This window comes from Candidatus Dormiibacterota bacterium (assembly GCA_035532835.1).
GTDB lineage: Bacteria > Vulcanimicrobiota > Vulcanimicrobiia > Vulcanimicrobiales > Vulcanimicrobiaceae > DAHUXY01.
The window spans coordinates 1-57,671 of record DATKQG010000035.1; the positions used below are offsets into that span (position 1 = coordinate 1).

The window sequence follows — 57,671 nt, forward strand, 5'->3', positions numbered from 1 at the left end:
AGGACGAACGGTTCGTAGAGAAAGCGCTCTTCGAGCGGATGCGCGGCCCGCAAACGCGCTCGCCGCACCGGCTCGCCGAGCATCGCCTCGAGCCGCGCGAGCGTCACGCCGACGCTGCGTTCGTCGATATCGGCAGCGGCAAAGAGCGCGAGCGGCTCTCCGCCTTCATCCAACTGCACGACGCGCACCCGCACGCCCACGATCGGCGCGAGAAAGCGCATGCCTTCGAGCTTGGCGCGCACGAGATCGAGCATCGTGCGCTCGTCGGCGGTGGGCGTAGCGAGCGCCACTTCCAGCGATAGGCGTTCGCCCGTATCGAGTTCGATATCCACGTGCAGCGCGCCGCCGCGCTTTCCGCACGCGGCAAGATCGGCGCAGACGCGCGCGAGTACGGTCCGGAGCGCGAAGAACACTTGCGCTTCTTCCTCCGCGTGGCCTTCGCCGAAGAGTGCCGCTTCGATCGTCATCGCGTGGCCGCGCGGCAGAAACGGCGCGCGATCGATACCGCGCGCGCAATCGTGCCAACGGCGCGCCTGCGCACCGAAGCGTCGTATGAACGGCCCGTGCGGCAGACGCGCGAGCTCGCCCAACGTAGCGATGCCCAACAGTTGCAAGCGTTGGAGCACGGCCGGATCGAGATCGAGCACGTCGAGCGGTAGCGGGGCGAGCGCGAGCGCCTCTTGCCCGGCTTCGAGCAGCGCGCCGTCACCGATCCACGTCGCTGCGTACGCGCCGAATTTGTTTGCGCCAAAACCGACGCGCAACGGGAGCTTGTGGGCCTGGGCGATCGCGCGCGCGTGTGCGACCCAAGCGGACGCATCGCCCGGAATGCCGCGCATATCGAGATAGGCCAGGCCCGGACGCGCATCTTCGATGAGCGGGGTGAGCGCGTCGAAGGCATCGAGCAACGCCTCCCAACATCGGCGCCCATGGACGGCATCGTACGCGGTTATCTGCGCATCGGGGACCGCAGCGAGCGCTTGCGTAGCCGTCTGGCCGACCCGCGCACCGCCGCGAGATGCGGCGGCATCGAGCGCGATCACGTGCCCTCGATCGGGCCGGTCGACGATCAGCACCGGGTGCTCGGCTTGCTCGCCGGCGAGCGTCACCGCAACCGGATACTCGGGCACGCTGGCGCAGAGCAGCATCGGTTAACAAGCCTCGCTAGCGAATGCTCGCAGGCGTGCGTGCGCGCCGGGCGCGCTCCGTTTATGCTTGTGCAGTTCGGCCCGCAGATCGTATCCCTCGAAGCGGCACCACACGCCACGCGCCCCTCGCACGATTGCGCGCTCGAGGACGCATCGCAGCCGCAGCCCGGTAACGATCGCGAGCTCCTGGGTCGCCTGTGCGCTCACAACCACCAGCAAAGCATCCATGCGATGCGCAAGGCCGGCCAGCCGCGCCCAGACGGCCGCCCGTAACGCCGCGACCGGCATCACGACGATCCGGCAGATACGCGAACGCAAAAGAATATCGGCGGCTCTGGCAATGCGTAGGGCCGTCTGCGCCGGGACAATGAGGAGCCGATCGAGGCAGACGCCCGCCTGGGCAAGCGCGGGCGGATAGAGCGCCCCATCATCGATGACGGCCGCCAGCCCCCGCCGGGTCGCTTGGGCGAGCAAACTTGCCACGACGCCCCAACGCCCCGCGCTCAGGCCGGAGCCTTCCAACGCCACCACGCTCCCACAGGGAAAGCCCCCGCCGAGCAGGTGGTCTAAGCCGGGGATGGCAGTGGGGAGAGAGCGCCTCTGCGGAGCCCGCGCGACGACCTCATGCAGTCGCTCTTTCAGCTGCGCGAAGGCCGCCTGACGGTCGCCTAGAGTGGAGAAAGGCTCGGCTAAGATGGCCATGGGAGCCCATCCTAATCGAACATATGTTCGATGTCAAGCGGCAATTATATACTTGAGGAAAGTGGAAGAAAGTGCATGATTGAAAAACGAGCAGACCCGCCGTGACACGGTGGAAACTCAATCAGCTCCGCCTGCGCTACATCTTTGTGGTGCGGGCTCTATCCCTAGCCTGGCATCGGCTTTAGGGGGTTGTTTCCAAGATGATGTTATTGCTGGTTGCAAGCGGGTTCCAGCGATCCCGGATGTCCTTCTCCTCATCGCGTCTCGTCTGGTCGCTAGTAACGCTCGTATGAACGTGTATATGCGTCGCACCCTGCTTCTCTATGCACTCATCCTGGTGGTGATTGCGTGGGCGGATGGATCGACGCTCGCAAGGACCTTTGGAACGAGCGTATCCTTAGAGGCGCTTGGAACAACCTCAGCGCGAACGCGGCCCTTACGTTCAATCATGCCGAGCACAGGCGTCTTGCCGATATTGCCGGACTTCAAGCCAGACTTAACGTGATAGTGGCTGCGGCGTTTGAAGCGCAGTTTTCCGCCGACGAACGTTTCGTCAACTTCTACGTTGCCATTAAGGGGCTCGGACGACCTGTCACGCATAGCAACGCGGATGCGGTGCAGCATGAACCACGCCGTCTTTTGCGTGACGTTCAGAGCGCGAGCGACTTCGCAAGACGAGATACCATTGCGGTTGCTCGCCAGGAGTCAGATCGCCGGAAGCCACTTGTCAAAGCCGATAGGCGAATCTTCGAAGATGGTCCCAACCTTGGCCGTAAATTGCCCCTTGCAGTCGTTACAGTACAACGCCGACGGTTCGGCATGTAGGCGACGGCGACCGAGCCACACGACCGAGGGCATGCAACGACACCGTTCGGCCAACGAAGCTGAACGAACAAGTCATGCGCGACCTCTGGGTCCGCAAAGTAGCGAACCGCCTCGATCATGGTCTCCGGGACCTTGTGTTCCATAGGAAAAGCGTACCAAAACGAACCACTTACGTCACGTATATAATAACCATTTCAAGATTGTCGATGCTTCCGCTTTTTTCGATTCCGCTACGCGCCGACTCGGAATTAAGCCCCAATTTGCCCGAACATCGTGTAGTTTTGGCTCTTTTGGACCGCATTCGGCGAATGGTGCAATGAACCGCATCCCGGCCAGGCTGAGAGCAGCCGGCAATCAGGGCCGACAGTCTGGCAGCATCTAATAGCGTATTAGTGAGGGTTGGAGCGCTGCCGCGCACCCGAACAACCAGGGGGCTTATATCACAAAACTTTTTGCTCGAACCACAGGCAGGCATCGCTTGCAGCTAAGTACTGCGCATCGTCGGCACACATTTGAATCTTGCGGTGGTCCGAAATAGGGCGAGCACTTTCGGCTAGCCTCTTCTGGTTCTGCAGAAATTCGGTGCGGCTAATAAAAACCTTCGAGAAAAGCTTCCAATGGTGAAGAATCGTCGAGAGCAGGTCTGTTAAAAACGTCTCCTCGATCAGTTCAAGATTATTCAGGTCGCCTTTTTGCTCGATGCGTTCTCTATCAACATTTTTCATCTGGACAGCTGAAAACCAATTGCCACCAAATTCGCCTTGCAGTCGCCCAAATACAAGCATACGTAGAGCTGGTTCAATGCTGTTCATCCGACTCTGTAAGCGGAGATGGCGTTCACGGCCTGCCTCCGGTATATCATCTTGCTTAAACTCCGGCGGCGGAACAGTGATGAGGTACGGTGGCAATGCGGCCATATTGAATTTGTAACTATTCTTTGTTTTACGAATCAGCCCATAACCGATTAAATGTTGACCAGCTAAAGGACGATCTTCTAGCATCTTGAGGGCCTTACGCTCGTCCTCCGCAAGCTCTTGAAGAATTTCGCGCTCTTCTGGATAGAAGTCCGAGAACAGCTTCAGAATTGCGTCTAGATCGCCTCGGAACTGAGAACCATTTGATTCAATGCTGATGTCAACGTTGCGAGCATTTGCAATCAGAGGTCTCTCCGGCAAATCTCGCGCTATGGCACTACAAAGTTGTCTGCTCAAGAAAGGGTGTCCCCCGAACCACTCATGGATGCTCTCAACGGCTTCCCTCTGAAACGAAACGCCCATGGGTTGACCAAGCTTGCCGATCATTTCGGCAAGGTCGTCAACACCAAACGGCGTTAAATAACGAGCCTTAATAAAACGATAAAGAGGATTATCTTCGCCGGCAACGTTGGCCACTTCCGCAAAATAAGGGTTCGTGGATGCGACCAAAAAAACAAACTTTCCGGCTCGTATCTGACTCTCAGAACGCATCAAACGCCACAGATCAATGTATTGTGTATTCCAAGCATTCGTCGACGAGGAAGTAGGCAATATCCGCTCAAGCTCATCAATTATCACTAAAAGCGGCTTATTGCTTTGAGCTATTAGCCGCGTCAGGAAGTCCCTCAGAAATCGGCTCGCGTCTAAAAGGTTGCCGCCGCTTGGTACATCTTTCTGAAATGGTTGACCATGACGCTGCGCATACGAACGATTAAAGGCTCGCGCAATTTCGTAGGCAACTCCGGCCGGATCATTTCGGTACACCTCAGGCGACTGCGCATCGAGATAAGCAATGTGAAATTTCCCTGTTAGGTCATTTTTCTTTCGCAGCCGTTCGAGAACACTTGTTTTGCCGATTTTTCTCAGACCAAAAATACCACTCGATTGTCCGCTTACAAGAGCATCATAAATTTCATCAACAAGCTTATAACGCGCAAAAAACTGTTCATCTGTCGAAACCGGATCGCTGACATCAAACAAATCGCGACTGTAGAGAAATCGTCTTAACAACTCTGCCGCGAAATCCTCGCCCGCCGACTGCAGATCTGCAAAACTACAATAAATCAGCTTCCTTCCCGTCTCCTCGATGTGCTCTGCGCAAAGTTTTTCCGCGCGCACATCCTGCGAGGCAACAAAGACAACGTCCTGCATCAGTCTAAGCTTGTTATCATCAAGTAAGCGCGTGATATTCTGGAAGGATTTGCTAGTAAAAGCGGTTGATTCGTCTGCATAAAACAGAACTTCCCGGATGATATTGAACTCACTCGAAATGCGAGCAGTGGGGCCCAAAAAAAGGTATCCGAATGAATTGTCGACTCGCGAATGTTCTGAATTGGCATGATTAGTCCTAAAGGACTGGCCAAATATTTCTGTAGCGCGATAAAGGTTTTTGTTGTCGTACAGATGTTTTAAAGCTGACTCAGAAGCGTTTAATTTTGCTTGCATTACCACACCTTCTCGGTCACGTCGAGTGTTTTCACGCTTGCCGACTGCGATGGTCAGCCTATTTTTTATACATTGGCATGCGGCCTGCCTCTGATAAATACGTACGCATAATCAAAACGAATGCGAGTATGACTGCGGCATCACCTGACGCTTTGAGGGCATGATTGCAGCGATCCACAGGATCGTAGTGGCGCGTAAACGGCACCACCCAATCGTAGCGCAAGAGAGCGGCCATCGTGGCCTTCGGACTGGAGTTGCTTTTGCAGACACTACCGGCCGAGCAAAACCAGGCTGACCGATCTTAGTATCGCACTTTCCGAGCTCGTCGAAAAGAGCGACGATATCAAATTTTGCGCGGATACTTCAGTTCATTGCACAGCGCGCCTCATGGATGCCAACGTGGACGGACGCTGTGGCGCCGACTATGACGAGCCTCGCGTCCCGCCATAACGCCCAATCCGCTCGAACACATGATCTGAAATCAAGCGCCATACCGACGTGGCTGGCATTCCCCCCAACACCGTATGCCTCGTCGGCGTACTGCCGCTCAAAACGACGAAGACTAGTGACCGCAACCCTGTATGCAGCTCGAGGAGATGAAGCTCAGCAGGGCATATCCCAGGGTCGCCGAGGCTCGCCGCCACGGGCACCGGTTGATCGCCTACTTCGCCGAGTAGCGGTTCGTACACTACGCGCCGAGGCACAATCCAGCCGCTGACTTGACCTTGAAGTTGCTAGCGTCCTGAAAATATACAGCTATTTGACCCAAATGGTGAGAGGCACAGTCAGATCCGGGAACTTCGCGCAGAAATGTGCGTTGGCCAACGCCATGCCTACGCTCGTGAGGGTGAAACTTTTAGCCTGCGAAGATGCCCAATACTCGGCGACCCTCCGCAGAGTCGGTGAATGTTGCATGAACGTCTCGATTATCTTTGGATCCATCTGATGCGTCTGGAATAGTTCCGGATATTCACCTACCAATATTCTAAGGATGGTGATCTCGCCCATTTCTATCGCGCCACATCCGGCATATTGCATATGGCTGTACGACGAGTCCTCCGCTCGAAGATCATGTGAGAAAGGTTCCATCCATTGCGCATATGAGTCGAATATCGCCTCTTTGCTCGAAAATTTAAATTTGGTGCAACGCATCACCCAAGACAACGATAACAAATCTAGTTGATGGACGTTCAGCTTTGGAGCCACCTGTAACGATTCATTTAGTACTAGCTGTAGCGTAGTACGTTGAGGCTCCTTACTTCGACGAAGCAAGAGGTCAGATAGCAGAAGGCCCAATTCGGGCTCTCCTGAGCGTGCGAATCCTTTCTGCGCATCGAAAATCGCGTATTGCATATCGGGATCTGAGACAGTAATCGATGGATCGATTTTTTCCGTTCGGAGTTTCTCGAGAAAAGAATCTAAAATTTGTTGAGCGCGGCTCTCCGCAATCTCCCGCGCCATATCGCGCATCTGAAGAAAATTTGCTCGGAACACATCTAAAGCTATCATTCGCGCTTCGGTGTAGCTAACACCAAAATTCACATCACCTGATGACTGAATATTTACGGAGCCAGCACCGGAGCGTAGTTCTTGGCGATCACTCATCTTTGCCACCGCGGTGTATATCGCGGCCCGCCTGGATGTTAATGGAATTGTGACCAGACCGCTGGATCATTTGACGGCCCGGCGCAGAGCGAAGGCTCCAGATGCTTTTCCCGGCCCACCCTACAATGCTCAGCCCGACGACAACACCGGCCCCATCAAACAACCATCGATAGTTGTCCGAAAACCAACTCAAAAAGCTCGCCATTTTTGCGAAATTCGGCACGAGCCGAGCTGACCCCTTAGGGCCTTCAGGCTGCGCCATGGCAGCACTTAGAAAATCTTTTCGATTTTCGTTCGAGCAACGTAGCATACGCGGTAGCCGGGCCGGGGAGTGCGGCCTGCCTACCCTACCAGGTGCCGCGCCAGCTTTAGCGCCTCGGCGTGGACGTGGGAGCGGGGGCTGGTGCCGGGGGCTTGCCGTTCGGATTGCCGCCGCAGAGCGCGACCGCTTGGACGATGTCTTTTGCCGCGACGTTTTCGCGCAGCGCCGTCTGCTTGCGCGACCACTGGAGCGCGCCGAGCAGGCGGGTCACGGGGTTATAGCCCACCGAAAGGCCCGGCACGGCCGCGGGATCGATGGTGTAGGGGTCGGCCGGCAATCCCGCCGCGTTGGGGTCGTGCGTCATGGGATCGGCCGTAGGCTGGGCTTTCATCGCCTGTTCCTGCGACATCGAGCCGCCGTTGGTGATCGCGTTGATGTAGCCCATGCCTTCGTGCTGCATGTCGCCCAGCTGTTGGGTGGTTACGAAGCCGTTGATGATGTCCAGCGCCAGTTCCTGGCCGGCCAGCGCGCTCAGCAGCTTCTGGCGGATCTGCTCCATCAGCTTGGCATCGCTCGTCGTCTTGGCGTAGGCGGGAATGTAATTCGGGTCTTCGAGCAGCTTCTTGATCTCGATCGTGTTGTTGGCGAGCGAGGGCACCAGCTGCTCCATGTGCATCAGGAGCATGTTCTTGCTGGCATTGTTATCGATGCTCTCGCTGGTGCTATCGTCGATCTCGTAATTGAACTCCGTGAAGAGCGGCGGGCTCTTGGAGATCGTCTGATCGTTCTGCAGCATGCGTGCGATCGAGGGGGCGATCCGTTTGCGCAGGGCGGCGCACACCGGGCGGCTCACCACACGCCCGATCTCCGGCGGCGGCGTCCCCAGCTCGCTGGGCACGGGGGTTGCGCTCGTACCGGCCGCCTGAGCAAGCGGCGCCAACGTGGGGGCGGCCAGCGCGAGGACCAGCGCTATTACCGCAAAGATCGGTTTATACATCGAAGCCATTCTACGCTCTCAACGGTGGAGGAGGCCTGCTTGTTACGTCGTTCCTGGGGGCCATCTCCAGAAACCTTAGGAACGGCCCCTAGGAGGCCGCGTACTGCGTCTCGACGCCGTCGAGCTGTTGCTTCTCCTCGCCGGAAATCACCATCGTCAAATCGAGCATAATGATCAGGCGGTCGTTCATCTTGCCCACGCCCTGAATGTACTCGGTGCCGACGCCGGCGATCATTTCGGGCGCGTCCTCGACGTTTTCGATCGGAATGTTCAGCACCTCGGAGACGCTATCGACGACCATGCCGACGCGTTTGGTGCCGATCTCGGTCACCACGATACGCGTGCTCTTGGTCGAAGCGATGCGCGACATGCCGAAGCGCGTGCGCAGGTCGATGATCGGGATCAGCTGCCCGCGCAGATTGATCACGCCTTCCATAAAGCGCGGCGCGCGCGGCACGTGCGTAATCTCGACCATGCGAATGATTTCTTGCACTTGCGCGATATCGACGCCGTACTCTTCGCTTCCCAATCGAAACGAGACGACTTGAACGACTTCGCCGGAGAACTGCTGCTTGCGATCTTCTTTTACGTCCGCCATCGTCATTAGACTCCTGAAAACTCGGCGCGAGCGACTCTGCCGCTGACATAGGCTTCGCTCACTAGTGAATGCACGTCGATGATGAGCGAAATCGATCCATTGCCCAAGATGGTTGCACCGGAGATGCCCGCAATCCGGCCGACCACATCGGAGAGCGGCTTGATCACGATCTCTTGTTCGCCTTCGAACGAATCGACGACCAGCCCAACCTGGCGCCCTTGCAGGCCGACGATCACGATCATCACCTTGTCGGGGTCGCGCGTGCCGTCGAGTTCGAAGAATTCCGCGATGCGCAGCAGCGGCACCACCTGGCCGCGCAACGTGATCACTTCATTCCCATGCACGGTGCGTACGTCGCGCATTTCGACGCGCTGCGATTCGATCACCGAATCGAGCGGTATCGCGTAGAGCTCGTGAACCACCCGCACCAAGAGTGCCTGGATGATGGCGAGCGTCAGCGGGAGCTTGATCGTAAAGCGCGTGCCCTGCCCGGCCACCGAATCCACGTCGAAAATGCCTTTGAGGCGCGTGATGTTCTTCTTTACCACATCCATGCCGACGCCGCGGCCGCTCACGTCCGAGATCACTTCGGCCGTCGAAAAACCGGGCGTAAAAATCAGTTCGACGAGTTCGCGATCCGTCAGCCGGTCTTCCGCGGAGATGAGCCCCTGTTTGATGCCGCGCGCGCGCACCTTATCCAAATCGATGCCGCCGCCGTCGTCGGAGACTTCGATGATGATCTGGTTGCCTTCGTGGTATGCATTGAGCGAGATCGTTCCGGCCCGCGGTTTGCCGCTCGCCTCGCGCGCGTCGGGCGATTCGATGCCGTGGTCCACGCAGTTGCGCAGCAGATGCATCAGCGGCTCGCCGACTTCGTCCACGATCGTCTTATCCAGATCGGTTTCGGCGCCCGAGATGTTCAGAAGCACTTCTTTGCCGCGCGCCTTGGCGACGTCGCGCACCAAGCGCGGGAACCGGTCGAACACCTGGCCGATCGGGACCATGCGCACCTTCATGATCGATTCTTGAATCTCGTTGGTCGTGCGCGCGAGCAGCGCGGCGCTGTCGGCTAAATCTTTGGCGAGCGGCGCGACGATGCCGGTGGATGCGCCGACGCTCTTGTCGGCCATCAAGCGCTCGAGCGTGTTGGCGATGTCGGAGATGCGCGTGCGGTTGATCACCAATTCGCCGACCAGGTTGAGCAGCGCGTCCAAACGCTCGATATCGACGCGAATCGTCTGATGAATCGAGCCGCGCTTGGGTGCAGCCTTCTCGGTAGCGGCCTTTTTCGCGTCGGCCGCTTCGGGTGCGGCGGGAACGACGGCAGGCGCCGGAGCCACTTCCATGGTCGCGCTTACAACAGTCTCGGCGGGGGGCGGCGGTGCCGGCGCTTGCGCGCGCTTCAATTCGGCTTCTGCAAGTAGCCGCGCGATCTCAGCTTCAAATGCTTCAACATCGGCAACGCTCGCCGACTTGCTCTCAACCGCCGTCGCTTCCTCAAAGGTCTGCTCGGGGCCCGTGCGGCCTTCGATGACGTGCGACGTCTCTTCGTAAATGGCGACGAACTGGTCCAGGCGCGCGCCGTACTCGTCCAGCCCCTTAGGCGGCTCGTGGTCGCCGATCGCGACTTCGACTAAATCGGTGAGAAAATCGCGCCCTGAAAAGAGAATGTCGACGCAACTCTCGGAGAGCGGCATGCGATCTTTGCGCAGCAGATCGCAGAGATTCTCCAACTTGTGCGCGAGATTTTGCACGTCGGAAAAGCCCAGCATTCCCGAACTGCCCTTGACGGTGTGCAGCGCGCGGAAGAGCGAGTTGACGATCTCGGGGTCGGTCTCGCCGGACTCGACGAATTCCTCGAGTCTGAGCAAATCCGCATCAATCTGCTGAAGCAGTTCCTCCGCTTCGTCGCGGAAGTACGAGATAAATTCTTCGCGATTGAACAGTTCGTCAGACATCGATCTTCTGCATCAAACCGCGACCGCGCGCGATGACGCTACTCCACTCCGAAAACGGAGAGCAGTGGCCCGAGCGATCCGGTCTCTGGAATCAAGATAAACTGGCCCGCGACTTCTTTCTCTTTATCGAGGAAGGCGGACTCGATCAAGAAGACGTCTTGATCGGGAAGAATCGACATCAAGGTACGGAAGGCGGCCTGTACGGTTCCGTATGAGAGCGTCGGAACCGAAGGCAACAGGTTCGAGCCGGTCAGTTGAATGATCGCGGTGAGGTACGAACCGGCGATGATGTTGCCCAGCTCCTTGAGCGTCGAATCGGCGATCGAATCGAAGATTTGAATATCGCCGATGACGCGGTGCAAGAACTGGCTGACGAAGTCGAGCGCCTGTTCGCGGTCGAAGAGCACGACCATCTGGCCGGGAGCCTCGCCACGCAGGTACATGTGCAATGCCGCGACGGTCCGGCTTTCGTGCCCGACGCGCGATGCGAGGTCGCGAAACTTGATGACGTCGATGCGCGGCTCGCTCAGATTGATCTTGGTGTTGAGCAACTGCGAGAGGGCGGTGGCCGCGTGGCCCGCGCCGATATTGCCGACCTCTTTAAGGGCGTCTTTTTGCAGGTCGGTGAGATTCATGCCCTGGCTCATGAGAGCACCTTTTGAATGGTCTCCAAAATCTTCGGCGGCTGGAACGGCTTGGTGATGAACGATTTCGCTCCGGCTTGGATCGCCTCGACGACCAAGGCCTGCTGTCCCATCGACGTGCACATGATGATCTTTGCGTTGGGGTCGTGCGCAACGATCTGCTTGACGGCCGTGATCCCGTCCATCTCCGGCATCACCATATCCATGGTCACCAGATCCGGCGAGAGTTGTTTGTACTTATCGACGGCCTCGACACCGTTCTGGGCTTCGCCCACCACGTCGAAGCCGTTCTTAGAAAGAATCCCCTTGATCATCATTCGCATGACGACGGCGTCATCGACGATCAGGACTCTCTTGCTCATCCGTTGCTCCCAAGACAGAAATAGAGTGCTCTAGGGCATACTACGTGCAATGCTTTTCCAAGCAGAGCGCCCCTACGCCATCTTTTGAACCATCGGCTAAAGAAGCAGGCAACTTTAAGGGCGGCCCTATGCTAGGCCCCGATTGCGAAGGTCGGTTTGCTTGCGATTGATGAACTCGACGATCGCCTGATCTTCCTCTGGGCGAAGGCCGTGAAAGCGCAGCCCGTGCGACTGCTTCCCCGACGTCTTGATCTCCTCGTGGCGCATCACTTCGCCCAAGAGCATGAGCGGGGCTCCCGCCGAGTTGAGATCCATCTTTACCTCAACCATCGTCCCGTGCTTCATCGCCCGGTCCGTGATGAGCGAACAGCCGCCGCGGCTGATGTCGCGGATCGTCGCGCGTACGAATTCGCCCACGCCCTTGCCCGCGGGGGCAAAGCGCCAGCCGCCGATGACCAGCGCGTCGAGGCGAACGCTCTGACGCTTCTGCGCCCCCGTGGCGGCCCCGACCAGCGCAACGCGTCGCGGCACCTCGAAGACCGTGCTCGTTCCGTTGGAGGAGAGAATCTTCGAGGCGGCGCGAAAGCGGCCGGCCCCGGTCGTATAGAGGAGGACCGCGGTCTCGCCCGGCCGGCCGAGCGACTCGCGCGTGACGATACCCTTGCCGCCGACCGATTCCACCGTCACCGAGCGCGAGGGGCGGCCCGCCACGATCGCATCGATGAACGTGTTGACCTGGGGCAACTTGGCCGAGGGAAGGTCGTTACTACTGCCGCCAAAGAGCGATTTAAACATCAACGAGCCGTCGTTTCCATCGTGTCCGAGGAGGGTTCTTCCGTCGTGGAGACCTGGCCGATCGACTCGACTCGCAGCCCCGGCGCGATCTCGGAATACGAGAGCACGACGAGCTGTGGAGCCGCTCGCTCGGTCAGCCGCTTGAGGGCCAACCGTACAGAAGGCGAGCACAGGACGATGGGTTGCAACCCGGCGTTCTGCGCGACCGCGATTTGCTTGGTTAGCGACGCGTAGACTCGCGCGACCGTATTCGGGTCGAGCAGAGCATAGGCGTCCTCGCCACGGCGCACGGCTTCACCCAACAGCGATTCGAGCCGCGGATCGACCGTAATCACCGAGAGCAAGCCGTTTTCAGCGTACTCCGCCGAAATATGGCGGGCAAGAGCCGCTCGGACCCTTTCGGTCAGATAGTCGATGTCTTTGCTCACGCGCCCCGCGTCGGCCAAGGTCTCTAGGATCAGCACGAGGTTGCGGACGGGGATGCGCTCGCGCAGCAGATTCTGGAGTACGCGCTGGATTTCGCCGACCGTCAGCAGGCCGGGAACCAGCTCTTCCACCACCACCGGGTAGTGGGATTTGATGTTGTCGAGCAGCGCCGAGACCTCTTGGCGCCCCAGCAAGTCGGGCGCGTGGCCCTTGATGATTTCGGTTAGGTGCGTCGCGATGACGCTGGTGGGATCGATGACGGTGTAGCCCGCCATCTCGGCTTCGATGCGAGCCGATTCGGAGATCCAGAGCGCCGGCAGGCCGAAGGCCGGCTCGGTCGTCGGAATACCGTCGATGGGCGCGGTCGCCGTGCCCGGATTCATCGCCAGCAACCGGCTGACCATCACTTCGGCCTGAGCGACCTCCAACCCATAAATCTTCACCTGATAGCTGTTGGGCTTGAGCTGCAGGTTGTCGCGTACGCGAATCGGCGGGACCACGATCCCGAGATCCCGCGCGGCATGGCGGCGGATCAACGTGATGCGCTCGAGCAGATCGCCGCCTTGATTGACGTCGACCAGGGGAATCAATCCAAAGCCGATCTCGAGTTCCATCGGATCGTACGAGAGCAGCGGCACGACGCTCTCGGCCGGCTTCGGCGCGGCGGCCGCGGCGCTGGCGGCGGCGACGGCTTGCTGCGCGGCAAGGCCCGTGGGGCCCGCCGCGAGTACCGCACGGCGGCGAGCGAAGTAGGCGAAGAACAGTATCGCCGACATCACGAGCATGAACCAGCGCGCGAGGCCGAAGAGCCCAAATAGCCCGGTCATGATGGCGGCGATCAGAATAGCGTTCGGCTGCGCGTTCAATTGCTTGACGATATCTTTGCCGAAGTCCGATTCGGAGGCCGCGCGCGTGACGATGATGCCGGTTGCCGTGGAGATCAGCAGCGCGGGGACTTGCGTCACGATACCTTCGCCGACCGTGAGCAGCGTGAAGTGCTGGAGCGCCTGCACGAAATCCATGTGCATCTGCGCGACCCCGACGATAAATCCGCCGACGGTATTGATCGCAACGATGATGATCGCGGCGATCGCATCGCCCCGAACGAACTTGCTGGCGCCGTCCATAGCGCCGTAGAAATCGGCCGAACGTTGAATATCCTTGCGGCGTTGCCGCGCGTCGGCTTCGGTGATAAGGCCGGAATTCAAGTCGGCGTCGATCGCCAGCTGCTTGCCGGGCATGGCGTCCAAGGTGAAGCGCGCCGCGACTTCGGCCACGCGCCCGGCGCCGTTGGTAATGACGACGAACTGAATGACGACCAGGATCAGGAAGATCACGAACCCGACCGCGTAATTGCCGCCGACCACGATCTGTCCGAAGAACCCGATCACCTCACCCGCATAGCCGTGCAGCAGAATCTGCCGCGTTGCGGTGATGTTCAGCGAGAGGCGAAAGAGCGTGATGATGAGGAGCAACGACGGAAAGACCGAGAACGAAAGCGCGTTCTCGGTATAGAGGCTCGTACCGATAATGACCAGCGCGGCGGCGATGTTCAGCGTTAAGAGCGCGTCCAACACCTGCGTGGGAATCGGCACGATCATCAGGATGACCAGCATCACCGATGCGCCGGCAATCCAAATCGGAGCCGTCGCCGCAATCCGTTGCGAGATCGTCTGCGGCGCCGCGCCGGTCGTCGTCGGAACGGCGGCCATTATGCGATCGTCTTTCGCTTGAGCTTATACACGAAGGCAATCACCTGAGCTACCGCGGCATAGAGATTGGGCGGAATGGATTGATCGAGTTCGACGCGCTCGTAAAGCGTGCGCGCAAGCGGAGGATTCTCCATGATCGGAATCCGATGTTCCCGCGCAAGGTCGCGAATCCGCTTTGCCACTAAATCCGCGCCCTTCGCAACGACGACCGGCGCGTCCATCTCGACCTCGTCCCATTCGAGCGCGACCGCATAGTGCGTCGGATTCGTTACCACCACCGTCGCGCGCGGGACCGCGGACATCATGCGCCGGCGCGAACTCTCGCGCTGACGGCGCTTGAGCTGGCCCTTGACCTCGGGGTTACCCTCGGCTTGCCGGTGCTCGTCTCGCACCTCTTGCTTGGTCATCTTGAGGTTTTGCTCCAACTGCCACTTCTCGTAAGCGAAATCGAGCAAACCTACGATCACGAGCAGCATCCCGAATTTCCATGCGATGCCGTAGATGAGATTGGCAGTCAACATGACGATGGTCGCGGGCGTCGATTGCCCAACCTTATCGAAGAACGAGAGATTGCTGGAGACCGCGCTGTAAATCAAGATTCCGACTGCGGAGAGCTTGATCAGCTGCTTGGCGAGTGAGACCACGACTTGTTTGGAAAAGAGCCGCTTGAAGCCGTTGATCGGGTTGAGTTTACCGAACGACGGAGCGAGCGGCTTCATCGTAAAAAGAAAACCGAACTGCAGCACGTTCGCCAGAATACCCACCACCAGTGCGACGCCGAAGAGCAGCACCAAGACGAAGCCCAGCCCACCGGTCGCTTGGATAAAGAGCAACCAGACCGACTTCACGGTGAAGTCTTGGTGGTTCGCCACCCGGGAGAGCACGGCCGTGGCCGTGGACTCAAGGCCGGCCATAGTCTGCATGAAAAAGCCATGGATAACGAAGACGCTCACGAGGAAAATCGCCGCGCCACCAAGCTCCTGACTCTTAGGAACTTGGCCGCGCTTTCGCGACTCCTCGCGGCGTTTCGGGGTGGCCTTCTCGGTCTGCTCCGGTTTAGGCACCGTTCGAACTCGCGGTTATCATCTGTTCCTTAGGTTTTCGGCTGTTTTGCGACTTTCTCCAAGTCTGGGAACGCCAAAGCGGGAAGGTGGGTGCAGCCTGCCAATAAGGGAGGCTGACCCAAACACGACTCCGAGGAGAGAACATTGCAACGAACGCTGGGGATCTTCACCGGTGCGGCGATGGCAGCCGCGCTATTGGCCGGTTGCGGCAAAGCCACGCCGATCACGAGCGCTACCCCCACCCCGGCCCCCACGCTCCAGCCGAAAGTCTCGAGCGAGTATCCGATTCCCACGGCCAACGCGCAGCCTGAGGGCATCTCACGCGGCGCCGACGGCTCGCTCTGGTTCGTCGAAACGAACACGAACAAACTCGCTAGGCTGGACAAAACGGCAACCGTTACCGAGTTCCCGATGCCCAGCGCGAACGGCGGACCGGTCAGCATTACCACCGGCCCCGATCAGCAGCTCTGGATGACCGAGCCCGGCGCGGGCAAGGTCGCGCGCTTCAGTCTCAACACGTTCACCTTCACCGAGGTCACGCTCCCGAACCCGGCGGCCAAGCCGACCGGCATCGCCACCGGGCTCGACGGCAATCTCTGGGTGACCGATCCCGGAGCCAACGGTATCTGGAAGATCGTCCCATCCAGCACACCGCCGTATGCGACAACCTTCTATCCGCTCACCACGCCTAACGCGCAGCCCGGCGCGATCGTCTACGGCCCCGATTCGAACCTGTGGTTCGTCGAAACCGCCGTTAGCCGCATCGGAAAGCTGAATATCAGCGGCTGCTCCGGCGGAGCCTGTTCGGTAAGCGAGACACAAGTCAGCGCCGGTGCCGGCCTCTCGTCGATCGCTAACGGCAGCGACGGCGCGCTATGGTTCACCGAGACCACCGCCGACAAGATCGGCCGCGTCACGACCAACGGCGTGCTCACCGGAGAGTATCCTCTGGCACCGCTCAAAGCCCCGGTCGGGCTTGTGCTCGGAGAAGATAACAACTTCTACATCGCCGATCAGACCGGCAATCAAATCGGGCAGTTCGTACCGGGCACGCAGGCCGTCAAAGCCTATCCCGTCCCGACGGCCGCCGCGGCACCCTACGGCATCACGCTCGGCCCCGACGGTGAAGTGTACTTCACCGAACAGGCCGGCAACAAGATCGGCCAGTTCCTCTACTTCTAGGAACCCGCCTCAGCACGCGTAAAGAGCGCCCGGCCATCGTGGCCGGGCGCTCTTTACGTTCAATGGACGCGCAGGCCGCGCATGACGACGTCCATCTGGTACGCCACGTTGGCGAACAGATCGGGAGCGACGTTCCCAAGCAGCGGCATCGTCACCGCGAGCATAATCAGCCCGACGCCCACTTGAATCGGAAAGCCCACCACGAACACGTTCATCTGCGGCGCGACGCGCGACATGAACGCGAAGGCGATGTTCGTCACGAACAGCGCCACGGCAACCGGCGCGGCGATTTTAAAAGCCGACGTAAATGCCGCGCTGAAAAATATCATGACGTTCCCGGCCACGCTGGGATCTAAATGGATGTACGGAAGCGGCACCAGATTGAACGAACCCGCGACGCCTTGAATCAGATAGTAGTGGGCGTTGGTCACGAAAAAGAGCAGCGTCGCGATCGCCAACTCGAACTCGCCGATAATCGTCACCTGTTGCTGGGTGGTCGGATTAATCACATTCGCTACGGCGAATCCGATCTGGAGATCGATCAACTCGCCCGCAAATTGAATCCCAATGAAGACGAACGATGAAACGAATCCGACGAGCAGGCCCAAGACTACTTGGCAGACCACCGCGAACACCAGCTCAGATATGCCGGGCGCGAGCGTCACCAGCGGAACGCTCCGGTATAGGATGAACGCCAGTAGCGCGCTCAGCCCCAGGCGCACCTGCATGGGAACCTGCGGCGACGAGATCGCCGGAAAAACGAAGAGCATCGTGCTGATGCGAATGAATACGAGAAGAAAGGTTTCGAATTGCGCGCCGCTCAGGCCGAAAAGATCGACCACGGTTACCTGATGTAACTAGGCAGATTCGAAAAAACGCGGCTCATGAAATCGGTCAGCATCGCCAAAATGAACGGGCCGAAGAACAGAATCGCAAAGCCGGCCGTGACGATCTTGGGAATGAACGCAAGCGTGGGTTCTTGGATCTGGGTCACCGCCTGGAAGAGCGAGACCACCAAACCGACGATCATGCTCAGCAGCAACACCGGAGCTGCCGCCACCAGCGCAACGAAGACCGCTTCTCGCCCGAGCCCGATCGCGTCGCCGAAGGTCATTGCTTGAAACTCTGAAAGATCGCGGCCACGGTCAAATTCCATCCGTCGACCAGAATGAAGATCAAGATTTTAAACGGTAATGAAATGATGATCGGCGGAAGCATCATCATGCCCATCGAGAGCAAGATGCTCGCAACCACCATATCGATGACAATAAACGGAATGTAGATCGCGAACCCGATCTCGAACGCCGTCTTGAGCTCGGAGATGACGAACGCCGGTATCAACAGATACGTCGGCACGTCGGCCTGGGCTTTCGGCCGCGGCTCTTTCGAAATCGAATAGAACAGTTGGATGTCTTTCTCGCGGGTCTGTTTGAACATGAACGTGCGCAACGGAGCGGCGGCGCGATCGAGCGCCACCGATTGCGAAATCTGGTTCTTCATGTACGGCTGCAAGGCGTTGGTGTTGACCGCACGGATGACGGGGTTCATCGTAAAGAACGTCAGGAACAGCGCTAGGCCGATGAGGACCTGGTTCGGGGGCGTCTGCTGCGTCCCGAGCGCGGTGCGCACGAACGAGAGCACGACGATGATCCGCGTGAACGACGTCACCATTACCAGCAACGTCGGCGCCAGCGCCAGCACCGTCAGCAGCAAGAGAATCTGGAGCGCGGCCACGACTTGGGTCGGGCTCTTGGCCGCGCCGACGCCGATATTCAGCGACGGAATCGGCAAGGTCGGCGCGGTGGGCGCCGTCGCCGCAGCGGCAATCGCCGGCAACACCCATAGCGTGAAGACCGCCAGTGCCGCGCCGATGAGAAACCATTGGTGGCGCTCCCAAACCTGCGCCAGAACCGCGCGAACCTTCTTCACGGCTTCCTACGAAAGGTCTTGAACGTGTCCATCAGCGACGAGCGCTGCATCCCGAGTACCGAGCGCTGCGCGGCGAGCCACGGCTCGACCTCGTCGGTCGGAAGCTCCGCCAGCGTGCTCACCTGCGCGTTGCCGCCGCCGACCAGCAGATATCGAGCACCCACCTTCACGACGTGCAGCGAAACGTGCTGCGAGAGCATCGTCGATTCCAAAACCGTGACGAGCCGCCGATCCGCCGAAAGCAGGACGCGTCCGCGCGCGATCCCGCGCACGACCACCCACAGGCCCACGAGCATGAGCCCAACCACGACCAGCGCCAGGATGTAGTTCGACCAAAATCCGCTGGACACGCCGGCGATCAACCGATCTGCGGATTGAGTTCGCTGATCTTCACCGCGTACTTATCATCGACCACGACGACCTCTCCACGCGCGATCAGGATATTGTTCACATAGAGATCGATCGGTTCGGCAGCGAGCTTATCGAGCTCGAATACGGTCCCGGACTGGAACGAAACGACCTCCCGCAGCGGCATCACGGTCTTTCCTAGGACCGCGCTGATCTGCAGCGGCACGTCGTGAACGAGATCCAGGTTGGCCTGCCCGGGCTGCGCCGCCCGCACCGGGGTTGGCTGCATCGGCGTAAAGGCCACCGTTTGCGCATTGCTCACCGCCGCCGAAGCCCGCGCCGCGGACGGCGATTGGCGTGGCGGTGGCTCGGGAGCAACCGGTTCCGGAGCGGCCGCAGGCGCGGCTTGCTGCGCCGGGGATAGCCCGAATTTCGAGAGGGTAATCGCGGCGAAATCCAAGCTCAGACGCGGCGTGAGATCGGCGCCGACTTGCACTTCGCCCTCGTACGATTCGAACGGCGGCGGCGGCAAGAGCGTCGCATCGGTGCAGAGCTCGGCGTGCACGCCTTCCGCGCTCGTTCCGAGCTCCTGTGCGAGTTGCTCGATCATCGCGGCTGAAATCTGAGATGCGGTCTCCGAGGCGATCGAGAGCTGCATCGGCCCCATCTCGGCCATGTCCTCGCTCCCGCCCAGCATCACGCCCACGACGTGTTGCATATCGGACTTCGGAAAGCGGACGACGATCTGCGCGCCCAGCGACGGGATTTCGGCGATCGTCACCAACTCGTCACCGTCGGTCTTGATCGATCCCTCGTGATCGTTGCGGGTCGCTGCGGTCGCCGCGGCGGGTTGCTCCACCAACCGGCCGAGCACCGTGCCGGCGGCCGCCAGCATCGCATCGGCTAGTTGTTGCATATCCGGCATACGCTATTCGTCCTCGCTATGGATGACTTGAGCTACTTGCACCGCCACCTGATCTTTATTCCGCCCCGGGAACACGCGGAATTTCTCTTTGTCGTTAACCCTGGCGCTGAGCGGTTCGCTGGTCAGTTTGTCAAACACCACGACGTCGCCTTCGCGCAGTACCACGAGATCCCGCAGCGAGAGCATCGTCTTGCCCAACTCCACTTCGACCTCGACATCGGCGCGTTCGACGTTGCGCGTCAATTGCGCGATGTCTTCCTCGGTCATGCCGCGTCCGGCGATCACCGTCGGCGACCATTGGAAATCGGTCAACTGTTGTCCGATCGACTGCAGCACGAGATACGGGAGGCAGAAGTTCATCACCCCGGCCATATCTCCAACCTTCAATTCCATCGATACGTATGCCACGATTTGATCGAGCGGAATAATACGCGGGATGAACTGCGGGTTCGAATCGAGCGCCTCGATCTTAAGCGAGAGCGTCAACAGATAGTTCCACGATTCGCGGTAGCTGTTGAGCATGCGCGCCATGAAGCGCTGCATCAGCGTTCGCTCGATATCGGTGAGGTCGCGAAGCTTGTTCGGAAACCAGCCCGGTCCGCCCAACAAGCGGTCGATGATCGAGAATACTAAATTGAGATCGACCTGCACGATACCGCTGCCCGGCAACGGATCCATCGAATAGATTGCCAGAATCGAAGGCGTACCGATCGAGGCGATAAAGTCGCCGTAGCTGATCTGTTCGATCGAGATGATCGTCGCTTCGACGCGCGTCCTTAAATATACCGAGAGCGAGTTGTTGAGCAGGCGCGTGAAATTCTCGTGAAGCGTCCGCAACGTCTGCAACTGATTGTTGCTAAATTTATCGAGCCGCTTGTTGAAGCGGAAATCGAACGACTTGACCCGCCGGCCGTCGATGGCTTCTTTAGCGGGCGCTCCGCCCTGCCCCGAAAGCTGGTTGATGAGCGCATCAATTTCTTCTTGTGAGAGACTCGACATCCGAGAACGCTATTGACCTTTCTCCGCTTTTGAAAGCGTCGCATTGAGCAGGACTATATCCACCCGACGGTTCTGCTGACGTTCTGCTTCCGTGCGATTCTGCGTTCGCGGCTTATACTCTCCATACCCGGCCGCCGAGATGCGGTACGGGTCGAGATGGTCCTTTTCGACCAGATACCGCACCACGTTGACGGCCCGCGCCGCCGAAAGTTCCCAATTCGTGGGATAGAGGGCGTTATGGATCGGGACGTTATCCGTATTGCCCTCGACCCGGATCAGGTTCTTATTCTTGACCAGAAATGTATCGATACCATCCAGGATCTGCTTGGTATGCGGCCGCAGCTCGGCGCTGCCGCTATCGTAGTACGACTGGTCCGAAAGCAGCGTAATCACCAATCCGCGATGGTCGACGTGGACCTGCACTTGCTTGCCGAGCCGGTGCTGCTGCACGAATTTTTCGAGGTCTTTTTGAATGGCCGGAATGCTGGCGCTCGCGTTGTTGGCCTGGCTGCCGTTCGCTCCGCCGCTCGGCGGCTGGTTGACCGACCAGGTATTGTCGAAACCGCCCGAGACGCTGCGCGCGAACTGCTGCACTTTCACGCGGCTGATCGTCGACATCGCGAAGAGAATAATGAAGAGCGCGAGCATCAACGTGATCATGTCCGCATACGTCAATAGCCAGCGCATCATACCGGCCGTTTCGAGCGATTGCTCTTTCTGACGATTGCGGAACTTGGATTCGGCCGCGCGGGCGGCGGTCTTTGCCGGTTGTGCCATCGATCGGGTGCGCTATGCCGACGAGGCCGAGTAACCGGCCTCCCCTGCAACGGCTCCGCCCTCTTCTACATCCGGCTCGCGCTCCTTGGGGTCCAGGAATGCGAGGAGTTTTTCTTCGAGCAAGCGCGGATTGTCGCCGGCTTGGATCGCGAGAATTCCCTCGATCATGATCTCGCGGACCAGCAACAACTCGCCGTTGCGCTCTTTGATCTTGGTCGCGAGCGGCAACCATAGCAGATTGGCAAACATGATGCCGAAGAACGTCGCGACGAACGCTTGCGCGGTTGCCACGCCGATGGTTCCGGCCACGTTGCTGCTGTTGCCCATCTCGGAGAGGCCCTTGAGCATGCCGATCAAGCCGAGCACTGTTCCGATGATACCCAGCGTGGGCGAGTAGCCGCCCAAGCACGTGAAGACCGCTTCGGCCTTGCCGCCGGCTTCTTGCGTGTTGCTCACCTCGGTCTCGAGCACGCGGCGAATGATCTCCGTATCGCGGCCGTCGATGACCAGTTGAATGCCTTTGCGCATGAACTCATCGTCGAGCGCCGCCGCCTCGTTTTCCAGCGCCAGCAGCCCCTCGCGCCGAGCTTTCTCTGCAAAGGAAACAAGCGTCGAGATGACGTCGCGCTCGTGATAGTTGGGCTCGATGAACGCCGTGCGGAAACCGCCAAAGAACCCGCGCACGAAAACCCGCATGGGAAAAGAGGTTAACGTGGCGCCGAGGGTTCCGCCGATGATCAAAAACAAAGCTTCCCATCGTCCAAAGATGATGTGAGGATCTGTTCCGCCGACGTATCCGGCAACAAAGATGGCGCCGAACCCGAGTATCAAGCCGGCTATGGTCGCGATGTCCAACGATCGATCTCCGCTGGTGGTTGTCTACAAGTGGTATCGGCCACGACGGCCCGAACATCAAGTTTCGCTCGGCCGGGCCCCTACTCGGCGGGGCCGTAAATCTTTCGTTTGAAATCGATAATCTTCTGCTGGACCTGCGCCATGCGGTCGCGGACGATCAGTTTATTGCCGGAAGTCAGCGTCACGACGGTATCGGGGGTCTCCTCGAGCGACTCGATGAGGTCGCTGTTTACCATGACGGCTTGCCCGTTAAGGCGGATCAGTTGTATCACGCGGTTCGCTTCTGCGCGTGGGGACCAAAGGCCCACGCCCGGATAGAAAACGGGGGCCGTCGATCCGTCGACAGCCCCCGCTCCGCTTCCCCGCATGGTGGTGGGGACGGTGGGTGGAGCGCTAGTTCTCGCTCGCCTGGAGATGGATCACGGTCTGCAGATTTTGGTCGGCAGTCGTGATGCCACGCGTATTCGCTTCGAATGCGCGCTGCGCGAGAATCAGGTTGGTGAATTCGGTCGAGAGGGAGACGTTCGATTGCTCGAGCGACCCCGCAACGATCGATCCGAATCGGCCCGCGCCGGCCGTCCCGACCTGTGCGAGCCCGGAGGCCGACGTGGACGAGAACTGGTTCCCGCCGATGCGCGAGAGGCCGTCCTCATTTTGGAAGGTGGCTACCGCGACTTGCGCCAGTGCCCGGTTCTGGCCGTTGGTGAAGGCGCCGGTGACGGTACCGTCCTGGCCGACCGTGATGTTCGCGAGGGTGCCGGCCGGGTAGCCGTTCTGCGAAACCACGCTGGCCGTGTAGGCGCCCGCTAAGCTGGCATCGCCGGAGTAGTCGAGCCCGATCGGGCCGGGCGTCGGTGCCGCTCCGCCCGCGGTCGGGGCATTGGAGTTGTTGCCGGCGCTGGGTCCCCATTGGGTCACGTTGATCTGGTTGCCTTGAGCGATCGCCGGCAGGCCGCCGTTTCCGGTATGGAGATACGCGGTCGCGTTGGTATCGAGCTGGTATCCGGGGACGCCGCTCTCGATGGCCGAGGAGTTGATGAACTGCCCGTTCTGGTCGAAATACGCGTACCCGATGGTCCCCGACGAGCCGGTGCCGTACGTCGGAGCCGTGACGGCGCCGCCCGCGCCGACCGTTCCGGGGGTCGCGATGGTCGAGAACTGGGTGCCGTCGGCAAAGCTGACGCTCACCTGCCAGCGCGTGGCCGGAACCACAGCCGTTCCGTTCTCTACCTGTACCGAGCTGGGAAGGCCGTTCGTCGCCGCAGTGACGGTGACGGTTTGCGTGTTGGTTCCGGGCATGGGACTAGCGAGCGTAAACGTCGCGCCGCCCATGGTGACCGTCTGGCCGGCGGCAACGGTCTGGGAATTCCCAAGCGTATCGCTCACGAGTGCAGACGTTCCGGCTGCGTTTGAGACGATCTTAATGGTGTCGTTTTGGCTAGCCGCTAGGTTGACCGTCGGAGCGCCCGTGGTATTGGGGACGCCGGCCGAAGCTACGCTAGCCGGGGTTGCGCCCGCAACGTCCGGGGTGTAAGTGATCGTGGCTTGGTGCGCGTTGCCGAGCGAATCGTAAACCGTAGTCGAGATCGACTTCGGCGTGCCGCTGGTAACGGTCGCTCCGACGTTATAGAGGAACTGCTGCGACCACTGCGTCTGGTCGAGATTCCCGCCCATCGCCATGTCGAAGACCTGGTCGTTCGAGCTGGGTCCAACCTTGGTGCCCGAGCCCGTCGCCGTGGCCTGCTCTTGCAAGCCGAGCGGGATCGTGACGTTGCCGGGGCTGCCGGTCTGCGAGATCTGCCCGTTCGTGCCGGTCATGTAGCCTTGCACGGCCAGACCCGAGGCGGGATCGTACAAGAGCCCGTTGGAGTTGAGCGAGAACGCGCCGTCGCGGGTGTAGGTCGGCGCCGAAGTGCCGTTGGTGTTGCGCAGGATGAAGAATCCGTCGCCGTTGATCGCGAGATCGGTATTGACGCCGGTCGTTTCGAGGCCGCCCTGACCGAACTGCGTGTCGATCGAGTTGACCTTGACGCCCAAGCCCTGGTCTTGCGGGTTGATGCCGCCGCTGGTCGCGGTCGGCCCCGACGGGTAGCCGGATTGCTGATAGAACATGTCGGCGAACGTCATCCGCTGGCCTTTGAAGCCGGTGGTTGCCGTATTCGCGATGTTGTTCGAGATCATATCGATCCAGCTCTGGTATGCGTTCAAGCCGGTGATGCCGGTGAACATTGAATCGAATGCCATGGAATCTAACCTCTAGCATGGATCCGCGTTACCTCTTTCGATCGGTAACACGGCTGAGGCCCCGCAAGCGGTCCGCCTCAGATAGTGCGTTAAATGATTGCCGCGGAGTCGATATTGGTGAACACGTTCTCTTTCATCGATTCCGCATCGACGGCGGTAATGACGGTGCGATTCTTGATGCTTACCACCATCGCGGTATCGCGCATGATGAAAAGCGAGTTTTTCGCACCTTTCGCCGCAGCTTTGTCCGCCATCGCGTTCATCTTGGCCACGTCGTCGTTCGAGAGGCTGATGTTGCGCGATTGCAAGCGCGCGATGGCGTGCGCCGAGAACTTGAGCGGCTCGCTCGTCGAAGACGAGGACGACGCGCGCTCGAGCGCCGAGCGAAAGCTCTCCGAGCTCGTTGGCGGGATCTGGACCGGTTGCCCGACCGGGCGCGGCCCGGGTCCGGGAATAATCGCGGACGATTGAACGCGATTGATGTCGTTCGAATCCACGATTTAGCTACCGATGCCGACGATGTCCGAGATCGAGAACAGCAGCGGGTTGCCGTTGTTATCGGTCAACGCGGTGCCGCTCGAGTTCGTCATCGTGAAGTAGGGCGTGCCGTTCTGCACGGTGATCGACGAAATCGTACCGGTGGCGGTCGAGGAATTGCCGGTCGTTGCGTTGGTCCCGGTGTTCACCGTTGCGGTCTTACCAACGAGCGATGCAGCCTGCATCACGCCGAAGTTGGACTGGAACGATTGGAACGACGAGCTCAACTGCTGCTGGTATTGCAACTGCGAAAATTGTGCGAGTTGCGTCACCGATTGGGTGGGGTCTTGGGGCTGCGTCGGGTCTTGATTCTGCAGCTCCGTGGTGAGTAGCGTCAGGAACGCATTCGGACCAAGCGTAGAACTCGGCGGCGTTGTCGTCGGCTGATTCACGTTGATCAGTTGGTTGATTCCGGACGTAGTGGTTAGGGACATATCGTCCTCCTAGACGAGATAGTTGAAGAGTTCGAGGGTCGATCCGTTGACGATCGAGGGCGACGAACTCGGGCCGGTTGCCGCGATCGCTTCGGGCGATCCCGGTAGTTCGTGGATGACGTAGTGTCGGCCGAAGCCGGAGGCACGGTCTTTGTTGCCGCCGTTACCGGCATCGCCCCCCGAAACGTCGACCGAGAAACCCGAGAGGGTCAGGCCGGCTTCATTCAAGGAACGCGCGAGTTGTTGGTGGCCGTTAACCAGCGCGCTTTGCACGGTGCTGTTCTGCGCTACGATACTGGCGTTGACCGAAGATCCCGCGATCGTGAGCTTCATCGAGACCTCCCCGAGATTTTCGGGGAACAATCTCAGCCGAATCTCCGAGGTCCCGTTGGAGAGGCTGCGCATCGCCATGCCTTTGACGACCTGCTCCACGATCGCCGTTGGATCGGGTAGCGCGGGCGTTGCGGGCATCGCCGCTTGTTGCGCTTGCGTCTGCATCGCCACGGTCGGAAGCGCACCGAGCGCAAGGCTCGGCTGATCCGTCGTGGAGCGGGCAGATGCGGTACGCGAAGTGTCGCGGCCCGTGCCGAAGCCCGAACCGGTCCACGTGGAGGTTTGCGCATCGGATGACGATCCGGACGCGGGCACGCCCACCGTCGTTGCTAACGCCGCCGCAAAGCGGGCGGCGAGCATGGACGGGGTTGAGAGCGTTCCGTCGCCACGCGTAGCGGCGGCGGTTGCCTGCGAAGTGGCCTCCGAGGCTGCAGCCGCAATCGCCGGAGCATTCAACTGCGCGTCGACGCTCGAAGCGCGCACGATCATGCGCGCCAGAAGGTCGGGTGCAGCCGTTTGCCCGTTGGCCGGCGCCGGGGTTGACGTAGCGACGGATGATATCGCCGTATCGGCGCCGTGCGCCGGTACGGAGGGTACGAGCGTCGCCGCGTTTTGCGCGGTCTGCGGAGAAGACGAAACAGGCGGAGACAGCGATGCCGTCACCGTTGCGAGGAGCGATTGCGCGAGGCTTGCGGCGTCAAACGCGAAGTTTGACGTTCGCTGTGTGTCGTGCTGGGCCGGGGTTTCTTTCACCGAAGTGGTGTCCAAGATTGATCCCGAGATGTCGCTCTGCTGCCCTGCTTGTCCCTGCGCTACCCCCGCAACTCCGCTCAGCCATTGCTGCAACTGCGCTACGAGGGTCGCCGCTTGTTCGGCGGCGGTTCCAGGTGGAGCATGTGCGGGTGGAGAGAGCGCGTTCGTGAGGGATTGCAAGAGCGAGCTATCGATCTGACCCGATACCGAAGCCATCCCTTGCGGCAATGCTCGATGCAACGCTGCGGAGATGATCGACGAGAGGCGGGCAATGATCGACGAGAGTGGGACTCCACTTTGCAGCAAACCCGTCACCTGTGAGACCACTTGCGAGGTTGCACCGCCGCTCGAAGTTCCAGCGAGGTCATTCTTCGATGCGACCGGTTGCGGCGTCGCGCCGCGCGCTAAGCCGGGTAGGCCGAGCGATGCAAAGATCGATGCGAAGGCGTTCGGTGCCGTAGCAACCGTCGTGCCCCGATCGGTCGGGCTTTGCATGGAGGTGACCGGCGATTTGAAGCCCGGAGCGCCGCCATGCGCTACCGGTAAAATCCCGATAAAAGGACTGATTGATGCCATATTCCATTCACCTCCTTTCGCACCAATTCGATACGAAGGCCCACGCATGGACCCTCGCTAATTTCATCGGCTCGGCGAGGCGGCGACCTTAGGGGCAGGCGCTACCCGGGCCATCAGTCCGGCGAAGGCACCCAAGTCGAGTGCCTGTTCTGCGTCCGACCGCGCGCGGGCCGGGTCCGGATGGACCTCCACCATCGCACCGTCCAAACCCGCCGCGGCGGACGCTGCGACCAGCGGCGCAATCAAGCTGCGCCGTCCGGTCGCATGGCTGGGGTCGACTATCACGGGCAAGTGCGTTAGCTCCTTGAGCCGCAGCGCCCCAGCCAAATCGAAGAGGTTGCGGGTCTGCGGATCGAATCCGCGGACGCCGCGTTCGCATAAAACCACCCGCTCGTTGCCCTCGACCAAGAGGTACTCGGCGGCGTACAGGACCTCGTCCAACGTCGCGGCCGGGCCGCGCTTGAGCAGGATCGGCTTCCCGGTTCGGGCGGCGGCCTGCAGCAACGAGTAGTTCTGCATGTTCCGCGCACCGATCTGAATCATCGATACGTGCGAGGAAAGCAGGCCGAGTTGCGATTCGGCCATCGCTTCCACGACCGTCGGCATCCGATGCTTTTCGGCGACGCGCGCGATCAGCTCGACCCCGGCTTCACCCAAGCCTTGGAATGAGTACGGCGACGTCCGCGGCTTGAAAGCGCCGCCGCGAAGCATGTGGGCGCCGCAGGACGCAACGCCGCGCGTGACCGCCTCCATCTGGAACTCGTCCTCGACGGCGCACGGGCCGGCGATAACGACGAAGCCCTCACCGAAACGCACCCCGTCCACGTCGACGATCGACCCTTCACGCTCTCCCCTGCTCGCCAATTGATACACGGAACACTACTCCTAACTCGACGCATAAAAAACGAGGCCGCCCCGGTTGGGGCGGCCTCGTCAACGATGGTGAACCAGCTTCTAGTTCATTCGCTCCACGACAATAGCACGCGCGCCTCACCGGCAATTTCTGCGGTCAGGTGCCACCACCAACGAGCGGTCTGCGTGGTTGTCATTAACGCGAAGTCTATCACGGTGCCGCCGTAGCCGTCAATCGCGCGAGCCGCAAAAAATTGCGAATCAACGCTTCGCCGTGCTCGCTCAGCACCGACTCCGGGTGGAATTGCACCGCGTGCACCGGCAACGCGCGATGGGCGATCCCCTGAATCACGCCGTCTTCGCTGCGGGCCGTAACCAGCAACGCCGAAGGGATCGTGGCCGGGTCCAATGCGAGCGAATGATAGCGCGTCGCCGTAAACGGCGAGGGCAGGCCGCTAAAGACGCCCGAAGCGTCGTGCGAAATGGCGGAGGTCTTCCCATGCATTTGGCTGGGCGCGTGCGTTACGGTTGCGCCCAGCGCTTCCCCGATCGCCTGCAATCCCAGGCAGACGCCGAACGTCGGCATCGAACGCGCGATCGCCGCTCGCAGCAGCGCCATCATCTGCGGCTTCTGCGACGGATTACCGGGCCCCGGGCCGATCGCCAGCGCATCGTAGCGATCGAGCAACGCGGCTTCAAGCACCGAATCGTCGTTCAGCACCACGTCCGGCGCACAACCCGCCGCCGCAAACAAATGCACGACGTTGTACGCAAACGAATCGTAATTATCAACGAACAGAACGCGCACATTCACCTCCCATTCCCGAGCGTGCGGCTACCTGTTGGCCGCATGCCCTACGTCCGTTGGGGGACCGTTCGTCAGCGCGCATCCTGCGCGCTTCCTACTCGTACGTTTTTGCGCAACGGCCAAAGGAAGTCGACATCCTGTCGATTGCGCAAAAATCGCACGTCCCCCAACGAACGTAGGGCATGCGGCCAACAGGTACAATGGGTCACAATCCCAATACCTCGCGCGCGATGCGCGTCTTCTGTAGCACTTCTTCGTACTCCGATTGCGGGTCGCTATCGGCGACGATGCCCGCGGAGGCTTGCCAATACACGCGTCTATCGTGCGCGTGCAAGCTGCGCAGCGTGATGCATGAATCGAAGTCTCCGCCGAAGGACCAGCGGCCGATGCTTCCCGCGTAGAAACCACGCGAGACCGGTTCGAATTCGTCGATGAGTTGCATCGCGCGCACTTTGGGCGTTCCTGTGACCGTCCCCGCGGGGAAGCCGGCTCGGAAGAGATCGAGGCCGTCGCGGCCGTCGCGTAGCGTTCCCACCACGTCGGAAACGATGTGCATCACGTGGCTATAGCGCTCGATTTGCAAGAGTTCGTCCACGGCGACGCTGCCGTATTCGCAAACCGCGCCCAAATCGTTGCGACCGAGATCGACCAGCATCACGTGCTCGGCGCGTTCCTTTTCGTTCTGCAGCAACTCGCCGGCGATCCGTTCGTCTTCTGCTTCATTCGCGCCGCGCGAGCGGGTGCCGGCGAGCGGGCGAATGCGCGCGCGGCGCCCTTCAAGACGCACCAAGAACTCCGGCGAGGCGCCAAGCAATTGCCCGAACGGCGCGTCCACGTAGAACATGTAGGGAGAGGGATTTCTTCGCCGCAGCGCGCGGTAGAGATCGAACGCGTCGCCCTCTAGATCGACGCCGAAGCGGATGCCGATTTGGAGTTGATAGACGTCGCCGTCGTAGATGTGCTGTTTGATCCGCGCGACGCGACTCAGGTAGGCATCGCGATCGAGCGACGACCACACGGGGCCGATCGCTCGTACGGGCGCGGCAAGGACCGGTCGCGCGGCCAGCAGACGCTCGATATACGCATCGATACGTGCGTCGACGGATCGCTCGTCCTCCCCGCAGGCCCAGATCGTTAACGTGTGCGTGAAGTGGTCGAAGATGAGCCAGCTCGACGGAATCGTCACATAGGCGGCGGGCATGGGCGGCTCGGCGGCGTGCCCGGGGTTCATCCGCGCGGACGGCCGAGCGGCGTCGTAGGCAAATGCGAGCAGTGCACCGCCGAGTTCCGGGCGATCGCCTGCGATCCGATAGCCACGCACCATCGCGCGAATGCGCTCGTACATGTCGGGGGTGGCCTCGAACGATTCGCTGTGCAGGTAATCCAGGCCGATGAACGAGTAGCGCGAGATGCGGCCGCCGTGCTCGACGCTTTCGAGCAAACACGCGTTGCCCGGCGTTGCCAGCGCGCGATAGGCGCCGATCGGCGTGAGGACGTCGGACCCGATGGTGCGGGCCCGGGATACGAGAAGGCCGCCCGGTTGCGGGCGGCCTTCTACGGATATTTCTCCGAACGAACGCATGCCGCTACCGCTGGACTCCCAGGAGCCAATGCCAACGATACCATGCTGCGAGGCGGACGATCATGCGCGCTTCTTACCGTCGCAGCTCGGGGTGTTCCTGCGTCAGCCGCGCGGCGACCGCTGCCGGCAACGCATCCAGAATCGCGCCCGCGGCATCCGGTGACATGAGCGACATCACGCGCGCGACGTACGCAGAGGGCAATTTTTGCACGACTTTCGCGGCGTTCTGAGGTTCCATGTTCGCCCAATACTGGGCGGTGCGCCGCATATCCGGGGTAGCCCCGGCCGAAAGATCGCCGGTCGTGGGGCCGGCTTGCGCGCTCGTGCCGGTTCCGGCGGCGGCCGACCCGGCCGCGATCGGCGAGCCGGACGACGCGGAAGGCTTGGCGGCTTTCGCATTCGCAGCTTGCGATTCGAATTGCGTTATCTGCGCCTGAAGTCTCGAAATTTGCCGGTCTTTGGACTTCGAAGCATTTTGCGCGGCGGTAACCTGATGTTGCAATTGGAGGATCTGGTGCTTCAAATCGGTCATCGCTTGATTTTGCGCGGCGAAATGGAATGGTCCGGCGATCGTGTCGGCCATCGGAGCGCTCGCGCGCCAAACCGGGGCAAGCGGACCGTTGACGATCTCGTTTCGCGACGGCTGCCAGACGAAGGCGAATGCGACCAGTGCGATGGCGATCAGCGGCAACAGCACGCGACTCCACGGAAAGGTCTTACGCCGTTGGCGCGTTACGATCACGATGCTCCTCCCATCTGTTGCATGCTCCGGCCGAACCGGCGAGCGTTTCCGTCGTCGAGTTCGTTCTGCTCGATGCGCAACTCTTCGTTCGTAAATGCTTCGCGGCGACGCTCTTTGAGCTTCTCCACGATCTTGCGTTCTTTGCTCGATGCCAAGAGTTCCTGGCGCGAGCGGTCGAGCTCGATCCTACGCTCGGCGACCACGCGGATCTGCGCCACGATGGCTCGATCGAGAAATTGCACGTGCGCGTAATGGAGCCGTAACTGCTCGAGGTCGTAGCGTTTATGCTCGGTGCGCAAGCGCGCCGAACTATCGCGAAACTCGCGGTCGAGCCGGTCGAGATCGCGCTGGGCTTCATCGTGCGCGATCTGACGCAGCGCCACGGCTTGCTGCTTTTGGTTTTCGATGCGGCCGCGGTGCTCGAGGAGCGGTTGCAGCGTAAAGCGGAAGCGGCGTGCCATTATGCGACGCTCATGAGCGACTGCACCGCCTGTTCGTACCCGGTCGTTTCGTAGATGCCTTGCCGCAGAAAGTGTCGGATCGATTCGATTTTCGAGAGCGCTAGATCGACGCGGGGATTGCTGCCCTGCACGTAGGCGCCGATGTTGATGAGATCTTCGGCATCGCGATAGGTCGCAAGCACGTCGCGAATCGCCGATGCCGCCGAGTAGTGGTTTTCATCGACGACGTCGGGCATCACGCGGCTGACGCTCTGCAGGACGTCGATGGCGGGATAATGATTCGCCGAGGCGAGTTGGCGCGAAAGCACGATGTGCCCGTCGAGAATCGAGCGCACCGCATCGGCAACCGGCTCGTTCATGTCGTCTCCGTCCACCAAAACCGAGAAGAGTCCCGTAATCGTCCCGCGTTGGGACGTCCCGGCTCGCTCGAGCAGTTTTGGGAGCATGGCGAAGACCGATGGCGTGTAGCCGCGAGTCGTCGTCGGCTCGCCGATCGCTAGGCCCACCTCGCGCTGGGCCATGGCAAACCGCGTGACCGAGTCCATCATGAACATCACGTCCAACCCTTGGTCGCGAAAGTACTCGGCGATCGTCATTGCCACGGATGCGGCCTTGATGCGGACCAGAGCCGGCTGATCGCTGGTGGAGACGACGACGACGCTGCGGCGCAGGCCCTCTTCGCCGAGATCGCGCTCGATGAAGTCGCGTACTTCTTTACCGCGCTCGCCGACCAAGGCGATCACGTTGACGTCGGCCGACGTGTTACGCGCGATCATCCCCAAAATCGTCGATTTGCCGACGCCGGAACCGGCGAACACGCCGACGCGCTGCCCCTTACCGCAGGTCAACATTCCGTCGATCGCCCGGATACCCAGCGCCAGCGGCTCGGTTACCCGTTGGCGCGTGAGCGCCCCGGGCGGCGCCGAGTTCACTTCGGCGCGATGATCGGCCACGATCGATCCCTTACCGTCCATCGGGCGGCCCAGGCCGTCGAGCACGCGGCCCAGCAGCCGATCGGTGACTCCGATTTCGAGCGGCTTTCCATGCGCGATCACGTCGCTGCCGGCGCCGATGCCCTTGAGCTCGCCAAGCGGCATAATCAAGACCTTGCTGTCGCGAAATCCGACGACTTCGGCAAGCACCGGCTCGGCGGTACGCTTGTACGAAATCGAGCACGTTTCGCCGATCGCCATATTCGGACCGTGGCTCTCGATCACCACACCGATGACCTGGCGAACTTTGCCGTACTGCGAAACGAGATCCGCGTTGCGTAAGTTGGCGATATAGCGGTCGGCGTTAAACGTCATCGACACGGCGGCCGCCTAGCTCGCCTGGGCCGGCGGACGGAGCAGCTCCGTGCCGGATTGGCCGAGTTCGATGGCCTCATCGTTCTGCAGCGCCTTGCGCGCTTCGCGCAACTGCGTGGAAATCTTGGCATCGATCGTGCCGGCCTCGGTCTCGAGGACGACGCCGCCGCGATCCACGCGCTGATCCTCGACGATCCGCAAGTGCTCGACGTCGTGCGACGCCACGATCGCATCGCGATGCTGGCGGATCATGTCGAGATCTATCGGATTGACGCGGAGCGTTACGACCTCGCGCGACACTAAGCGCGTGAGCGCATTGCGGACGTTTTCGACCACGACGCTAGGATCCAACGCGATGTGTTGATGCACGACGCTTTCGGCGATCGCCATCGCCAGACGTACCAGCTCCGGCTCCGCGCCCTCGATAACCGTGTGGCGTTCGTTACGCGCCGAGTCAACGAGCTCGCGCAACGTCGCGATCAGTGAGGCCGTCTCGGCTTCGATCTGCTGGCGACCCTCGGCGAATCCCTGTTCGCGAGCGCTCGCCTTGGCCTGGCTCTCGATCTCGAGGACGCGCTCGTCGGCTCGCGCGATGAGCGCGCGTCCGCGTTCGGCTGCGTCCGCAAGCAGCGTCCGCGCATCCTCCGCGGCCCGATCGATCAATGCGTCCGCTTCGGCGGCAACCGCGTCCCAATCGATCTGCGGTACCGGCGTTTCTTCAACGATCGGTTCGGGAACCGGCTGCTCGAGCACGTCCGCATCGCCACGGAACGGCGCCGCGAAGCGGGCGTCGAGTTCTCCCTGCCGCTCGGGCTCGGCGGCACGATCGAAATGCGGGATCGGGACGACGTACGAACCGTCGATAAAGCGCGCTTCGCGAACGACTTTACCCATTAAACCAGTCGTTCGTCTTTAGCGCCACGCGCGATAACGATCTGCCCGTTCTCTTCGAGCGTACGAATCACGTCCACGATCTGCTGCTGCGCCTTGCCGACCTCACGCATCCGTGTCGGTCCCAGCAGCTCGATCTCTTCTTTGAGCATGCTTGCGGCGCGCGATGACATATTTTTGTAGACGCGGCCGAGCAGTTCGTCGTTCGCAACTTTGAGCGCGAGAGCCAGATCTTTGCCGTCCACCTCTTTGAGGATACGCTGGATCGAGCGATCGTCGAGATTGACGATGTCCTCGAAGACGAAGAGCAGGTTCTTGACTTCTTGAGCGAGTTCCGGGTCGCGCTTTGCCAATCCGTCTAAGATGTTTTTCTCGGTCTCGCGGTCGACGAAGTTCATCACGTTCGCAAGCGACTGCACGCCGCCGGCCTTCGCAAAATCCGCGCCCTGAACGAGCAGACGGCGTCCGAGCAGCTCGTCGAGTTGCTCCAGAACTTCCGGTGCGGTTTTCTGCAAGATCGCAATGCGCATCGCAACCTCCGCTTGGAGTTCGGGCGGGAGCGCCGAGAGTACCGCGCCGGCCTGTTCGGCCTGCATGTACACCAATATCAGCGCGATCGTCTGCGGATGTTCGTCTTGGATGAATTGCAGCAGCTGTGCGGGTTCGGTGTTTTTGATCAGCTCTAGGGGATTGCCGTGTTTGAGCGCCGCGAACAGGCGGCTGGTCATATCGTCGGCTTGGCCCGAACCGAAGCTCCGCTCGAGAATCTCCTTCGCGTATTCGATGCCGCCTTCGTTGATGTACTTTAGGGCAATCGCACGCTGATAGGCTTCTTGAACGACGGCGTCGCGCCGTTCGATCGAGACGGTCGTGATCTTGGCGATTTCGAGAACGATGCGCTCGACTTCGTCCTGCCGTAAGAACTTAAAGATCGTTGCCGAGAGTTCGAGCCCCAGCGTGATCAACAGGATTGCGGCCTTCTCGGGACCGGAGATTTCGATCTGCGGTGCGTCGCTGAAGGGCGACGCCGCGAATGCGGTTTCGGCAAATCCGGAACCCGACAGATTGACGATCGGCGATTCCATCGCTTATTCCGCTAGCCAGAGCTTGACGAGCTTGGCGATGCTGTCCGGGTTCTCTTGTGCCACGGTCGTGACGTATTCGATCATCTGCTCCCTGGTGAGATCGGCGGCCGATCGGATCGGCGCGGCGATGCCCGCCACGCCCTCGAGGATTGGATGTTCTTCGAACGGCGGCAGTTCGTCCGCCAGCGAAGAATCGAAAGACGGAAGATCGGTAGCTGGACTGAAGCGCGAGCGGCGCGAGCGGGCTGCGAGCAGTCCGAGTGCGGCAAGGAGTGCGATACCGCCCAGCGAGATGAGTGCCCAGAGCGGAATGCCAAGAACGGTCGTCGTGACCGCGCTCGGCTGTTGTTGCGTCTCGACCGACGGATTGAACGGAATCGCTTCAACCGAGACTTGGTCGCCCTGGGCGAGGTTCAAGCCCGCCGCGGCGATGACCGTGTTGCGAATCTGCTGCACGTTCGCCGGGCTGAGCTGGTAAGGTTGCGCGTTACGTGCGGCGGCGGTGCCGTTCGGAACGTTGGTGGTTACCGGGGACGAATCGACGATCACCGCAACGCTGGTCTGCAATACTTTGCCGGGCGCATTGATGTGTTTGATGTTTTGGACGGATATGTCGTAATTGGTCGTCGATTTCGATTTGTTGTAACGGCCCTGCGTCTGCGTCGTTTGCGGCGCTTGATACGTGCCGATGTTGCTCGTCGTACCGGGGACGCCGATGGCCGCTTGCGCGGCGGGTTGCGTACCGTTATAGGACTCGCGTTCCGACTGCGCCGAGAGGACCGTGCCTTGCGGCGAGTAGACCTTGCTATCCGACTGGGTCGCATCGAAATCCATCTTCGTCGATACGCGCGCGACGGCACGGTTTTTGCCGAGCGTGGTATCGAGCATCGATTGAATGCTCTGCTGAAGATCGGATTCGTATCGCTGCTTGGCCAGCAACTGTTCCTGCGTCAACTTCAGAGCGTCCGGTGCCGACGTACCGTCGCCGCCGACCGCGCCGACGCCGGGCAGAAGCACTTGGCCGTCCTGGTTCACAATCGTGACGTTGTCTGGCTTGAGCCCCTCGACCGCGTTGGCGACAAGCATCGTTATGCCGCGCACTTGCGAGGGCAAGAGACTTTGGCCCGGTTTGGTCTTGATCGCGATCGAGGCGGTAGTGGGCTCTTGGGTGGAGGTGTAGAGCGACTGGTCCGGCGTCGCGATGGCGACGCGCGAGGTTTCGACCGGGTCCAACCCGTCGATGGTTCGTTCGAGCTCGCCCTCGATCGCGCGCGTCTTGTCGAGCTTCTCCTCGAATTGCGTCATGCCGAAGTTGGTCTTGTCGAACAACTCGTATCCGGTTCCGCCGCCTTTGATGAGCCCGGACCCGGCGATCGCGACGCGCTCTCCGCTCACGTCCTCGGCGGGGACGTAGACCGTCTTGCCGTCGGTCGAGAGGCGGTACGGAATCTTATCGCTCTTCAGGCGCGTGACGACGGTATTTGCGTCCGCGGAACCAAGATTCGAGAACAGCGTCTCGTACGAAGGACCGCGGCCGAAGTAGAGGTATCCCAACCCAAGGATGGCCGCCAAAATGATGGCGGTGCCGGTGACGGCCAACATCCGGGTCTGCCGATTTTGGCCTTCCCAGAGTATTTGAAACCGTCCAGCCATATCGGACCAGATCGATGCGAGGCGATCCACGCGTCTCTTACCTAACTCTCCAGCCGACCGTGGCCCGTAGCGCCGGGCATCCATGCCCAACGACGCTCGTGCCGGCAGACATTCAAAATGTCAGCCGGACTCTTATGAAGAGTATCGGTCGCCCCCGCACGCACTTTTACCGTCATCGCGCTAATTGCGACCGCTCGCGGCCGACGGAGACGAGTTCGACCGGGACGCCGAGCAGCGCTTGGATGCGCGCGACGTAGCGCGCGGCCGCCGGCGGCAGGGCGGAAATATCGCGCACCTGGTCGATCGCCTCGCTCCAGCCCTCGTGTTCTTCAATATCCAACTCCAGTTCCGGCGCACCCGCCGAGCCGAAATCAACGGCCTCTCCGCGCAGCCGATACCCGGTCACGATACCGATCCGCTCGAAGCCCGAGAGAACGTCAAGTTTTGTAATGGCAATCGACGAGAGGCCGTTGAGGCGTACGGCGTAGCGCGCGGCGACGGCATCAAACCAGCCGCAGCGACGCGGCCGGCCGGTCACCGTCCCGAACTCGCCGCCCTGGCGCCGCAGGCGTTCGCCGCGATCATCATGCAGTTCCGACGGGAACGGCCCCGCCCCGACGCGGGTGCAATACGCTTTGACCACGCCGATCACGCGTCCGATTGCGGTGGGCCCAATCCCTAGACCGGTGCACGCACCGCCTGCGATCGTGTGCGAGCTAGTGACGTACGGGTAGGTTCCGTATCCGACATCCAGCAACGTCCCCTGAGCACCCTCGATCAAGATACGCTTTCCGGCCTCCAGCCGGTCGTGAAGATACGCCACGCCGTCCACGACGTGGGGAAGTAAGCGATCGGCAGCCTCCAAGGTCTGCGCGATCAAATCGCCTTCGCTAGGCAAGACTTCGTCCACGGTGTTGACCCGGTTCGCCAGATTCGCGCGAAGCTTATCCGCTAGTAGCTCGGGTCGCGAGAGATCGCCGAACGTGATGCCCGAGCGCGCGACTTTGTCGATGTAGGCGGGCCCGATCCCGCGACCGGTCGTGCCGATTGCCGCGGCCCCCCGGGCGCGCTCGCTGGCGCGGTCGGCGGCGGCGTGATACGGGAGCACGACGTGGGCCCGGTCGGAGATGCGGATGCGCGACGTATCGACGCCGATCGCCGCTAGGCGCGCGAGCTCGTCGGTCAGGCCGGCCAAACTCACAACCGTTCCGCCCCCAATGAAGAGCTCGACGCTCGGATTGAGCACGCCGGACGGAACGATGCGCAGGGCTACGTCGGTCGTGCCGACGTTGATCTGGTGGCCGGCATTATCGCCGCCTCCGAAGCGCGCCACGACATCGTAATCGTTCGCGAAGAGATCGACGATACGGCCCTTGCCTTCGTCGCCCCATTGGATGCCGACGATGATATCAGCTTTGTTCATTCCGAGCGAAACTCCAGATCGCTCGTATCGCCCATCGGGATCTCGCTCAACCCTTGAAACTGCGTCATCACAAACTCCGAAAACAGTGCGTTCGGCCATCCGAAATCCTGGCGCGTGTATCGCTTGGGGTCGTTTGGATCGAACGACTCGTGCAGCAGATGGTCGCCCGGATCGCTCGCGAGCAATTGCGCCAACACGTCCTGCTTTTCGGTAGGATTGGTCGTGGTCATCCCCTGCATGATTAGCGCGAGCGGCCACACCCAATGATCCGGCGTGTGATAGCTGCCGATTCCGCGCGCCATCTGCCCTTGATAGAATGACGGGTTGTCGGACGAGAGTAGAAATTTCCGCGTATTCTCGTAAAACCGGTCGCCGGGCTGTGTGTAGCCGATGTACGGGGCGGAGAGCAGCGAAGGAATGTTCGCGTCGTCGGTTAGAATCGCGTGCCCGAGGCCGTCGACTTCGTACGCATAGATGTAACCGTATTTCGGAACCAGCACCAGCCCGTAGGTTTGGATGCCGCGCTGCACCTCATCGCGGAGGGCCGTCGCCTCATCGGCCTTTACCACATTGTGGTAGACGTTGCGCTCGATGTCCGCCATGTCGCCCAACGCGACGACCGCGAACATCTCCGAAGGGATCAAGAAATTATAGTAACAGGCATCGTCGGACGGGCGAAAGCCGGTCCAAATCATGCCCGTATATCCGACCGGACGCCCCTTGCCGCCGTCGGCGAGTTCTTTCTCCGTGTAGTGCGAATCGCGGGGATGGTCCTGTTCGCGCTGCATCGTCGCCAGAATGCTATCGAGCGCCTTCGCGTAGTCGTCGTCGAAGACCGAGGTATCGCCGGTGGTCTTCCAATAGCTCCACGCGAGGGTCACCGGATAGGCGAGGGAATCGAGCTCGAACTTTTGCTCCCACACGCGATAGTCTAACGTAAAGGCGTTCGCATACGGATCGACCTGGAGATATTTGGCCATGCGCTGAATGATCGCGCGCAGCAACTTGCGCACGTCCGGATCGTCTTTGGCGAAAAAGAGATACGGGCGCGCCTGCGCGCTGGCATCCCGCAGCCACTCGGCCGGAATGTCGCCGGTCTTGATATATGCGGTACCGTCCGGCGCGTACTGCGCGAGCTTGCCCGTATCGAGCAACGCGGCCCGAAACATGTCTTCCAAATGCGCGTTCGTGCTGTGGTAGTCAGCGGCTGCTTGCTCGATCGATCGAATCTCCAGCGCGCCGGCCGACAACGGAGAGAGCCCCAATGCAAAGGCGACGAGAAGCGCGAGAATGCGCGCGTAGCGACTCAACGACGCGAACCGCGGGCGTGCAGCGCCGGAAGCTCGCGATAACGGCCGCGATCGTCGAGGCCGTATCCAACGACATAGGTATCAGTCACATCGAAAGCGCGGTACATGATTTCAATATCGGCAACTCTGCGGCCGGGTCTATCCAGTAGGGTGCACACGGCCAGCGAGGCCGGGAGCCGGGCGCGCAAGGTGCCTACCACGTAGCGCAGGGTAACGCCCGTATCGACGACGTCGTCGATCAACACGACGTGCCGGCCTTCAATCGCCGCAACGGTATCCTTCTCGATTCGCAACCCGTCCGAGCCGCTCGCCTTGCTGACGGCAATCCAGTCGTACTCGCAGGGAATCGTGACGGCGCGCGTGAGATCGGCAAGAAACGGCGCGGCCGCATTCAGGATGCCGATGAAGAGCGGAAGCCGGCCCTCATACTCGCTCGAGAGCTGCTCGCCGAGCTGCTGCACGCGCAATGCGATCACCCGCTCGCTGAAAAGTTCCTCGCCGATTGCGCCTTGCCCGAGACGAATAGTCACGGGCATACTCCTACGACGGAAGCGCTCGCAATTCCGCCCCGGCAACGCTCGCAGCGGGAACCCTGAATACAAACTGGGAGCCGCCCAGGGCCGAGGTGCCCACGGTCACGTCGCCGCCGGATCGCTCGGCGATGGTCTTGACGATCGCGAGGCCGATGCCATTGCCGCGCTCGTCGCGGCGATTACCGCGCTCGCGGATGCCGAAAATGCGCGAACGTTCCGACAGGGTCACGCCCGGGCCGTCGTCATCCACGACCACTTCAACGCATCCTTCGCGCAGTCGCGCCGAGACTTCGACGCGTCCCGCCGGCCGGCCGTATTTAATCGCGTTCTCGATCAGGTTGACCAGCACGTGCATGAGCGCGTCGTCGCGAATCCGGCCGCGCAGCGATCCGGCCGGAATGCTCCGTAGCAGGATGCCGCGTTGCGCGGCAACGGGTTCCAACGCCGCGCAAGCAGCTTCAATCTGCTCCGAGACGCCGGTCGTAGCGCAGAGCGATGCCGCCGCGGAGAGATCGAGTAGCGAAAACTCCAACATCCCGTCCACCAAACGAGCTAGTCGCAGCGCCTCGCGCCGCGCCACGTGCAAGAAGCGGCGCGCGGTATTGGGATCGACGTTGTGCTCCAGCAACGTCTCGAGGTATCCGCGGATCGACGTCAGCGGCGTGCGCAGCTCGTGGCCGACGGTCGCGAAGAATTCATAGCGCTCGCGTTCGCGTTCGCCGCGCTCGAGCGCACGTTCCACGATCGCGTCGATATCGCGCGCGCCGTGGCTTCCTGCGTCCACGTGACACCATCCCGTCTGCACCTCGACATTACACGATGCGACCACGGCCTGCGCGATCCGCTCCAGGGCAGCTCGCGCGTCGATCGTGGCGCGTGGGGCTGCCTCCCGGGACGGCTCCAACATCGCGATCGCAAACCAGTCGCACCCATCGCCGTGGCTGACCGCGTCGCCGTCGCGCAGAATCGAGCGCGCCGCGGTCAGAAACGCACGAGCGGTACGGCGCTCCAAGCGACGCGCCGAGGCCTTTCCGTCTCGCCAAGCTCGCTGCGCGAAAGCCGGAACCCGAAGGACCAGCACGGGGACCGCATCTCCGAGCGCCGCGCGCCTTTCGATGGCCTGTACGAATGGCGGCCCATGCAAGAAGTTACCCGCGCTGGAATTTGTATCCGAAGCCATGGACCGTCTGCACCAGCTTCCGCAGTTCCGCCCGCTCCGCAAGACGCGCGCGCAGCCGCCGAACGTGCACGTCGACGGTGCGTTCGTCGCCTTCGAAGTCGAAGCCCCACACTCTCTGCAGCAGGCGTTCGCGCGTCAGCGCTATGCCGGGATTTCCCGCCAGTTCCAGCAGTAGCGCAAATTCGCGCGGTTTGAGTTTGAGATCCTCACCGTCGACGCGCGCTTCACGAGCGGACTCGTCGATTTCGAGCCGGCCGAAACGCAACACGCTGGGCGCTAGCGTCTGGCCCTTTCCCGTTCGGCGCAACAGCGCTTTGACGCGAGCGACCACCTCGCGCGGCGAGAACGGCTTGCAGACGTAGTCGTCGGCGCCCAGTTCGAAGCCGACGACGCGATCGACCTCGTCGGTGCGGGCGGTGAGCATCAGGATCGGCATCTCATGCCGCTCGCGGCGCAACACGCGCGCCACTTCGAAACCATCCACGCCCGGCAACCCGACATCCAGAATCAGCGCGTCGACGCCGCTACGGCCAACGCGAATCGCGGCCAACCCATCCGAAACGGGAATCACGTGGAAGGCCTCGCGTTCGAGGTGGTGCGCCAAAAGATCGCGGATCGCCGATTCGTCCTCGGCGACCAGAATGCTTGGGAACGGCATGTGCCTATCGGTGCCCGTTCTTTTCGATCCATGGACGCGATTGCTCGGCCGGCGAAATGGGTATGTCACCGCGCATGGACGAGCATATGATCGTGAAGCCGGCTTCGGAGCGCGACGGGGAGACCGTCCAGCTCTCGGATTCCGAGCGCAAGGAATCCAAGCGCCGGGTCGGCCTGCGCGCGGCCGTCGTCTTTGAAACCGTGCGACGCGAGGGCGAGCAGGAGCTCGAACGGCCGATGGCCGCGCTCGCGTTCTCGGGCCTAGCCGCCGGCCTATCGATGGGATTCTCGCTGATCGCCACCGGCGTGATCCGCGCGTCGCTCCCCGATACGCCGTGGAGAGCGTTGGTCGAAAACTTTGGCTACACGCTCGGATTTTTGATCGTTGTGCTCGGGCGTCAGCAGCTCTTCACCGAAAATACCGTTACCGCCGTTCTCCCCTTTTTGGACCACACCGATGCGCGCACGTTCGGCAAGGTCGCTCGCCTCTGGGCTATCGTGCTGGTGACCAACCTGGTCGGAGCGCTCATCGTCGCGGTGGCCCTCGCACATACCGGCGCCTTTTCCCCGACGGTAAAGGCGGCGTTTCTGTCGATCGGCCGGGAAACGCTTTCGCACGGTTTTAACATCGTGCTGCTCAAGGGCATCTTTGCCGGTTGGCTCATCGCGCTGATGGTATGGCTTCTGCCTGCAGCAGAAAACTCGCGCGTCTCGGTCATCATCATCGTCACGTACATCGTCGGCGCGGCCGGCTTGAGCCACGTCGTCGCCGGTTCGGTCGAGGGGCTTTACGCCGTCGTCAGCGGCGCCGCATCGTGGCCCGCGTACCTCGTCGGCTTTCTTCTGCCCGTGTTTATCGGCAACTCCATCGGCGGGGTGCTCTTGGTGTCGATGATCAACTACGGCCAGGTCGCGACCGAGAGCGACGAGCCGCGTGCTACGACTCGCTAAGATCGATTCCGGCAAGCGGACCATGCGTAGCCGCATGTTCGCGCAGCACGCGATAGATGATCGACGCGGGGAAGCCTAAGCGTTCGAGACCGCGAGCCGCTGATGGATAGCTCATGTTGTTTTTTTTTCGCAGAAGACTACCCAATGCCGCGCCGCAACGATCTGCCTGCGATGCCTCTAGCGCCTCGACGGCCGTGCGCGCGGCATCGCGATCGATGCCCTTACGCACGAGTTCGCCGACGAGGCGGGCATCTCCGATGGCCCTGCGTTTACCCTCGACGTAGAGTTGCGCGAAAAGCCGGTCGTCGAGAAATCCCTCCGCCCGGCAACGATCGACGACGCCACGAATGGCGTCGTCCTCGTATCCGCGGCGTTCGAGCCGCTGCCAGAGTTGCGCTTCGGTGAGCCGTTGCCGCGCGAGCAAACCGAGCGCCGCCGCATACGGGCTCCTCGCCATCGCTTACTCTTCGCTGACGGTAACCGCGTTTGCCGAACCGTTTTTCGAAACCGTTCCGGCCAACGCTTCGCGAATTTTCGTCTCGATCTCGGCCGCCATATCGCTGTGCTCTTCCAAAAACGCTTTCGCATTTTCGCGACCCTGACCGATGCGGTTGTCGCCGTACGTGTACCACGACCCGCTCTTGCCGACGATGTTCTGCTCGAGCGCGACATCGAGAATCGAGCCCATCTTCGAAATACCGCGGCCGTACGTGATGTCGAACTCCGCCTGTCGGAATGGCGGCGCAACTTTATTTTTCACCACTTTGACGCGGGTGCGCGTGCCGACGACATCCTGGCCGACCTTGATCTGTTCGAGCTTACGCACGTCGAGCCGAATCGATGCGTAGAATTTGAGCGCGCGGCCACCCGACGTCGTTTCGGGGCTGCCGAACATCACGCCGACCTTTTCGCGAAGCTGGTTGATGAAGATCATCACCGCTTTGCTGCGCGAGATCGCGGAAGTGAGCTTTCGTAGCGCTTGCGACATCAAGCGAGCCTGCAGGCCGACGTGGGCATCGCCCATGTCTCCTTCGAGTTCGGCTTTGGTAACGAGGGCGGCGACCGAATCGACGACGATGACGTCGACGGCGTTGCTGCGCGTGAGCATCTCGGCGATTTCGAGCGCTTGTTCGCCGGTATCGGGCTGCGAAACCAGGAGGTTATCGAGATCGATGCCGAGCGCTGCGGCGTAGTTGGGATCGAGCGCGTGTTCGACGTCGATGAACGCCGCCGTGCCGCCGCTCTTTTGCGCTTCGGCAATCGCATGCAGCGCGAGCGTCGTCTTACCGCTCGATTCCGGCCCATAGATCTCGACGATGCGTCCGCGCGGGAAGCCGCCGACGCCTAGTGCCAAGTCGAGCGCGATCGAACCGCTCCGAATCACCTCGAAGGAGAGGCGCTCCTGAAAATCGCCCATCCGCATAATCGACCCCTTGCCGAATTGACGCTCGATCTGCGCCAATGCGTTTCCGAGGGCTACTTGCCGTTCGTCTTGCGCCGCCATGCTCGTTCCTTTCGAAGTTTTGGTGCTCTTGCTGGTTGGTGGTGTTTCGATGACCTTCACCCCATCACGCTCTCACATAGGAATGCCAAGTGGGTGGCATTACGATCGTACCGATTCCGGCGCATCGTCGAAGAGCGCACGCGTAAATTCGGAGGGAACGAACGGCCGCAGCGCGTCCGCCGATTCGCCCAGGCCGATGAATTTAATCGGGATCTCGAGCGTATCGACGATGGCGACGAGCACGCCGCCCTTGGCGGTGGAATCCAGCTTCGTCACGATCACCCCGGTGAGTTCGGCCGTTTCGTTGAAGAGTTTTGCTTGAGAGATCGCGTTCTGGCCGGTCGTGCCGTCGACCACCAGTAGCGTCTCCGCCGGCGGGGCGCCGAGCTCGCGCTCGATCACGCGTCGCATTTTTTTGAGTTCTTCCATGAGGTTGGTCTTGTTCTGCAAACGACCGGCCGTATCGATGAGAATGACATCGACGCCGCGCGCCACGCCCGCTCGAATTCCGTCGAAAACCACCGATGCCGGGTCGGCGCCGGCCGCTCCGCGGACGATGTCGCTGCCGCTGCGTTCGGCCCAAATCTGCAACTGTTCGGCCGCCGCGGCGCGAAACGTATCTCCGGCCACGAGCAGCACGCGTTTGCCCTGAGCCCGCAGCGCGGTGGCGAGCTTGCCGATCGTCGTGGTTTTGCCGCTTCCGTTCACGCCGACGACGAGAACGGCCGCCGGATGGGCGGCGAGCTGTAGCTCGGGATGCGGAAGCGTCAAGAACCGCTCGACATCTTTATGAAAGCGCGCCACGGCTTGAGCGGTGGTTTTCCACGCCTCCTGTTTCGCGACCGTCTGGAGTCCGCGACAGATCTTCTGCGTGGTGGGGACCCCGAAGTCCGCCAACACGAGTAGCTCCTCGAGCTCGTCCCAAAATTCGGGCGTCAGCGGCTTCTCGGCGCGGCCGAGGCCCTGTACCGCCGCAAATGTTTCGCGGGCCTTGCCCAGCGAACCGCGTAGTCGCTCAAACCAGTTCACGGAGTACGCCCATTTCCCAAAAACTATCGAACTCCTGTTCGGGTTAAGGCTTCGCCTTAACCCATCGCCCTTCGGGCCCAAAGGAATTGTTTTAGGGCCCTGCGCCCCGCTCTTAGTGGGGGGTTTTGGATTCTGCGTCTACGCGGAAGACGTAGGCTAGGACTTCGGCTACGACGGCGTAGAGTTCGCGGGGAATGTAGTCGCTGACGTCCAGATGCGCGAGCGCTTCGACCAGCCCGGCGTCTTCGTAGAGCGGGATGCCGTGTTCTTTTGCCACGGCTAAAATCTGTTCCGCCGTAACGCCGCGCCCCACCGCCACGATTTGCGGTGGCTCGCTCTTGCTCGGGTCGTAGGTCAGCGCGGCCGCCGCCGGGCGCTTGTACCGCCCTTTGCGGAAATCGAAGAATCGATTCATGCGTGCAAATCCAACTGAGCGGCCGGCGGCTCGTCCGGCTCGACGGACGCCGGTGCGGCAGCCTCGGCCGCGGCACGAACGGGAGCGACGTCGGCGCCGATCGCGGAGACCCGATAACGCAGGTGCTCTAAGCGCGATCGCAGATCGGCAAGCGTGGAACGAAAGCGAGCCGCGGCGCCCGAGCGCTCGGTTTTGACGCTCACGCTGACCTCGCGCCCAACCGCCTGCAAATCGATCGCGACGGTTCCGAGCGTTTTGGTATCCAGCACGAAAGCGACGTGAAAGCTATCCCCGTCGAGCGAGGCACCTTTACGAGCATCGCGCGCGATGCGCAACTGCGTCGGAGCGCCGCCGTCGCGATAGAACACCGGGACCGAAATCAGCATCGCGTTCGGATCGCTCTGGCGCGCGTTCAAAACGTTCAATTGCGCAGCGGTGATTGCGTTGAGCGCGCTACCGAGAGCTGCGGGAAGATTCGGCGCGCCGCCGTTCGGGGGCGCTTGCAGCAGCGACATGATCGCCGTTTTGACATCGAGTGCCAACGCGGCGCTGCGCTCGGCGACTTGCGCTTGCGTGGCCGGCGGCAGCACCAGCGCGGGCGCGTTAGGCTGCGCGGGCACCGTGCGTTCTTCAAACGCAGCGGGGGCCGCCGTGCCGAGCGCCGGCTCTTGCTCCGGCTGTTCGAGCGCGGTGAACGCTCGAACGATGGCCGCAAATTTTGATTCGCGCCCATCGAGAACGTTGCTCACGTACGATGCCAGTTGTTCCGCCAGCGTACGCGTATTCGACGGATCGATGCGGCCGGTAAACGAGAGCAGGCCGCGTAGTCCCGGCACGCGCGGGTCGCCGGCCGGCGTCTGCGCGAGCGCTCGCTCCAGCGCAGCAAACGCACGCGGTATCTCGCGAACGCCCTGGGCGAGGATCCGGGCGGCGGCCAGCGTTAATGCGGTTTGCGGCACGCGCAGCCGGCTCAGGAGCGCCTGCTCGGGCGAAACGGATTGGGAGGGGGCCGCCGCTACCGCCGCCGGAGTCTGCCGCGCCGGGAGCATCGGAGCCCGTTCGGGGCCCGGCGCCGTCGACGCTCGAGCCGTCGCTTCGGCCGCGGGATCGGTCCCGATACGGGCTCCGATCTCGGCCGAGGTCGCCCGGGCGGCGGCGATCCGCGCCTCGATCTCGGCTTGAATCGGCTGGACGGGCAGCCCCGTTTGCGGCTGCGCGGCCGTCGTCTGCGGGAGCGCCGGCCCCGCCCGAAGGGCTGCCGCCGCGAATACGGCCGGCGAAGGCGCCATACTGCCGGTCGGAATCGCGGGTGAAGGATTGGGCCCCGCTGCAGGCTGATTCGGTGCGGCGGCGCTCGGCGGCTCGGGGGCCTGCTGCGGCAGTACGCGCAACGGGACGCGGTCGCTAGGCGATCCGGCGACCGGCGGCCCGGGGGCTTGCGGGCTCGGCACCTCGGTTTGGAGCACCGCGGAGGCCGGTGCGCCCGCGGCCGGCGGCTCGAGGGCGACCGGCGGGGGTAGGTTCGCGGGGTCGGCAACCCCCAAATTTCGAACCAGGATCTGGCTCCCCGAAAATCCGGTGACTTGCAGCGCGAGCGTTTCGCCGGGGTAGACGCCTTGCGGCAGCGACGCGACGACCGTCTGCCCGAGAAACGAGAGCAGATCGTTACCGCCGGATGGCGGAAGAATCGTGGCCGGGATGACGTCGCCGACCGAAACCTGAGCTTGCAGCACCCCGGCCGACACGCCGAGGTCGATGGTTGCCTGCGCGATCGCTTGTTGCGCCGCGGCCACCGCTTCGAGCCCGAACGCGGCTAACGGATCGAACGAGGCCATGCCCTAAACAACGACGTCGATGAAGTGCTCGCCGTCGCCGGCCAGGATCGCGGACGAATCTATAAAGGGAGCGTCGTGGGGCTGACGTTGCTCCGGCGTGTACGAATCGGCGTTTCCGCCTCCGTCCGCATCGGCGCGCAGATGAGCGCTCTCCGTATCGGCGGTCTCCGCGATCGTCTCCTCGCGCTGGTGCACCTGATTGGCGAACGCCACCTGCGCGGCTTGCTGGGCTATTCCAGGTGCATTCTGCTCGCTGCTAACCAGGGCCGCGTTCTGCGGCCCAGCCAGGTAAGCGAGTTGCAGATCCACGGGACGAATCGCCATGGTCGGGTATTTCCCCCCGCACGGTAAGTTCTACTCTACCATCGGCCGAAGGAACGGGCTTCCTGAGATATTTTTGCTTGATCGTCGGGTCGTCGTCGCGGTAGCCCAGATCCTCGCGGAGCTCCTTCAATCGTTGGCGTAAATGAATCACGGCTTGAGCGTGAATCTGCGAGACGCGCGACTCGGATACCCCAAGCGCGCCTTTGATTTCTTTGAGGGTCTGCCCCTCGAAGTAGTAGAGGCTGATCACCGTGCGCTCTTGCTGCGGCAGGCTTTCGACCGCGCGAACCAGTTCGACCCGAACCTCGTGCGCCTCGACCTCGACGGTCACGTCGTTGTCGTCGTCCTTTAGCGTGTCGACCAGTGGAATTTCGTAGCCTTTTTCGTTTGGCAGAAACTCCTCGAGCGAGAGCACCGAGGTGCCGCGCACTCGCTGCACGAGCTGATCCAGCTCCTTCTTCGAGAGGCCGAGCTTGGCCGCGACTTCATCTTCGGTAGGGGCTCGACCGTGCTCGGTTTCGAGCTCCGCGAAGGCGCGCTCGAGTTCTCTGGCACGCTGGCGAACGGCGCGCGGAACCCAATCCAGCGAGCGAAGCGCATCTAAAATTGCGCCGTTAATGCGCGTGATCGCATACGTTTCGAATTTGACGCCTCGGCCGTCGTCGTATTTTTCGATCGCGTCGATCAGGCCCAATATTCCATCGTTGATGAGATCGTTAATCTCAACATTCGGCGGCAAATTAACGGAGATGCGACCGGCCACATACTTGACCAAATGCAAGTATTTATGCACGATCTCTTCTCGCGAAAGTTCGACGCCGCCGATGACGTAGCGGCGCTGACTACGGCCCAGCTTCATGCAACCCCATTCGCGCAACGCGCGCTTGAGCCGGATAATTCACAGTCTATCCACAGCTTCCTACCCACGGCTCCAATCGTTGCCATTCGATCGGTTAAGCCTTCGCCGCGCCGACCAGTTCGTTGAGCACGTATGGCATATCGTCGAGCGCTGCAACCCGATCCACCAATCCCTCCTTCGCCGCCGCGCGGGGCATCCCGTAGACCACGCACGTCGCCTCATCTTGCCCGACGACGTAGCCGCCGCGCTCCTTGATTTTCCGAAGGCCGCGCACGCCGTCTTGTCCCATTCCGGTCAGAATGACGCCGAGCGACGAGGCTCCGAAAATCTCCGCAACGTGTTCGTCCATCACGTCGACGCTGGGAACGTGCAACGAAGTACCGTCGTCGTCAACCAAACGGACCTCGATATCGCCGAGTGAACGATGCAAAGAGAGTTGCCTGCCGGATGGGACGATGAACGCCACGCCCGGCTTGAGAAACATTCCGGTGGCGGCCTCGACGACCCGAATTTTACTGAGCGCATTCAATCGATCGGCAAGCGGCCGCGTGAATCCGAGCGGCATGTGCTGAACGATCACGATCGGCGTCGGAAAGCCCTGCGGAAGATACGGTATCACGTGGGATAGCGCGACCGGCCCGCCGGTGGACGTACCGATCGCTACGCAAGCAAAGGGCTCGCGCCCTTGGCGCGGATGCTGGGACGGTGGCGAGGGCGGAGCCTTGCGTTCGGCGACGCGCGGGAGCGGGCTCTCGACGAACGGGCGCGCGCCGCGGCGGGCGAAGGTGCGGATCTTCCGAACGAGATCGCGGGCGACTTCGTTAATATTCGTATAGGCGGCATCTGGTTTCGCGATGAAATCGACCGCTCCGTTTTCGAGCGCACGAAACGTCGTTTCCGCTCCGTCTCGCGTGAGCGTACTGACCATGATGATCGGCACGCGATGATGGGCCGCGATCTGACGAACCGCTTCCAATCCCCCGATGCCCGGCATCTCGACGTCCATCGTAATGATGTCGGGATTGACTTGTTCGGCCTTGGCGATCGCCTCCTCGCCGCTACGAGCCGTCGCGACCACGTGAACGTCCGGCTCGTTCTCCAGCATCTTCGTGATCGCGCGTCGCATGAACGCCGAGTCGTCGACGACCAAGACATTGATGTGATCCACGAAGCTAATCCGCCTTCCGTCGGTAGTAGATGGCTTTGGGCGTGACGAGCGGTTCGTACAAGTCGGTAATCCTCATGATCGATTCGGCGTGGCCGAGAAACAAGAATCCGCCCGGGCGTAAGGCTTTTGCGAACGCCTCCACGACGCGCTTTTGTGTCGGCTTATCGAAATAAATCAACACGTTTCGGCAAAAAATCGCGTCGTGAATACCCATGGCGGCGACCGCTCGTTCGTCGAGCAAGTTGATTCGCGAAAAATCGACCATCTGTTTTACGTCATCGTTGAGGAAAAAGCCGCCTTGAAACGGACGAAAGTACTTTTGAACCATTTCGGGCGGCGTCGCCCGAAATGAAAGTTCGCGATAGAACGCCGTCGCCGCGCGATCGAGGGCGCGCGGCGAAAGGTCGGTTGCACGGATGGTGATACTGGAAGTTTGCAATCGCCGTCCTTCGCGCAGCATCATCGCGATCGTGTACGGCTCTTCCCCGGTCGAACTCGCCGACGACCAAATCCGCAAGCGTCCGCCGTTCGTCTTGAGCGCTTCATCGACGACGTCGCTCACGAGTACGTCGAGCTGCGATCTCTCGCGAAAAAAATACGTCTCGTTGTTCGTCAGGACCGAAGCGAGCTCGCCCCACTCGGTCTCACGCTCCGGGGACGACGTGAGGAAACGATGGTACTCGGTAAACGTCGAGACGCGACACTTGAGCAAACGCGTCTGCAAGCGGCTCTGCAAAAGAAACAGCTTCGTGTCGTCGTAGAAAATGCCGAAGCGCGAACGGATGATGTCGCGCAACGCCTGGAATTCCGCTTCCGAGATGATGGTCGTCGACACGATCGGTTATCGGTTACGCACGAGCCGCGCGCAGGGCAAAGCGCGCCGCGTGCGCGTAGAGATGCACGCGATCCATGAAGCTTCGCTCCCCGTCTTCGCGCGCAAGCGCGTCGGAGAATTTTGGCGAGCCGGCAAGTTGTTCGAACAACACGCGAAAGCGCGCCGGGCGCGCTTCGAGAAATCGCATCAGTTCGACGCGGTGGGTGAGGCGGCGCGCAAAGCGCTCTCGCAAGGCCCGAGCATAGTGAGCCGCGGCGCGGCCTCCTTGGTTACGGTACGTGATGATCGCTTCCGCGGCCAGCCGTCCGCTCATGGCCGCTTCGAAGATGCCCTCGCCGTTGGTGGCATCGACCAGTCCCGCCGCCGTACCGCCGACCATCACCGCTCCGTCGCTCACGCGAGGCCTCGGCAAGCCGCCGTAGAGGAGATGCCCCTCCTGTTTGACGCGAAGGACTTGCGCATCGGGATAGAGTCGCCCGCGCACGCGCTCGGTAAAGCGCTCCAATTCGGCGCGAAGTTCCGCCCCGCCCAATTTCCCCACCAGCCCGAGGCCAATCGCCAAGTGATCGCGCTTGGGAAACATCCACGCGACGATGGTGCGTCCGTCCGCCGCGGCATAGTAATGAAGTTCGAGCGTACGGTAGGCGATGGACGCCGCCGGACGATCCAAATACACGCGATATTGCAGCGTGGTCATCAAGCCGTCGTTCCAAGCATCGTAGGTGAACGCCGGAACGCCCCCGTCGGATGCGCCCCGAGCTCTCTCGTACGGAGCCGTCGCGCCTTGCGCGAGAAAGACCGAACGCGCGACGATGCGGCGCCGCTCGCCGGAGCGATAATCGGCATACTCCACGATGGTTCGATCGCCCGAACGTTCCAATCCGCGAAACAGCGATTGCGTGCGAACCTGCGCCCCTTCGCCCAGGGCAAGCGCCGCCATCGTCCCGTCGAGTTCTTCGCGCGTGGTCGTGTGGCCGGGACCGAAGAAGACTTCGTGCTCGCCCCCGTTCGCATCGAACAGCGCGAGCCGCGGGGTATCGCAATGCACCAGTTGACGCGGCAGATCGAAGGTTCGGCAGAAGCCCGGGCGCAGGCCGGCCGCGCATACGCGCTTCGCCCCGACGACCGCGTCTTTCTCGAGCACCGTGGTTGCGATACCCGCTCGCGCGGCTTCTCGCGCAGCGGTAGCGCCTGCCGGCCCGCAGCCGACAACGAGGAGCTCGGTCGTTTCCACCTTCACGCCTGCGTGCTTCGCGAGACCCTAGCGGGACACTTGCGTTGGCACGCGCGCCGAACGAAAGTCTTTACGAGGGACCGATTGCGGCCGCCTCGAAACCGCGAGGCCGTCATGCATGTACCCCAACCGCGCAACTACCTCCACATTCCGCTGGGAGAGCACCAGCCGGACGAGATCAACGTCATCGTCGAGATTCCCGAAGGCTCGCGCAACAAATACGAATACGATAAGTCGTTCGATATCTTTAGGCTGGATCGCGCCCTGCACTCGGCGATTCACTACCCCGGCGATTACGGATTCTCTCCGCAGACGCTCGCGCTGGACGGCGATCCGCTCGACGTGCTGGTGCTGGTCATTCAGCCGACTTTCCCGGGTTGCTTGGTGGCGGCGCGCCCGATCGGGCTGCTCGAGATGCTTGACGAAGGCAAGGAGGACGATAAAATCCTGGCCGTCCCGGTGGGCGAACCCGCCTTCGACGAAATCTACAACTATTCGCAGATCTTCCCGCACACGCTGCGCAAAATCTCGCATTTCTTCGAGACCTACAAGGCCCTCGAAGGCAAGCAAACCTCCGTCGTCGGCTGGCACGATGCTGCCCGCGCCCGCACGGTGATTACCGAATCCCACCAGCGGTTTATCGACGGGGAAGGCTAGCAACCGGGCAGGATTGTCTCCGTCGTCGCAGTAGGCAGCGCATCGAAGCGCCTCGGCCCCTCGGGCCGAAAACGCGAAACCGCACTTCCATTTGTAAGGATACTACGTGACGGCACAATCAGCGATTTGGGCCGGTTTGATCGGCGGCGCACTCGCCGTGATCTACGGCATTCTACTTGCCTTCTGGGTCCTGCGCCAGCCGGACGGCAACGAGCGCATGAGAGAGATTGCCGCGGCCATCCAGGAAGGCGCTATGGCCTTTCTCCAGCGGCAGTACCTCACCATCGGGATCGTGGCCATCGTGCTCGCGATCCTGATTTTCTTTGCGCCGAAGCTCGGCGCCGAATCCGCGATCGGCTTTTTGATCGGGGCGATCCTCTCGGGCGCGGCTGGGTTCGCCGGCATGATCGTTTCGGTGCGCGCGAACGTGCGTACCGCCGAGGCGGCGCGCGGCGGCCTCAAGCCCGCGCTCAACGTCGCATTTCGCGGCGGTACCGTAACGGGAATGCTCGTGGTGGGCCTTGGCCTGTTCGCGGTCACCTCGTACTATGCGATCCTACTCCGCGTCAACCAAGGTGACGTCACGCAGTCGCTCTCCGCGATGGTCGGGCTAGCCTTTGGTTGCTCGCTGATCTCCGTCTTCGCCCGTCTGGGCGGCGGCATTTACACCAAGGCCGCCGACGTCGGCGCCGACCTGGTCGGTAAGGTCGAGGCGGGGATCCCCGAGGACGATCCGCGCAATCCGGCCGTGATCGCCGACAACGTCGGCGACAACGTCGGCGATTGTGCCGGTATGGCCGCCGACCTCTTCGAGACCTATTGCGTCACGACGGTCGCGGCGATGCTGCTCGGGAACCTCGTCTTCGGCGATACGCTCCCGGGAGCGACCACCTTTCCGCTCCTGCTCGGCGCGTTCTCGATCGTCGCTTCGATCGTCGGATCGTGGCTCGTGGGCGTCGGCAAAGTGGAAAAGGGCCATATCATGGCCTCGCTCTACCGCGGTATGGCCGTTGCGGGAATCCTCGCGCTCGTCGGCTTCTACTTCATCACGCAGAACGTGTTCGCGGGCGCGACCGGCGTCAGCGCAAACAGCATCTTCATCTGCGCGGTGGTCGGCGTGCTGATTACCGGCCTGATCACGTTCATCACGGAATACTACACCGGTACGCAGTACGGCCCGGTTCAACGCATCGCTAAGGCTTCGGTCACCGGGCATGCGACCAACATGATCGCGGGTTTAGCAGTATCGATGCAAGGCACGGCGCTGCCCGCCATCGTCATCGTTATCGGTATCCTCGTGAGCTTCTCCATGGCGGGAACGTACGGCGTCGGCATCGCGGTCATGTCGATGCTCTCGCTCGCCGGCATCGTGGTCGCGATCGACTCGTTCGGGCCGATCACCGACAACGCGGGCGGCATCGCCGAGATGGCCGATATGCCCGAAGACGTGCGCAACGTCACCGACCCGCTCGATGCGGTCGGCAACACCACCAAGGCCGTCACCAAGGGCTATGCAATCGGCTCGGCAGCCCTCGCGGCCGTCGTGCTCTTCGCCGCGTTCCTACAAGAACTCATCAAGGCGAAATGCGTGGGCGGCGGTGCGGATTGCGCGGCGTCGGTCACCAATCTCTTTGCGATCGGCAACCCCTTCGTCTTGGCCGGCCTCTTCATCGGCGGGCTGCTCCCGTATCTCTTCGCATCGATCTCGATGGAAGCCGTCGGGCGCGCCGCCGGATCGGTCGTTGAAGAAGTGCGCCGGCAGTTCCGCGAGATTCCGGGGATCATGGAAGGCACGACCAAGCCGAACTACGCGACCACGGTCGACATCGTGACGCGCTCGGCGCTCAAGGAGATGATCGTCCCGGCGCTGATTCCGGTCGGCGTTCCGGTGGTGGTCGTCTTGCTCACCGTCCTCAACGTTCTGCGCGGCGATACCGGCGCGCAGATGATGGGCGGCATCCTTGTCGGCTCGATCGTCACCGGACTCTTCGTAGCGATCTCCATGACCACCGGCGGCGGTGCGTGGGATAACGCGAAGAAGTACATCGAGGACGGGCATTACGGTGGAAAGGGCTCCATCGCGCATCAAGCCGCGGTTACCGGAGACACCGTCGGCGACCCGTATAAGGACACGGCGGGCCCTGCGATCAACCCCATGATCAAGGTGCTCAATATCGTCGCGCTGCTGCTGGTGAGCTTCTTGGTTCACTAGCAGTCCATCACCCCTTCTTCGGTCTGCGCTGCGCCCCGGTCTACCCAGACCGGGGCGCAGCCATATCCCCGGGGCCCATTCGATGGTATACGCATGCTCGTGCTTGGCATATATAGCTCAAGGAACGCCCGCTACTAAGCGTAAGTTGTGCTCCCTGAGTTCCTCGCGTCTGATAGTTCCTTTGAACCTATGCTATTTTGCCGACTTTATACGGCATCGAGAGGGAGAGACTTCATGACGGATTTTAAAGTTGATCGGAAAACATTTCTGACAACTGCTGCGATCGCATCTGCCGGCGCCGCAACCGGCTTCCCAACGATTCTTCGAAGTACCGCGTCCGCAAAAGACGTGATCAAAATCGGACTCGATTACGAGTATACCGGTGTATACGCTGCATACGCCCAGAGCGAAACCCGCGGCGCGATGATGGCGATGGACGCGTGGAACGCGCGCGGCGGCGTCATGGGCGGCACCAGAGTTACGACGGTCTCCGAAGACAACGATAACAATCCCGGCATCGCGGTCGAGAAGGCGCGCAAACTCGTCAACGTCGATAAATGCGCGGCCTTGATGGGCTCGATCAATAGCTCCGTGTCGCTCGCAGTCAGCGGCGCAGCCAATGCCATGAACATCCTGTACATCGATTCCGGCGGCCACGCCGATGCGGTGACGGGCGCGGATTGCAAATACAGCACGTTCCGCACGTGCCATAGCACGTGGATGGAGACGCACGCAACCGGCTTCTCGCTGGGCAAGAAGTTCGGCAAAAAATGGTATCTCATCACGCCCGATTACGCGTTCGGCCACGCACTCGATACCGGCTATCGCGATGTCGCGAAAAAGATCGGCGCGACGATCGTCGGCGACGATCTCACACCGTTGGGCACGACCGATTTCAGCCCGTATCTCACCAAGGTGCTCGGCGCGAAACCCGACCTCTTACTCGTGCTGGTGCAAGGCGACGATTTCGTGAATTGCCTCAAGCAAGCGCACGAATTCGGTTTGGTCGGAAAGATACCGATCGGCGGCCCGCAGGTCGAACTCGAAGCCGTTTGGGCCCTGCCCGAAGCGGCCCGCGTCGGTTTCTGGGGCGTCGAATGGTACTATAAGGGCGCGAACGTTCTAGGTACCAACAATAAACTCGCGACCAACTTCGTGAACGAGTACCGAAAGAAGTACCACACGCCTCCGACCGCGCGATCGGCATTCGGATACATCACGATGGACCGGCTGCTCTGGGGCATCAACCAAGCCAAATCGACGAACGCGGCGAAGATCGCGCACGCGCTTGCGGGAACCAAATTCCAGACGATCTTCGAGGGGACGACGTACTATCGCGCCGCCGATCATCAACTGATGTGGCCGATGTGGCTGGGCGGTATTCGTGCCAAGGGTACGCCGCAGGATAAATACGACGTCTTCGATATCGTCGATCGCCAAGAACCCGATGCCATCGAGCAGAGCGTTGCCGAAAAGGCAAAAGTCTGCAAGATGGTTTGGCCGTAAGAGACCAGGGAAGGACTATCAATGGCGCACATCGCTCCGGAAATATTCAACGGTCTCATCCTCGGCGCGTTCTACGCGGTCGTCGCGATCGGCCTCTCCCTCATCATGAACCTCACCGGCACCATCAACATGGCGCACGGATCGTTTATGACGTTGGCAGGCTATCTGGCGTTCGCTCTGGTTGGTGCGGGCACCAACTACTGGTACGCGCTGGCGATTGCGCCACTGATGGCCGTCGTTATCGGCATACTGATGGAGCGGACGATGATTCGTCCGCTCTATCGCCGCGATCCCGTATACAGCTTGCTCCTCACCTTCGGCATTTCACTCATCGCCGAAGAGGCGTTTCGACTGATTTGGGGGCCCAACGGCGTACCGTTTTCGCCGCCGAAGATACTGAGCGGGGGTATCTCGCTGGGCTTCACGGTTTTCCCAGTCTACCGGCTCTTCATCGCCGGCGCCCTCGTGGTCATCATCGTTGCGCTGGTAATCTTCTTACAGCACACGCGGTACGGACTGCGCTTGCGGGCGGCAGTGCAGGATCACGAAATGATCTCCGCGCTAGGAACGAACACGCAACTTCTCTACATGATCAACTTTGGGCTCGGCATCCTGATCGCGGGAATCGCCGGCGTGCTGGCGGCGGGAATGCTCGGGCTCAATCCGCAGAGCGGTAATTCGCTGCTGATGCCGGCCTTCGTTACCGTGATCGTCGGCGGAATGGGAAGCCTGTACGGCGCCATTGTCGGCGGCCTGCTCATCGGACTCGCGATCAGCCTGACGACGCTGTACATACCGGCCGCGAGCGAAATCGCCATGTACGTCATCATGGCGGTGGTGTTGCTCGTCCGTCCGCGCGGTCTCTTCGGAGAGGAAGGGATCTTCGGGTGAAGTCGATCGGCATCTGGGGATGGGTGGCCACGGCCATTCTCTTCGTACTGCTCCTACTCGCTCCGCAACTCGCTCCGCGATTGCATCTCGCGTTGACGATTTGCACCGACGTGCTCCTCTTCGCGATTGCCGCCATGGCGGTGAATCTGCTGCTCGGATATACGGGCGTGCTGCCGTTCGGAAACGCCGCGTTTTTCGGCCTTGGCGCGTACGGCGCCGGCCTTTCGATCCAGAACCTCCACGTCGGCTTCATCACCTCGCTTGCCATCGGCACGCTCGCCGGAGTCGTAGGCGCTCTGCTCATCGGGCCGTTCTTGCTGCGGCGTCGCGGTATTTATTTCGCACTTTTGATGATCG

Annotated in this window: 57 protein-coding genes (1 of these 57 running past the window's edge); 7 read left to right on the forward strand and 50 right to left on the reverse strand. The window is 61.4% G+C overall.

What is annotated here, in order from left to right:
* From VMW12_04430 to flhB, 13 genes are all read right to left on the reverse strand, one after another.
* A partial coding sequence (locus tag VMW12_04430) for a DNA polymerase Y family protein (GenBank protein ID HUZ48977.1) occupies positions 1–1,148 on the reverse strand: 1,148 nt, incomplete at its 3' end.
* A gap of 3 nt (positions 1,149–1,151) precedes the next feature.
* Positions 1,152–1,850 (reverse strand): hypothetical protein, encoded by a 699-nt coding sequence (locus VMW12_04435; GenBank protein ID HUZ48978.1) that lies wholly within the window; start codon positions 1,848–1,850, stop codon positions 1,152–1,154.
* A gap of 321 nt (positions 1,851–2,171) precedes the next feature.
* The gene (locus VMW12_04440) at positions 2,172–2,552 is read right to left on the reverse strand and encodes an IS1595 family transposase (protein ID HUZ48979.1); all 381 of its coding nucleotides are present in this window, start codon (positions 2,550–2,552) and stop codon (positions 2,172–2,174) included.
* Between the two features lie 563 nt (positions 2,553–3,115).
* Positions 3,116–5,095, reverse strand: a complete 1,980-nt coding sequence (locus VMW12_04445) for a hypothetical protein (protein ID HUZ48980.1) — start codon at positions 5,093–5,095, stop codon at positions 3,116–3,118.
* Between the two features lie 756 nt (positions 5,096–5,851).
* Entirely contained in the window at positions 5,852–6,700 is an 849-nt protein-coding gene (locus VMW12_04450) for an LPO_1073/Vpar_1526 family protein (protein ID HUZ48981.1), read from the reverse strand.
* A 368-nt stretch (positions 6,701–7,068) separates the two neighbouring features.
* A complete protein-coding gene (locus tag VMW12_04455; protein HUZ48982.1) occupies positions 7,069–7,959 on the reverse strand; it encodes a hypothetical protein in 891 nt (296 codons plus the stop codon).
* An 88-nt stretch (positions 7,960–8,047) separates the two neighbouring features.
* Positions 8,048–8,557 carry a chemotaxis protein CheW gene (locus VMW12_04460; GenBank protein ID HUZ48983.1) on the reverse strand — a complete coding sequence of 170 codons (510 nt, stop codon included), beginning with the start codon at positions 8,555–8,557 and terminating at the stop codon, positions 8,048–8,050.
* Positions 8,558–8,562: 5 nt separating this feature from the next.
* Entirely contained in the window at positions 8,563–10,515 is a 1,953-nt protein-coding gene (locus VMW12_04465; GenBank protein HUZ48984.1) for a chemotaxis protein CheA, read from the reverse strand.
* A 38-nt stretch (positions 10,516–10,553) separates the two neighbouring features.
* Positions 10,554–11,162, reverse strand: coding sequence for a chemotaxis protein CheC (locus VMW12_04470; GenBank protein ID HUZ48985.1), 609 nt, complete (start codon positions 11,160–11,162; stop codon positions 10,554–10,556).
* Positions 11,159–11,521, reverse strand: a complete 363-nt coding sequence (locus VMW12_04475; protein ID HUZ48986.1) for a response regulator — start codon at positions 11,519–11,521, stop codon at positions 11,159–11,161. The genes VMW12_04470 and VMW12_04475 overlap by 4 nt, the downstream gene beginning before the upstream one ends.
* Positions 11,522–11,647: 126 nt before the next feature.
* A complete protein-coding gene (locus VMW12_04480; GenBank protein ID HUZ48987.1) occupies positions 11,648–12,316 on the reverse strand; it encodes a PilZ domain-containing protein in 669 nt (222 codons plus the stop codon).
* Positions 12,316–14,454 (reverse strand): flagellar biosynthesis protein FlhA, encoded by a 2,139-nt coding sequence (gene flhA / locus VMW12_04485; protein HUZ48988.1) that lies wholly within the window; start codon positions 14,452–14,454, stop codon positions 12,316–12,318. Before flhA ends, VMW12_04480 begins: the two co-directional genes overlap by 1 nt.
* Positions 14,454–15,518, reverse strand: a complete 1,065-nt coding sequence (gene flhB, locus VMW12_04490) for a flagellar biosynthesis protein FlhB (GenBank protein HUZ48989.1) — start codon at positions 15,516–15,518, stop codon at positions 14,454–14,456. Before flhB ends, flhA begins: the two co-directional genes overlap by 1 nt.
* A 144-nt stretch (positions 15,519–15,662) precedes the next feature.
* Between flhB and VMW12_04495 the strand changes: the two genes are divergently transcribed.
* The gene (locus tag VMW12_04495; GenBank protein HUZ48990.1) at positions 15,663–16,700 is read left to right on the forward strand and encodes a hypothetical protein; all 1,038 of its coding nucleotides are present in this window, start codon (positions 15,663–15,665) and stop codon (positions 16,698–16,700) included.
* A 59-nt stretch (positions 16,701–16,759) separates the two neighbouring features.
* Here the strand turns inward: VMW12_04495 and fliR are convergent, their stop codons facing one another.
* From fliR to VMW12_04630, 27 genes are all read right to left on the reverse strand, one after another.
* The gene (gene fliR / locus VMW12_04500; protein ID HUZ48991.1) at positions 16,760–17,542 is read right to left on the reverse strand and encodes a flagellar biosynthetic protein FliR; all 783 of its coding nucleotides are present in this window, start codon (positions 17,540–17,542) and stop codon (positions 16,760–16,762) included.
* 2 nt (positions 17,543–17,544) lie between these two features.
* Positions 17,545–17,814 (reverse strand): flagellar biosynthesis protein FliQ, encoded by a 270-nt coding sequence (gene fliQ, locus VMW12_04505; GenBank protein HUZ48992.1) that lies wholly within the window; start codon positions 17,812–17,814, stop codon positions 17,545–17,547.
* Positions 17,811–18,539: a flagellar type III secretion system pore protein FliP gene (fliP, locus tag VMW12_04510; protein ID HUZ48993.1), complete on the reverse strand. Its 729-nt coding sequence runs from the start codon at positions 18,537–18,539 to the stop codon at positions 17,811–17,813. Before fliP ends, fliQ begins: the two co-directional genes overlap by 4 nt.
* An 86-nt stretch (positions 18,540–18,625) precedes the next feature.
* Entirely contained in the window at positions 18,626–18,979 is a 354-nt protein-coding gene (locus VMW12_04515; GenBank protein ID HUZ48994.1) for a flagellar biosynthetic protein FliO, read from the reverse strand.
* An 8-nt stretch (positions 18,980–18,987) separates the two neighbouring features.
* Entirely contained in the window at positions 18,988–19,893 is a 906-nt protein-coding gene (gene fliN / locus VMW12_04520; GenBank protein ID HUZ48995.1) for a flagellar motor switch protein FliN, read from the reverse strand.
* 12 nt (positions 19,894–19,905) lie between these two features.
* The gene (fliM, locus tag VMW12_04525; GenBank protein HUZ48996.1) at positions 19,906–20,901 is read right to left on the reverse strand and encodes a flagellar motor switch protein FliM; all 996 of its coding nucleotides are present in this window, start codon (positions 20,899–20,901) and stop codon (positions 19,906–19,908) included.
* A 9-nt stretch (positions 20,902–20,910) separates the two neighbouring features.
* A complete protein-coding gene (locus VMW12_04530) occupies positions 20,911–21,678 on the reverse strand; it encodes an OmpA family protein (protein HUZ48997.1) in 768 nt (255 codons plus the stop codon).
* Between the two features lie 12 nt (positions 21,679–21,690).
* Positions 21,691–22,533, reverse strand: a complete 843-nt coding sequence (locus VMW12_04535; GenBank protein HUZ48998.1) for a motility protein A — start codon at positions 22,531–22,533, stop codon at positions 21,691–21,693.
* Between the two features lie 80 nt (positions 22,534–22,613).
* Positions 22,614–22,805 carry a flagellar FlbD family protein gene (locus tag VMW12_04540; protein HUZ48999.1) on the reverse strand — a complete coding sequence of 64 codons (192 nt, stop codon included), beginning with the start codon at positions 22,803–22,805 and terminating at the stop codon, positions 22,614–22,616.
* Positions 22,806–22,926: 121 nt separating this feature from the next.
* Positions 22,927–24,777: a flagellar hook-basal body complex protein gene (locus tag VMW12_04545; GenBank protein ID HUZ49000.1), complete on the reverse strand. Its 1,851-nt coding sequence runs from the start codon at positions 24,775–24,777 to the stop codon at positions 22,927–22,929.
* Between the two features lie 89 nt (positions 24,778–24,866).
* The gene (locus VMW12_04550) at positions 24,867–25,274 is read right to left on the reverse strand and encodes a TIGR02530 family flagellar biosynthesis protein (protein ID HUZ49001.1); all 408 of its coding nucleotides are present in this window, start codon (positions 25,272–25,274) and stop codon (positions 24,867–24,869) included.
* Positions 25,275–25,277: 3 nt separating this feature from the next.
* Entirely contained in the window at positions 25,278–25,748 is a 471-nt protein-coding gene (locus VMW12_04555) for a flagellar hook capping FlgD N-terminal domain-containing protein (GenBank protein ID HUZ49002.1), read from the reverse strand.
* A gap of 9 nt (positions 25,749–25,757) precedes the next feature.
* Complete coding sequence (locus VMW12_04560; protein ID HUZ49003.1) at positions 25,758–27,410, reverse strand: flagellar hook-length control protein FliK; 1,653 nt, start codon at positions 27,408–27,410, stop codon at positions 25,758–25,760.
* Positions 27,411–27,473: 63 nt separating this feature from the next.
* The gene (aroF, locus tag VMW12_04565; GenBank protein HUZ49004.1) at positions 27,474–28,283 is read right to left on the reverse strand and encodes a 3-deoxy-7-phosphoheptulonate synthase; all 810 of its coding nucleotides are present in this window, start codon (positions 28,281–28,283) and stop codon (positions 27,474–27,476) included.
* 190 nt (positions 28,284–28,473) lie between these two features.
* Positions 28,474–29,076, reverse strand: a complete 603-nt coding sequence (locus tag VMW12_04570) for an aminodeoxychorismate/anthranilate synthase component II (GenBank protein HUZ49005.1) — start codon at positions 29,074–29,076, stop codon at positions 28,474–28,476.
* A 199-nt stretch (positions 29,077–29,275) separates the two neighbouring features.
* Positions 29,276–30,652, reverse strand: a complete 1,377-nt coding sequence (locus VMW12_04575; protein ID HUZ49006.1) for an anthranilate synthase component I family protein — start codon at positions 30,650–30,652, stop codon at positions 29,276–29,278.
* 73 nt (positions 30,653–30,725) lie between these two features.
* Positions 30,726–31,394 carry a hypothetical protein gene (locus VMW12_04580; GenBank protein HUZ49007.1) on the reverse strand — a complete coding sequence of 223 codons (669 nt, stop codon included), beginning with the start codon at positions 31,392–31,394 and terminating at the stop codon, positions 30,726–30,728.
* Positions 31,391–31,855 (reverse strand): flagellar export protein FliJ, encoded by a 465-nt coding sequence (gene fliJ / locus VMW12_04585; GenBank protein ID HUZ49008.1) that lies wholly within the window; start codon positions 31,853–31,855, stop codon positions 31,391–31,393. Before fliJ ends, VMW12_04580 begins: the two co-directional genes overlap by 4 nt.
* Positions 31,855–33,162, reverse strand: coding sequence for a flagellar protein export ATPase FliI (gene fliI / locus VMW12_04590; GenBank protein ID HUZ49009.1), 1,308 nt, complete (start codon positions 33,160–33,162; stop codon positions 31,855–31,857). The genes fliJ and fliI overlap by 1 nt, the downstream gene beginning before the upstream one ends.
* 15 nt (positions 33,163–33,177) lie before the next feature.
* The gene (locus tag VMW12_04595; GenBank protein HUZ49010.1) at positions 33,178–34,056 is read right to left on the reverse strand and encodes a FliH/SctL family protein; all 879 of its coding nucleotides are present in this window, start codon (positions 34,054–34,056) and stop codon (positions 33,178–33,180) included.
* Positions 34,056–35,138: a flagellar motor switch protein FliG gene (gene fliG, locus VMW12_04600; GenBank protein ID HUZ49011.1), complete on the reverse strand. Its 1,083-nt coding sequence runs from the start codon at positions 35,136–35,138 to the stop codon at positions 34,056–34,058. Before fliG ends, VMW12_04595 begins: the two co-directional genes overlap by 1 nt.
* Positions 35,139–35,141: 3 nt before the next feature.
* Positions 35,142–36,821 (reverse strand): flagellar basal-body MS-ring/collar protein FliF, encoded by a 1,680-nt coding sequence (gene fliF / locus VMW12_04605; protein HUZ49012.1) that lies wholly within the window; start codon positions 36,819–36,821, stop codon positions 35,142–35,144.
* A gap of 142 nt (positions 36,822–36,963) precedes the next feature.
* On the reverse strand, positions 36,964–38,214 hold the full coding sequence (locus VMW12_04610) for an adenylosuccinate synthase (protein ID HUZ49013.1): 1,251 nt from the start codon (positions 38,212–38,214) through the stop codon (positions 36,964–36,966).
* A complete protein-coding gene (locus VMW12_04615; GenBank protein ID HUZ49014.1) occupies positions 38,211–39,524 on the reverse strand; it encodes a glycoside hydrolase family 125 protein in 1,314 nt (437 codons plus the stop codon). Before VMW12_04615 ends, VMW12_04610 begins: the two co-directional genes overlap by 4 nt.
* Positions 39,521–40,054, reverse strand: a complete 534-nt coding sequence (locus VMW12_04620) for a phosphoribosyltransferase family protein (protein ID HUZ49015.1) — start codon at positions 40,052–40,054, stop codon at positions 39,521–39,523. The genes VMW12_04615 and VMW12_04620 overlap by 4 nt, the downstream gene beginning before the upstream one ends.
* A 10-nt stretch (positions 40,055–40,064) precedes the next feature.
* Positions 40,065–41,237, reverse strand: coding sequence for a HAMP domain-containing sensor histidine kinase (locus tag VMW12_04625; protein ID HUZ49016.1), 1,173 nt, complete (start codon positions 41,235–41,237; stop codon positions 40,065–40,067).
* On the reverse strand, positions 41,206–41,895 hold the full coding sequence (locus VMW12_04630) for a response regulator transcription factor (GenBank protein HUZ49017.1): 690 nt from the start codon (positions 41,893–41,895) through the stop codon (positions 41,206–41,208). Before VMW12_04630 ends, VMW12_04625 begins: the two co-directional genes overlap by 32 nt.
* 74 nt (positions 41,896–41,969) lie before the next feature.
* On the opposite strand from VMW12_04630, the gene VMW12_04635 reads away from it, so the two are divergent.
* Complete coding sequence (locus VMW12_04635) at positions 41,970–42,845, forward strand: formate/nitrite transporter family protein (protein ID HUZ49018.1); 876 nt, start codon at positions 41,970–41,972, stop codon at positions 42,843–42,845.
* On the opposite strand, the gene VMW12_04640 is transcribed toward VMW12_04635, so the two are convergent.
* From VMW12_04640 to VMW12_04685, 10 genes are all read right to left on the reverse strand, one after another.
* Entirely contained in the window at positions 42,832–43,302 is a 471-nt protein-coding gene (locus VMW12_04640; GenBank protein ID HUZ49019.1) for a regulatory protein RecX, read from the reverse strand. The two genes, VMW12_04635 and VMW12_04640, sit on opposite strands and share 14 nt — an antisense overlap.
* Before the next feature lie 3 nt (positions 43,303–43,305).
* Positions 43,306–44,349, reverse strand: a complete 1,044-nt coding sequence (gene recA, locus VMW12_04645) for a recombinase RecA (GenBank protein ID HUZ49020.1) — start codon at positions 44,347–44,349, stop codon at positions 43,306–43,308.
* Between the two features lie 99 nt (positions 44,350–44,448).
* Complete coding sequence (gene ftsY / locus VMW12_04650; GenBank protein ID HUZ49021.1) at positions 44,449–45,378, reverse strand: signal recognition particle-docking protein FtsY; 930 nt, start codon at positions 45,376–45,378, stop codon at positions 44,449–44,451.
* 112 nt (positions 45,379–45,490) lie between these two features.
* Complete coding sequence (locus VMW12_04655; protein HUZ49022.1) at positions 45,491–45,793, reverse strand: EscU/YscU/HrcU family type III secretion system export apparatus switch protein; 303 nt, start codon at positions 45,791–45,793, stop codon at positions 45,491–45,493.
* The gene (locus tag VMW12_04660) at positions 45,790–47,628 is read right to left on the reverse strand and encodes a flagellar hook-length control protein FliK (GenBank protein HUZ49023.1); all 1,839 of its coding nucleotides are present in this window, start codon (positions 47,626–47,628) and stop codon (positions 45,790–45,792) included. The genes VMW12_04655 and VMW12_04660 overlap by 4 nt, the downstream gene beginning before the upstream one ends.
* A 3-nt stretch (positions 47,629–47,631) precedes the next feature.
* On the reverse strand, positions 47,632–47,952 hold the full coding sequence (locus tag VMW12_04665) for a hypothetical protein (GenBank protein HUZ49024.1): 321 nt from the start codon (positions 47,950–47,952) through the stop codon (positions 47,632–47,634).
* Positions 47,885–48,811, reverse strand: a complete 927-nt coding sequence (locus tag VMW12_04670) for a FliA/WhiG family RNA polymerase sigma factor (protein ID HUZ49025.1) — start codon at positions 48,809–48,811, stop codon at positions 47,885–47,887. The genes VMW12_04665 and VMW12_04670 overlap by 68 nt, the downstream gene beginning before the upstream one ends.
* Positions 48,812–48,905: 94 nt before the next feature.
* Complete coding sequence (locus VMW12_04675) at positions 48,906–49,979, reverse strand: chemotaxis response regulator protein-glutamate methylesterase (protein ID HUZ49026.1); 1,074 nt, start codon at positions 49,977–49,979, stop codon at positions 48,906–48,908.
* Between the two features lie 4 nt (positions 49,980–49,983).
* A complete protein-coding gene (locus tag VMW12_04680; GenBank protein ID HUZ49027.1) occupies positions 49,984–50,814 on the reverse strand; it encodes a protein-glutamate O-methyltransferase CheR in 831 nt (276 codons plus the stop codon).
* Positions 50,815–50,827: 13 nt separating this feature from the next.
* Positions 50,828–52,054, reverse strand: coding sequence for an NAD(P)/FAD-dependent oxidoreductase (locus VMW12_04685; GenBank protein HUZ49028.1), 1,227 nt, complete (start codon positions 52,052–52,054; stop codon positions 50,828–50,830).
* Positions 52,055–52,162: 108 nt separating this feature from the next.
* On the opposite strand from VMW12_04685, the gene VMW12_04690 reads away from it, so the two are divergent.
* From VMW12_04690 to VMW12_04710, 5 genes are all read left to right on the forward strand, one after another.
* Entirely contained in the window at positions 52,163–52,705 is a 543-nt protein-coding gene (locus tag VMW12_04690) for an inorganic diphosphatase (protein HUZ49029.1), read from the forward strand.
* A gap of 106 nt (positions 52,706–52,811) precedes the next feature.
* Positions 52,812–54,917, forward strand: a complete 2,106-nt coding sequence (locus VMW12_04695) for a sodium-translocating pyrophosphatase (GenBank protein HUZ49030.1) — start codon at positions 52,812–52,814, stop codon at positions 54,915–54,917.
* A gap of 234 nt (positions 54,918–55,151) precedes the next feature.
* On the forward strand, positions 55,152–56,423 hold the full coding sequence (locus VMW12_04700; GenBank protein ID HUZ49031.1) for an ABC transporter substrate-binding protein: 1,272 nt from the start codon (positions 55,152–55,154) through the stop codon (positions 56,421–56,423).
* Between the two features lie 21 nt (positions 56,424–56,444).
* Positions 56,445–57,314, forward strand: coding sequence for a branched-chain amino acid ABC transporter permease (locus VMW12_04705; protein HUZ49032.1), 870 nt, complete (start codon positions 56,445–56,447; stop codon positions 57,312–57,314).
* Positions 57,311–57,671 carry the 5' portion of a branched-chain amino acid ABC transporter permease gene (locus VMW12_04710; GenBank protein HUZ49033.1) on the forward strand. The gene runs 656 nt beyond the window's last position, so only the first 361 of its 1,017 coding nucleotides appear in the window; it begins with the start codon at positions 57,311–57,313; the stop codon falls past the right edge of the window. The genes VMW12_04705 and VMW12_04710 overlap by 4 nt, the downstream gene beginning before the upstream one ends.

What these genes read in the sequence shown, in the direction of transcription:
- VMW12_04435 (HUZ48978.1), bottom strand. Translation starts at nt 1,850, where the DNA reads ATGGCCATCTTAGCCGAGCCTTTCTCCACTCTAGGCGACCGTCAGGCG.
- VMW12_04445 (HUZ48980.1), bottom strand. Translation starts at nt 5,095, where the DNA reads ATGCAAGCAAAATTAAACGCTTCTGAGTCAGCTTTAAAACATCTGTAC.
- VMW12_04450 (HUZ48981.1), bottom strand. Translation starts at nt 6,700, where the DNA reads ATGAGTGATCGCCAAGAACTACGCTCCGGTGCTGGCTCCGTAAATATT.
- VMW12_04455 (HUZ48982.1), bottom strand. Translation starts at nt 7,959, where the DNA reads ATGTATAAACCGATCTTTGCGGTAATAGCGCTGGTCCTCGCGCTGGCC.
- VMW12_04460 (HUZ48983.1), bottom strand. Translation starts at nt 8,557, where the DNA reads ATGGCGGACGTAAAAGAAGATCGCAAGCAGCAGTTCTCCGGCGAAGTC.
- VMW12_04465 (HUZ48984.1), bottom strand. Translation starts at nt 10,515, where the DNA reads ATGTCTGACGAACTGTTCAATCGCGAAGAATTTATCTCGTACTTCCGC.
- VMW12_04470 (HUZ48985.1), bottom strand. Translation starts at nt 11,162, where the DNA reads ATGAGCCAGGGCATGAATCTCACCGACCTGCAAAAAGACGCCCTTAAA.
- VMW12_04475 (HUZ48986.1), bottom strand. Translation starts at nt 11,521, where the DNA reads ATGAGCAAGAGAGTCCTGATCGTCGATGACGCCGTCGTCATGCGAATG.
- VMW12_04480 (HUZ48987.1), bottom strand. Translation starts at nt 12,316, where the DNA reads ATGTTTAAATCGCTCTTTGGCGGCAGTAGTAACGACCTTCCCTCGGCC.
- flhA (HUZ48988.1), bottom strand. Translation starts at nt 14,454, where the DNA reads ATGGCCGCCGTTCCGACGACGACCGGCGCGGCGCCGCAGACGATCTCG.
- fliQ (HUZ48992.1), bottom strand. Translation starts at nt 17,814, where the DNA reads ATGACCTTCGGCGACGCGATCGGGCTCGGGCGAGAAGCGGTCTTCGTT.
- fliN (HUZ48995.1), bottom strand. Translation starts at nt 19,893, where the DNA reads ATGCAACAACTAGCCGATGCGATGCTGGCGGCCGCCGGCACGGTGCTC.
- fliM (HUZ48996.1), bottom strand. Translation starts at nt 20,901, where the DNA reads ATGTCGAGTCTCTCACAAGAAGAAATTGATGCGCTCATCAACCAGCTT.
- VMW12_04530 (HUZ48997.1), bottom strand. Translation starts at nt 21,678, where the DNA reads ATGGCACAACCGGCAAAGACCGCCGCCCGCGCGGCCGAATCCAAGTTC.
- VMW12_04545 (HUZ49000.1), bottom strand. Translation starts at nt 24,777, where the DNA reads ATGGCATTCGATTCAATGTTCACCGGCATCACCGGCTTGAACGCATAC.
- VMW12_04555 (HUZ49002.1), bottom strand. Translation starts at nt 25,748, where the DNA reads ATGTCCCTAACCACTACGTCCGGAATCAACCAACTGATCAACGTGAAT.
- VMW12_04560 (HUZ49003.1), bottom strand. Translation starts at nt 27,410, where the DNA reads ATGGCATCAATCAGTCCTTTTATCGGGATTTTACCGGTAGCGCATGGC.
- VMW12_04575 (HUZ49006.1), bottom strand. Translation starts at nt 30,652, where the DNA reads ATGCGTTCGTTCGGAGAAATATCCGTAGAAGGCCGCCCGCAACCGGGC.
- fliJ (HUZ49008.1), bottom strand. Translation starts at nt 31,855, where the DNA reads ATGGCACGCCGCTTCCGCTTTACGCTGCAACCGCTCCTCGAGCACCGC.
- fliI (HUZ49009.1), bottom strand. Translation starts at nt 33,162, where the DNA reads ATGACGTTTAACGCCGACCGCTATATCGCCAACTTACGCAACGCGGAT.
- VMW12_04595 (HUZ49010.1), bottom strand. Translation starts at nt 34,056, where the DNA reads ATGGGTAAAGTCGTTCGCGAAGCGCGCTTTATCGACGGTTCGTACGTC.
- fliG (HUZ49011.1), bottom strand. Translation starts at nt 35,138, where the DNA reads ATGGAATCGCCGATCGTCAATCTGTCGGGTTCCGGATTTGCCGAAACC.
- VMW12_04610 (HUZ49013.1), bottom strand. Translation starts at nt 38,214, where the DNA reads ATGAACAAAGCTGATATCATCGTCGGCATCCAATGGGGCGACGAAGGC.
- VMW12_04625 (HUZ49016.1), bottom strand. Translation starts at nt 41,237, where the DNA reads ATGGCTTCGGATACAAATTCCAGCGCGGGTAACTTCTTGCATGGGCCG.
- VMW12_04630 (HUZ49017.1), bottom strand. Translation starts at nt 41,895, where the DNA reads ATGCCGTTCCCAAGCATTCTGGTCGCCGAGGACGAATCGGCGATCCGC.
- VMW12_04635 (HUZ49018.1), top strand. Translation starts at nt 41,970, where the DNA reads ATGGACGAGCATATGATCGTGAAGCCGGCTTCGGAGCGCGACGGGGAG.
- VMW12_04640 (HUZ49019.1), bottom strand. Translation starts at nt 43,302, where the DNA reads ATGGCGAGGAGCCCGTATGCGGCGGCGCTCGGTTTGCTCGCGCGGCAA.
- recA (HUZ49020.1), bottom strand. Translation starts at nt 44,349, where the DNA reads ATGGCGGCGCAAGACGAACGGCAAGTAGCCCTCGGAAACGCATTGGCG.
- VMW12_04655 (HUZ49022.1), bottom strand. Translation starts at nt 45,793, where the DNA reads ATGAATCGATTCTTCGATTTCCGCAAAGGGCGGTACAAGCGCCCGGCG.
- VMW12_04660 (HUZ49023.1), bottom strand. Translation starts at nt 47,628, where the DNA reads ATGGCCTCGTTCGATCCGTTAGCCGCGTTCGGGCTCGAAGCGGTGGCC.
- VMW12_04665 (HUZ49024.1), bottom strand. Translation starts at nt 47,952, where the DNA reads ATGGCGATTCGTCCCGTGGATCTGCAACTCGCTTACCTGGCTGGGCCG.
- VMW12_04670 (HUZ49025.1), bottom strand. Translation starts at nt 48,811, where the DNA reads ATGAAGCTGGGCCGTAGTCAGCGCCGCTACGTCATCGGCGGCGTCGAA.
- VMW12_04690 (HUZ49029.1), top strand. Translation starts at nt 52,163, where the DNA reads ATGCATGTACCCCAACCGCGCAACTACCTCCACATTCCGCTGGGAGAG.
- VMW12_04700 (HUZ49031.1), top strand. Translation starts at nt 55,152, where the DNA reads ATGACGGATTTTAAAGTTGATCGGAAAACATTTCTGACAACTGCTGCG.
- VMW12_04705 (HUZ49032.1), top strand. Translation starts at nt 56,445, where the DNA reads ATGGCGCACATCGCTCCGGAAATATTCAACGGTCTCATCCTCGGCGCG.